General features: G+C 38.5%; 55 protein-coding genes and 1 other annotated feature. Of the genes, 12 read left to right on the top strand and 43 right to left on the bottom strand.

Translation table 11 applies throughout. The annotated features are described in order from the left end of the window. Window positions 1-835: 835 nt before the first annotated feature. The 4 genes from IW492_RS07150 (at window position 836) to IW492_RS07135 (ending at window position 3,580) form a co-directional block, all read left to right on the top strand. Window positions 836-2,161: a Y-family DNA polymerase gene (locus IW492_RS07150; RefSeq protein WP_202066899.1), complete on the top strand. Its 1,326-nt coding sequence runs from the start codon at window positions 836-838 to the stop codon at window positions 2,159-2,161. Next, the gene (locus tag IW492_RS07145; RefSeq protein ID WP_202066898.1) at window positions 2,145-2,525 is read left to right on the top strand and encodes a hypothetical protein; all 381 of its coding nucleotides are present in this window, start codon (window positions 2,145-2,147) and stop codon (window positions 2,523-2,525) included. The genes IW492_RS07150 and IW492_RS07145 overlap by 17 nt, the downstream gene beginning before the upstream one ends. 13 nt (window positions 2,526-2,538) lie before the next feature. Next, window positions 2,539-2,829 (top strand): hypothetical protein, encoded by a 291-nt coding sequence (locus tag IW492_RS07140; protein ID WP_202066897.1) that lies wholly within the window; start codon window positions 2,539-2,541, stop codon window positions 2,827-2,829. A gap of 238 nt (window positions 2,830-3,067) precedes the next feature. Next, window positions 3,068-3,580 (top strand): VanZ family protein, encoded by a 513-nt coding sequence (locus tag IW492_RS07135; protein WP_202066896.1) that lies wholly within the window; start codon window positions 3,068-3,070, stop codon window positions 3,578-3,580. A gap of 171 nt (window positions 3,581-3,751) precedes the next feature. Here IW492_RS07135 and IW492_RS07130 read toward each other — a convergent pair whose 3' ends face one another. The 10 genes from IW492_RS07130 to rplK all read right to left on the bottom strand — a co-directional run bounded on the left by IW492_RS07130 (window position 3,752) and on the right by rplK (window position 10,487). Then, on the bottom strand, window positions 3,752-3,964 hold the full coding sequence (locus IW492_RS07130) for a hypothetical protein (protein ID WP_202066895.1): 213 nt from the start codon (window positions 3,962-3,964) through the stop codon (window positions 3,752-3,754). A gap of 83 nt (window positions 3,965-4,047) precedes the next feature. Next, window positions 4,048-4,248, bottom strand: coding sequence for a cold-shock protein (locus IW492_RS07125; RefSeq protein WP_202066894.1), 201 nt, complete (start codon window positions 4,246-4,248; stop codon window positions 4,048-4,050). 337 nt (window positions 4,249-4,585) lie between these two features. Continuing rightward, complete coding sequence (locus IW492_RS07120) at window positions 4,586-5,356, bottom strand: ABC transporter permease (protein WP_202066893.1); 771 nt, start codon at window positions 5,354-5,356, stop codon at window positions 4,586-4,588. Next, window positions 5,349-6,284 carry an ABC transporter ATP-binding protein gene (locus tag IW492_RS07115; protein ID WP_202066892.1) on the bottom strand — a complete coding sequence of 312 codons (936 nt, stop codon included), beginning with the start codon at window positions 6,282-6,284 and terminating at the stop codon, window positions 5,349-5,351. The genes IW492_RS07120 and IW492_RS07115 overlap by 8 nt, the downstream gene beginning before the upstream one ends. Before the next feature lie 58 nt (window positions 6,285-6,342). Then, the gene (locus IW492_RS07110) at window positions 6,343-6,639 is read right to left on the bottom strand and encodes an ArsR/SmtB family transcription factor (protein ID WP_202066891.1); all 297 of its coding nucleotides are present in this window, start codon (window positions 6,637-6,639) and stop codon (window positions 6,343-6,345) included. A gap of 278 nt (window positions 6,640-6,917) precedes the next feature. Next, a complete protein-coding gene (locus tag IW492_RS07105) occupies window positions 6,918-7,646 on the bottom strand; it encodes an alpha/beta hydrolase (RefSeq protein ID WP_202066890.1) in 729 nt (242 codons plus the stop codon). Window positions 7,647-7,822: 176 nt separating this feature from the next. Continuing rightward, window positions 7,823-8,191, bottom strand: coding sequence for a 50S ribosomal protein L7/L12 (gene rplL, locus IW492_RS07100; RefSeq protein ID WP_202066889.1), 369 nt, complete (start codon window positions 8,189-8,191; stop codon window positions 7,823-7,825). A gap of 66 nt (window positions 8,192-8,257) precedes the next feature. After that, window positions 8,258-8,755: a 50S ribosomal protein L10 gene (gene rplJ, locus IW492_RS07095; protein WP_202066888.1), complete on the bottom strand. Its 498-nt coding sequence runs from the start codon at window positions 8,753-8,755 to the stop codon at window positions 8,258-8,260. 42 nt (window positions 8,756-8,797) lie between these two features. Further along, window positions 8,798-8,930, bottom strand: a sequence feature (ribosomal protein L10 leader region). A 335-nt stretch (window positions 8,931-9,265) separates the two neighbouring features. Then, complete coding sequence (rplA, locus tag IW492_RS07090; RefSeq protein ID WP_202066887.1) at window positions 9,266-9,955, bottom strand: 50S ribosomal protein L1; 690 nt, start codon at window positions 9,953-9,955, stop codon at window positions 9,266-9,268. Window positions 9,956-10,064: 109 nt separating this feature from the next. Beyond that, window positions 10,065-10,487: a 50S ribosomal protein L11 gene (gene rplK / locus IW492_RS07085; protein WP_202066886.1), complete on the bottom strand. Its 423-nt coding sequence runs from the start codon at window positions 10,485-10,487 to the stop codon at window positions 10,065-10,067. Window positions 10,488-10,820: 333 nt separating this feature from the next. Here rplK and sdaAB point away from each other — a divergent pair, with 333 nt between their 5' ends. After that, entirely contained in the window at window positions 10,821-11,489 is a 669-nt protein-coding gene (sdaAB, locus tag IW492_RS07080; protein ID WP_202066885.1) for an L-serine ammonia-lyase, iron-sulfur-dependent subunit beta, read from the top strand. 18 nt (window positions 11,490-11,507) lie between these two features. After that, the gene (sdaAA, locus tag IW492_RS07075; protein WP_202066884.1) at window positions 11,508-12,371 is read left to right on the top strand and encodes an L-serine ammonia-lyase, iron-sulfur-dependent, subunit alpha; all 864 of its coding nucleotides are present in this window, start codon (window positions 11,508-11,510) and stop codon (window positions 12,369-12,371) included. 74 nt (window positions 12,372-12,445) lie between these two features. On the opposite strand, the gene IW492_RS07070 is transcribed toward sdaAA, so the two are convergent. From IW492_RS07070 to rpmG, 9 genes are all read right to left on the bottom strand, one after another. Beyond that, the gene (locus IW492_RS07070) at window positions 12,446-13,756 is read right to left on the bottom strand and encodes an amidohydrolase (RefSeq protein ID WP_202066883.1); all 1,311 of its coding nucleotides are present in this window, start codon (window positions 13,754-13,756) and stop codon (window positions 12,446-12,448) included. Beyond that, complete coding sequence (locus tag IW492_RS07065; protein WP_202066882.1) at window positions 13,753-15,477, bottom strand: adenine deaminase C-terminal domain-containing protein; 1,725 nt, start codon at window positions 15,475-15,477, stop codon at window positions 13,753-13,755. The genes IW492_RS07070 and IW492_RS07065 overlap by 4 nt, the downstream gene beginning before the upstream one ends. A 131-nt stretch (window positions 15,478-15,608) precedes the next feature. Continuing rightward, entirely contained in the window at window positions 15,609-16,673 is a 1,065-nt protein-coding gene (locus tag IW492_RS07060; RefSeq protein ID WP_202066881.1) for an ABC transporter substrate-binding protein, read from the bottom strand. A 27-nt stretch (window positions 16,674-16,700) separates the two neighbouring features. Then, window positions 16,701-17,741, bottom strand: a complete 1,041-nt coding sequence (locus IW492_RS07055; protein WP_202066880.1) for an ABC transporter ATP-binding protein — start codon at window positions 17,739-17,741, stop codon at window positions 16,701-16,703. 70 nt (window positions 17,742-17,811) lie between these two features. Next, window positions 17,812-18,591 (bottom strand): ABC transporter permease, encoded by a 780-nt coding sequence (locus IW492_RS07050; protein WP_202066879.1) that lies wholly within the window; start codon window positions 18,589-18,591, stop codon window positions 17,812-17,814. Then, window positions 18,584-19,420, bottom strand: a complete 837-nt coding sequence (locus IW492_RS07045) for an ABC transporter permease (protein WP_202066878.1) — start codon at window positions 19,418-19,420, stop codon at window positions 18,584-18,586. Before IW492_RS07045 ends, IW492_RS07050 begins: the two co-directional genes overlap by 8 nt. A 363-nt stretch (window positions 19,421-19,783) precedes the next feature. After that, window positions 19,784-20,326 carry a transcription termination/antitermination protein NusG gene (nusG, locus tag IW492_RS07040; protein ID WP_202066877.1) on the bottom strand — a complete coding sequence of 181 codons (543 nt, stop codon included), beginning with the start codon at window positions 20,324-20,326 and terminating at the stop codon, window positions 19,784-19,786. Window positions 20,327-20,495: 169 nt separating this feature from the next. Next, window positions 20,496-20,666 (bottom strand): preprotein translocase subunit SecE, encoded by a 171-nt coding sequence (secE, locus tag IW492_RS07035; protein WP_202066876.1) that lies wholly within the window; start codon window positions 20,664-20,666, stop codon window positions 20,496-20,498. A gap of 18 nt (window positions 20,667-20,684) precedes the next feature. Continuing rightward, the gene (rpmG, locus tag IW492_RS07030) at window positions 20,685-20,837 is read right to left on the bottom strand and encodes a 50S ribosomal protein L33 (RefSeq protein WP_202066875.1); all 153 of its coding nucleotides are present in this window, start codon (window positions 20,835-20,837) and stop codon (window positions 20,685-20,687) included. 583 nt (window positions 20,838-21,420) lie between these two features. Between rpmG and cbpA the strand changes: the two genes are divergently transcribed. After that, window positions 21,421-22,065: a cyclic di-AMP binding protein CbpA gene (gene cbpA / locus IW492_RS07025; RefSeq protein ID WP_202066874.1), complete on the top strand. Its 645-nt coding sequence runs from the start codon at window positions 21,421-21,423 to the stop codon at window positions 22,063-22,065. A 10-nt stretch (window positions 22,066-22,075) separates the two neighbouring features. Here the strand turns inward: cbpA and IW492_RS18345 are convergent, their stop codons facing one another. The 4 genes from IW492_RS18345 to IW492_RS07010 form a co-directional block, all read right to left on the bottom strand. After that, on the bottom strand, window positions 22,076-22,210 hold the full coding sequence (locus IW492_RS18345; RefSeq protein WP_269160922.1) for a hypothetical protein: 135 nt from the start codon (window positions 22,208-22,210) through the stop codon (window positions 22,076-22,078). After that, window positions 22,211-22,447 carry a GNAT family N-acetyltransferase gene (locus IW492_RS07020; protein WP_202066873.1) on the bottom strand — a complete coding sequence of 79 codons (237 nt, stop codon included), beginning with the start codon at window positions 22,445-22,447 and terminating at the stop codon, window positions 22,211-22,213. A gap of 137 nt (window positions 22,448-22,584) precedes the next feature. Continuing rightward, window positions 22,585-23,493 carry a UDP-N-acetylmuramate dehydrogenase gene (murB, locus tag IW492_RS07015; RefSeq protein ID WP_202066872.1) on the bottom strand — a complete coding sequence of 303 codons (909 nt, stop codon included), beginning with the start codon at window positions 23,491-23,493 and terminating at the stop codon, window positions 22,585-22,587. Window positions 23,494-23,615: 122 nt separating this feature from the next. After that, window positions 23,616-24,530, bottom strand: coding sequence for a Gfo/Idh/MocA family protein (locus IW492_RS07010; protein ID WP_202066871.1), 915 nt, complete (start codon window positions 24,528-24,530; stop codon window positions 23,616-23,618). A gap of 575 nt (window positions 24,531-25,105) precedes the next feature. Here IW492_RS07010 and IW492_RS07005 point away from each other — a divergent pair. From IW492_RS07005 to IW492_RS06995, 3 genes are all read left to right on the top strand, one after another. Further along, entirely contained in the window at window positions 25,106-25,903 is a 798-nt protein-coding gene (locus IW492_RS07005) for an exodeoxyribonuclease III (RefSeq protein WP_202066870.1), read from the top strand. A gap of 109 nt (window positions 25,904-26,012) precedes the next feature. Then, the gene (locus tag IW492_RS07000) at window positions 26,013-26,546 is read left to right on the top strand and encodes a 3'-5' exonuclease (protein WP_202066869.1); all 534 of its coding nucleotides are present in this window, start codon (window positions 26,013-26,015) and stop codon (window positions 26,544-26,546) included. A 159-nt stretch (window positions 26,547-26,705) separates the two neighbouring features. Continuing rightward, complete coding sequence (locus tag IW492_RS06995; protein WP_202066868.1) at window positions 26,706-27,269, top strand: YdeI/OmpD-associated family protein; 564 nt, start codon at window positions 26,706-26,708, stop codon at window positions 27,267-27,269. 165 nt (window positions 27,270-27,434) lie between these two features. Here IW492_RS06995 and IW492_RS06990 read toward each other — a convergent pair whose 3' ends face one another. The 7 genes from IW492_RS06990 to IW492_RS06960 all read right to left on the bottom strand — a co-directional run bounded on the left by IW492_RS06990 (window position 27,435) and on the right by IW492_RS06960 (window position 35,248). Further along, entirely contained in the window at window positions 27,435-28,118 is a 684-nt protein-coding gene (locus IW492_RS06990; protein WP_202066867.1) for an O-methyltransferase, read from the bottom strand. 320 nt (window positions 28,119-28,438) lie between these two features. Continuing rightward, window positions 28,439-29,443 carry a lipoate--protein ligase gene (locus IW492_RS06985; protein ID WP_202066866.1) on the bottom strand — a complete coding sequence of 335 codons (1,005 nt, stop codon included), beginning with the start codon at window positions 29,441-29,443 and terminating at the stop codon, window positions 28,439-28,441. A gap of 38 nt (window positions 29,444-29,481) precedes the next feature. After that, window positions 29,482-30,222, bottom strand: a complete 741-nt coding sequence (locus IW492_RS06980; protein WP_202066865.1) for an MBL fold metallo-hydrolase — start codon at window positions 30,220-30,222, stop codon at window positions 29,482-29,484. 148 nt (window positions 30,223-30,370) lie between these two features. Then, window positions 30,371-31,159 carry a DUF975 family protein gene (locus IW492_RS06975; RefSeq protein ID WP_202066864.1) on the bottom strand — a complete coding sequence of 263 codons (789 nt, stop codon included), beginning with the start codon at window positions 31,157-31,159 and terminating at the stop codon, window positions 30,371-30,373. Between the two features lie 13 nt (window positions 31,160-31,172). Further along, entirely contained in the window at window positions 31,173-32,255 is a 1,083-nt protein-coding gene (locus IW492_RS06970) for a M42 family metallopeptidase (protein ID WP_202066863.1), read from the bottom strand. A 181-nt stretch (window positions 32,256-32,436) separates the two neighbouring features. Further along, the gene (locus IW492_RS06965) at window positions 32,437-34,491 is read right to left on the bottom strand and encodes an FtsX-like permease family protein (RefSeq protein ID WP_202066862.1); all 2,055 of its coding nucleotides are present in this window, start codon (window positions 34,489-34,491) and stop codon (window positions 32,437-32,439) included. Beyond that, the gene (locus tag IW492_RS06960; RefSeq protein WP_202066861.1) at window positions 34,481-35,248 is read right to left on the bottom strand and encodes an ABC transporter ATP-binding protein; all 768 of its coding nucleotides are present in this window, start codon (window positions 35,246-35,248) and stop codon (window positions 34,481-34,483) included. Before IW492_RS06960 ends, IW492_RS06965 begins: the two co-directional genes overlap by 11 nt. 1,500 nt (window positions 35,249-36,748) lie before the next feature. On the opposite strand from IW492_RS06960, the gene nrdD reads away from it, so the two are divergent. Continuing rightward, on the top strand, window positions 36,749-38,938 hold the full coding sequence (nrdD, locus tag IW492_RS06955; RefSeq protein ID WP_202066860.1) for an anaerobic ribonucleoside-triphosphate reductase: 2,190 nt from the start codon (window positions 36,749-36,751) through the stop codon (window positions 38,936-38,938). Between the two features lie 534 nt (window positions 38,939-39,472). Then, entirely contained in the window at window positions 39,473-40,075 is a 603-nt protein-coding gene (gene nrdG, locus IW492_RS06950; protein WP_202066859.1) for an anaerobic ribonucleoside-triphosphate reductase activating protein, read from the top strand. A gap of 209 nt (window positions 40,076-40,284) precedes the next feature. Here the strand turns inward: nrdG and IW492_RS18340 are convergent, their stop codons facing one another. The 13 genes from IW492_RS18340 to dnaX all read right to left on the bottom strand — a co-directional run bounded on the left by IW492_RS18340 (window position 40,285) and on the right by dnaX (window position 53,926). Further along, entirely contained in the window at window positions 40,285-40,419 is a 135-nt protein-coding gene (locus tag IW492_RS18340) for a hypothetical protein (protein WP_269160921.1), read from the bottom strand. A 69-nt stretch (window positions 40,420-40,488) separates the two neighbouring features. Further along, window positions 40,489-41,634: a DNA polymerase IV gene (dinB, locus tag IW492_RS06945; protein ID WP_202066858.1), complete on the bottom strand. Its 1,146-nt coding sequence runs from the start codon at window positions 41,632-41,634 to the stop codon at window positions 40,489-40,491. 1,219 nt (window positions 41,635-42,853) lie between these two features. Continuing rightward, on the bottom strand, window positions 42,854-44,608 hold the full coding sequence (locus IW492_RS06940; protein WP_202066857.1) for an SdrD B-like domain-containing protein: 1,755 nt from the start codon (window positions 44,606-44,608) through the stop codon (window positions 42,854-42,856). Between the two features lie 722 nt (window positions 44,609-45,330). Further along, the gene (gene rsmI / locus IW492_RS06935) at window positions 45,331-46,197 is read right to left on the bottom strand and encodes a 16S rRNA (cytidine(1402)-2'-O)-methyltransferase (RefSeq protein ID WP_202066999.1); all 867 of its coding nucleotides are present in this window, start codon (window positions 46,195-46,197) and stop codon (window positions 45,331-45,333) included. A 163-nt stretch (window positions 46,198-46,360) separates the two neighbouring features. Next, window positions 46,361-46,708, bottom strand: a complete 348-nt coding sequence (locus tag IW492_RS06930; RefSeq protein WP_202066856.1) for a DNA replication initiation control protein YabA — start codon at window positions 46,706-46,708, stop codon at window positions 46,361-46,363. 2 nt (window positions 46,709-46,710) lie between these two features. Then, window positions 46,711-47,541: a PSP1 domain-containing protein gene (locus IW492_RS06925; protein WP_202066855.1), complete on the bottom strand. Its 831-nt coding sequence runs from the start codon at window positions 47,539-47,541 to the stop codon at window positions 46,711-46,713. Window positions 47,542-47,562: 21 nt separating this feature from the next. Next, window positions 47,563-48,507, bottom strand: coding sequence for a DNA polymerase III subunit delta' (gene holB / locus IW492_RS06920; RefSeq protein ID WP_202066998.1), 945 nt, complete (start codon window positions 48,505-48,507; stop codon window positions 47,563-47,565). Window positions 48,508-48,509: 2 nt separating this feature from the next. Next, window positions 48,510-48,839, bottom strand: a complete 330-nt coding sequence (locus IW492_RS06915) for a cyclic-di-AMP receptor (RefSeq protein ID WP_202066854.1) — start codon at window positions 48,837-48,839, stop codon at window positions 48,510-48,512. Window positions 48,840-48,853: 14 nt separating this feature from the next. Then, window positions 48,854-49,504 (bottom strand): dTMP kinase, encoded by a 651-nt coding sequence (gene tmk, locus IW492_RS06910; protein WP_324254767.1) that lies wholly within the window; start codon window positions 49,502-49,504, stop codon window positions 48,854-48,856. 89 nt (window positions 49,505-49,593) lie between these two features. Further along, a complete protein-coding gene (recR, locus tag IW492_RS06905) occupies window positions 49,594-50,190 on the bottom strand; it encodes a recombination mediator RecR (RefSeq protein ID WP_202066852.1) in 597 nt (198 codons plus the stop codon). A 500-nt stretch (window positions 50,191-50,690) separates the two neighbouring features. Then, window positions 50,691-51,539 (bottom strand): MerR family transcriptional regulator, encoded by an 849-nt coding sequence (locus IW492_RS06900; RefSeq protein WP_202066851.1) that lies wholly within the window; start codon window positions 51,537-51,539, stop codon window positions 50,691-50,693. Between the two features lie 285 nt (window positions 51,540-51,824). After that, window positions 51,825-52,136, bottom strand: a complete 312-nt coding sequence (locus IW492_RS06895) for a YbaB/EbfC family nucleoid-associated protein (RefSeq protein WP_202066850.1) — start codon at window positions 52,134-52,136, stop codon at window positions 51,825-51,827. A 20-nt stretch (window positions 52,137-52,156) separates the two neighbouring features. Then, window positions 52,157-53,926: a DNA polymerase III subunit gamma/tau gene (gene dnaX / locus IW492_RS06890; protein ID WP_202066849.1), complete on the bottom strand. Its 1,770-nt coding sequence runs from the start codon at window positions 53,924-53,926 to the stop codon at window positions 52,157-52,159. Window positions 53,927-54,325 lie beyond the last annotated feature (399 nt).

The raw sequence follows: 54,325 nt of genomic DNA, 5'->3' as shown, positions 1-54,325 counted from the left end.
GACATGCGACGAGCATTCGAAGAACCGTAGGAGCATGTTTTTACTTGCCCCTCAGACATGCGACGAGCATTCGAAGAACCGTAGGAGCATGTTTTTACTTGCCCCTCAGGCATGCGACGAGCATTCGAAGAACCGTAGGAGCATGTTTTTACTTGCCCCTCAGGCATGCGACGAGCATTCGAAGAACCGTAGGAGCATGTTTTTACTTGCCCCTCAGACATGCGACGAGCATTCGAAGAACCGTAGGAGCATGTTTTTACTTGCCCCTCAGGCATGCGACGAGCATTCGAAGAAGCGTAGGAGCATATCCTTGATTTCGTATTAATGAATTGATTTTATAGCCATAAAATCAATTGCATTCTCGGTACGCACACCATGATTTGTCCCCCATAAGTGAAAAAGGAAAAGTTTCAGCTGTCTATGCCCAAAACACCTATACTATTTCGTCAAAAGCGGGAAGCTTCTATCATTCATTCGTTGAAAGTTGATAACCACTCCCTATTTTCCTCAGTGATTTATTAAACTATCAGCTTCTGAGAGATGAATCATACCATTCTGCTAAAAGTTTCTATATTAATAAAAATTTTTTGTATATGTGAGTCTCACATTGTTCAATTCTCAATACAAATACGTCTATTTGGAAAAACGTTGATAACTCATTTTCTCAATACTTTTCATTCAGATTCTAATATTTTATATAAATAAATCCCAGATTTAATCTCTTTTTACAATAACTGATGTAATAACGTTCTTCTGGTCAAATATCTTATGCTAGACAACAAGAACAAATGTTCGTATAATTTAATCATAGAATATTTTTCAGGAGATGCTGACCATGAAATTCGACTACGATAAAGAAGAACGCAGAGATATTTTATGTATTGATGTTAAATCCTTTTATGCTTCTGTAGAATGCATCCAGATGGGGCTTGATCCGCTGGAAACCATGCTCGTTGTGATGAGCAATGCAGAAAATGCAGGCGGCTTGATTCTATCTGCTTCTCCTATGGCAAAATCAGCGCTGGGGCTTTCCAATGTTATGCGTAAGTGGGATTTGCCTGACCATCCAGACTTGCTGATTGTTCCTCCACGGATGCAGCTTTATATTAATGAAAATATGAAAATCAATTCGATTTTTAAACAGTATACAGCTGTAGAAGACATCCTCATCTACTCTATTGATGAGACATTTCTTGATATTACTGCCAGTAAAAAATTATTTGGAAAAAATACTTTTGAGTTGGCAGAAGAAATTCAAAAACGGATTAAAGAGGATACCGGACTTCATGTTACCATCGGGATTGGAGACAATCCCTTATTGGCTAAAGCAGCTTTGGATGTTGAATCAAAGCAGACGGTTGAATCAATCGCAGAATGGCGCTACGAAGATGTGCCTGATAAATTATGGAAAATTTACCCCATTACCGAAATGTGGGGCATTAATAGTCGAACAGCCAAACGCTTACACAACTTGAATATCCATTCAATCTTTGATCTTGCCCATACAAATGAATATAAGCTAAAAGAGGAGCTGGGTGTTATTGGTTTACAGCTTTACGCCCATTCATGGGGCATCGATCGAACAAGAATCTCTGATACTTATGTTCCAGCAGAAAAATCATTCAACAACAATCAGATTTTGCCCAGGGACTATCGTTTGCAGACAGAAATAGAAACAGTACTTCAGGAGGTTACAGATCAAGTGGCTGCCAGATTACGAAAACATAATGCTCAGACACAGTGTGTTTCTCTTTACATAGGTTATTCCAGCTGGTACAGAAAGCAGGGAAACAAAGGCTTTCGCCAGCAAATGAAAATCTCACCCACCAATCAGTCGAAGTTACTAAAAGAATATATCCTTGAACTATTCAGACATAACTGGACAGGAATGGAAGTACGACAAGTCGGTGTTTCTTTTTCAAAGCTGGTGGAAACAGATATGATCCAACTGGATTTATTTCACGAGCCGGCAGATCTGGTAAATGATTATAAACTGGATCACTTGATTGATGCAATTCGTAAAAAATATGGTTTTACCTCAATTGTGCATGCCAATTCATTATTATCAGGAGGAACAGCAATCAGCCGAGCTTCACTGATTGGCGGACATGCCGGAGGAATGGATGGTTTAAGGAGTGAATATGATGCCGAAAAAAATTGATTTAAATGATTCTTACTTCAGAGAATATCAGGATAGAGGGATTCAAAAATGGCAGGGAATGTATTTGTCTGAGCATACTGCTGAAATGGAGAAAGAACAAAAAAGAGAACAGCGGGTGATTCTCCCCAAGAAAGCGATGTCTGAAAATGAGATACAGGAACTGTTGGCATTCGCCTATCAAAATCAGCAGATCGTCGCAATTCAGCTTGAGATGAAGGATCTTGAAAATAATTATTTTAGCGATATTACAGGAATAATTAAAGGTTTTGATGAGCTTGGATTTTTTGTGGATGATACGAAAGTACATTATGATGAGATACGAAATATTGAGCTGCCGGCGTTTCATAAATGGAGTGAAGTTTAAGGAGGAATTTATTATGAAAAAACACAGTTATGTTGGTATTGCTGATAAAATCAGACTGGTTTCATCGTTCCCTGATCTACTGGTCCGTTTCACACTGCATAACCGAAATGAACCGATTAATTGTCTGGTTGCCAAACGAGAGCTGGCTAATCTCATACTTTTTTTAGAGGATAATACCTTTGAGCTTTCTGTTTTTGGTCATTTTAACAGCCGAAAGCAGCTGGTTATTGAAAAATTTATCGTTAGAAATCCTAATTCATTCATCCGCAAATTTGTCCTACAACCATTAAAAAATATTGCCTAGTCCAATTAAATACTCTGCCCAGTAAATCAACATGAGCCTGGGCATTTTTCATGGGAATACACTGAATTGTCTCTTTTTTTAAAAGTTAATATTTTTATCTTCCTTACGATGAGCAGTCATTCTTTTTCTATTTTTTTAAGCTTTCGTTAATGTAAGCCCTGTATTGTAAATGTCATTCCTAAAGCTTAATTTATTCATGATATAATAAAACAATGGCTTGTTCAAAAGGAGGGATAGGATGAAACTGTCAAGTTTTCAAAAATTTTCTATAGTTCTTTTTATTATTTATCTTTTCATGCTGGTCTGGACTGTTATTTTTAAGCTTCAACTGTCACTCGATAATATGCCAGACCTTCAGTCAGTTAATCTTCACCCATTTGGCGATTCTTCCTTTAAAAAAGGAAAATTCAATACGCCCGAAGTTCTCGGCAATTTATTTATCTTTTTTCCTTTTGGGGTCTATTTAAATCTGGTTCCAACCAAGTTGTCTTATGTTAAACAAATTTTCTTAATGGCTGGTGTAAGCCTGACATTTGAAATTCTTCAATATATCTTCTCTATTGGTGTTTCAGATGTAACTGATTTTCTTATGAATACTGGCGGTGGGATTGCAGGAATTCTCGTTTATCTGGTATTAGTGAAAATAATTAAAGATAGATCAGATTTGGATAAATACCTGACTATTTTAGCTGGAATGGGAACTGTTTCTATTTTAATTTTAACTTTTTCAGTCTTTAAATATGCACTATAACAGACTCAATAAAAAAAAGCGATAATTCTTTTCTTAAGTAAACCGATCCCAAAAAGTTAGATTTTTTGGTCTAACTTTTTGGAATCACTTCAAAGAATTATCGCTCTTTAAAAACTTTATAATCGATTTTGTATTACTGAAGTATTAGTAGGCTAAAAGAAAACATCTTCTTTATCTCTTGTATAAATCACTGTAATTCACAACAGTCTTGTCCTCTGAATGCGATGCTGAAGCCAACAAATCTATTTTTACAACAGCGGCGTAATCAAGTTTTTTAACAATTTTTCCTGTCCGAATTTCCTGCTTGTAAATAAATGAGACCTTCTGTTCAAGATCAAATGATTGTTTAATTTCAGAATCATTATCAACTTTTTTTCTATACATCTTTTTCGCCTCCAATTAATTGCAGTAATCTTTCTTATTAAAAAAACAGCCTTAAAAAGACTGTTTTTAATGGTTAAATTAAATTAGTTTTTTACAATGTTTGTTGCTTGTGGTCCACGTTGACCATCTTCAACGTCAAATGATACGGACTGACCTTCATCTAAAGTCTTGAATCCATCTCCTTGGATAGCTGAGAAATGAGCAAAAACGTCTGTTCCGTCTTCTCCAGTAATAAAACCAAATCCTTTGTCTGCATTAAACCATTTTACTGTACCTGTATTCATAGTTATGTTCCTCCTAGTGCTTTTTGCACATTTTATTTGCAATATATGTTCATGATAAAAATAAGAGGAATTATTCTAAAAACAGATAAGGATAAAGCCTACTAAATTGAACCAGAAAAATACTACATCTATTACAATACCACAAGTAACTAAAAAAGTATAGCAATATCCTTTATAACTGAGTACATTAAATAAAAATAATTTGAAGTGAATATTTAAATTAGGCTGAAATTGAAGAATACTGTGAGTGAATCCGTGATAATCCCACGCTTAAAATAAAAAGATGACGATGACCCTAGACATTATTCCTGTTAAAAATCAGCTTTTTTATATGATATTAACTTCTCAACCCACGGCCCTTTTCAATCAAACGCCAGCAGACAATATAAAGAACTAGTATAAACAGAACAAGAATTATTACAGAAACAGCAATCGGTACATCTGTTGTTCCAAGAAAACCAAAGCGAAATCCTGAAATCATATAAACAATTGGATTAATTCTTGAAACAGCCTGCCAAAATGACGGAAGCATGGAGATTGCGTAAAAGACTCCACCAAGATAAGTTAGCGGCTGTAAAACAAACGTCGGTACAATGGACACATCATCAAAGGACTTGGCAAAAATACCGTTTAACAGTCCTGCTAATGAAAACAATATGGCTGTCATAAGCAGCGTAATAATAACAATGAACCATGAATAAACATGTAACGGCACAAAGAGCAGAGAAATAATTGTCACAAGTGTACCTACCAAAATACTTCTCCCCATTCCTCCAATAACAAAGCCCCAGATAATCACATGTGTTGGTACCGGTGCAATCAGCAGCTCTTCAATATTTTTCTGAAACTTCTGAGAGAAAAAAGAAGAAGAGACATTGGAATAAGAGCTTGTAATGGCAGACATCATGATCAGTCCGGGAACAATAAATTCCATATAGGAAAATCCGCCCATCTCTCCGATTCGTCCACCAATCATTTTCCCAAAAATAACAAAATACAGTGATGTAGTAATCACCGGCGGTACGAGCGTCTGTACCCAAATTCGCATATAGCGGTTTGTTTCTTTTACTGCCAAACTTCTCAATGCTGTGAAATAAAGACTAAACATATTTTTCCCCCACTTGATGTTTTTCTTCTGTAATTTTCAGGAACAGCTCCTCCAGTCTGTTGGATTTATTGCGCATGGAAAGAACCCTTACCCCCTGTTTAGTAAGCTGTTCAAAAATTTCATTAATTCCCTGATTTCGTTCAACTTCTACAGCCAGGGTCAGCTCATCTTCAAATATACTTTTATAGCCTGTGATTTTCGGTTTTTCATCAAATGGCGCCAAATCGAAAATAAATGTTTCAAATTGCAGTTTTGCTAAAAGCTCTTTCATGCTTGTATTCTCTATCAGTTCACCAGATTGGATAATTCCAATATTTCGGCAAAGCATTTCTGCTTCCTCCAGATAATGAGTAGTCAGAATGATCGTAGTCCCATTTTCATTCAATTCTCTTAAAAAGCTCCACATTTCACGACGAAGCTCGATATCTACTCCCGCTGTCGGTTCATCCAAAATAAGCAGACGCGGTTCATGCATCAGCGCACGGGCAATCATTAATCGTCGCTTCATCCCTCCAGAAAGCATCTGGGCACGCACCTCTCGCTTTTCCCACAAATCTGACTGCTTTAGATATTTTTCACTGCGTTTTAATGCTTCTTTACGCGGAACCCCATAATACCCTGCCTGATTGACAACAATTTGCTGAACGGTCTCGAATGGATTAAAGTTAAACTCCTGAGGAACCAGCCCTATTTGCTGCTTTGCACGAACTAAATCTGTGTCAAGATCATAATCAAATACCTTCACTTTTCCTGATGTCTTATTGACAAGGGAAGTAATAATTCCAATAGTCGTTGATTTTCCGGCTCCATTTGGTCCCAGCAGCGCATAAAAGTCGCCTTCCTTTACGATTAGATCAATCCCTCGTAATGCCTCAACTCCTGTAGCATATACTTTTGTTAAGGCTTTAATTTCAAGTGCATTTGTCATTTAATACCTATCCCCTTATTGATATTCTTTCCCTATTAATTGACGCTCTCTTTTTCAGTCAATTTTTTTCTGATTCCAAATTTTTATCGGACAACAACTGTTCCATATCAGTCATAAATCTTTTCACAAAATCTTCTCTTAACAAATAATGATGCCATTGACCTTGTTTACTGACTGAAACAATCCCAGTATTTTCCAATATCTTCATATGATGCGAAAGAGTCGGCTGAGTAAAATTGAAATGCTCCAACACCTTACATGCACACATACTGCCATTTGAAAGCAAATCAATAATTTTCATACGGTTTGGATCAGCTATCGCTTTAAGTATCAGGGAAGTTGATTCATAATCCATCGTTATCTCCTCCTACATAGATAATCATCTATTCAAATATAGACAAACATCTATATAATGTCAATTGTTAAAGAACATTTGTGAGAATGAAATGAGAAATGTAGATAAATAACTATTAACACTATTTTAGACGAGTTACACAAAATTTGAACATCGTTAATAACTTCAAAACATTTGATAAAATAAAAAAGATAATCACAGAAAGTTAAGCTGCAATTATCTTTATAAATTAAACTATCAATGATTATTATGTATTGTGACAAAATTTTTGTTTATGATTAAATCCCAGATACTGTGATATTTTGCCGGAATACGTTTGTTTCTTCCAGTCCGACAATAAAGAGTAGAATCTCTTCAACAGCCTTTTCTTTATTTTCACTTAAAAACAGCTGATGGTTTCCATTATTATATAAGCGTACACTTCCTTTTTTACCGGTATACAGCCATAGAAAATCAGCACTTCGATAATGACTGGTTTCATCTCTTTTATTTTGCAGAATCATTAGACTGCTTTTCACATTGTTCTCCACTTTAAGTCTTTTCTTTGTTAGATGCAAAAGTTTTAAAAACTGCAGACAGGCCTTAAATGAAGTGGTCGTTACGGAATCAAAATAGTAATCCCTTATATTCTTATTACCAGAGAAAAAACCGTCTAAAAGATTACTCATAATAACTGCTGGATTATAAAGATAGATAGGCGTACTGCATAAGACCAGTTGATCCACTACTTTATTTTCCGAAGCATGAATCGCAAGTAAACCACCCATTGAAAAACCAATACAGGTCACCTGCTTGTAAATTTCACTAAGTTCGGCAACTTTGCTGTTTACATCTTTCAGCCAATCCTGACAGGTAGCTTTTGAAAAGCTTTTTCTGTTGCCATTATGTCCCGAAAGCTGAATCCAGAAAGAGTCAATCTTGTTCTCTCTTAAATAATTATGTAGAAATAAAATTTCCTGTTCATTCCCGCCAAATCCATGAATGATCAGTACAGCTCTTTCTTTCATGATAGCCTCCTCTTGTTAAAAAAATTCATTGCTGACCTAAATAATTATACCATTCCTGCACTCTACCCATTTCATGAGTAAAAGATCTTAAAGAAAAATTGTTAATTTATCAGTAAAAACAAAAAAGCCGAAACCCTTATTTGCTAAGGATTCCGACTTAAAATAATCAGTTTGTATTATTTTAATGTTACAGAAGCGCCTACTTCTTCCAAAGCTGCTTTCAATGCTTCAGCTTCTTCTTTAGCGATTGCTTCTTTAACTGGTGCAGGAGCTCCGTCAACTACAGCTTTAGCTTCTTTCAAGCCAAGACCAGTTGCTTCACGAACTGCTTTGATAACTTTAACTTTTTGATCTCCAGCTGCAGTTAATTCTACAGTGAATTCAGTTTGTTCTTCAACAGCGCCAGCAGCAGCTCCGCCTGCTACAGCTACAGGAGCTGCTGCAGATACGTCAAATTTTTCTTCGATAGCTTTAACTAATTCACTTAGTTCTAAGATAGTTGCTGTTTCTAACTCAGCAATAATGTTTTCAATGTTCAATGCCATTTTTAATTTCCTCCATTTAAAGTTTGATAAACTATATTTTTTTGTAATACTAATTTCATGCTGGGATTAAGCAGCTTCTTCTTTTTCTGCCACTGCTTTGACAGCATAGGCAACGTTGCGGACTGGTGCTTGTAGAACAGATAGCAACATAGATAATAAACCGTCGCGACTTGGCAGTTTCGCAAGCGCAGTAATTTCTTCCATAGAAGCCACTTTACCTTCGATAACTCCGCCTTTGATTTCCAATGCTTTTGCATCTTTAGCAAATTCATCCATAATCTTAGCCGGTGCAACGACATCTTCATTACTGAATGCTACAGCTGTAGGTCCTGTGAATACTTCATCAAGTCCTTCCAGACCAGCTGCTTTTGCTGCACGTGAAAGAATAGAATTTTTAATAACTTTCATTTCAACGTTTGCATCACGCAGTTGTTTACGTAAATTTGTTACTTCTTCAACAGTTAATCCACGGTAGTCAACGATAACTACAGAAGATGCTGCTTTGAATTTTTCAGTTACGTCATCTACTAATGCTGCTTTTTTAGCGATTGCTGTTTCACTCATTTATTTTTCACCTCCTGAATGATGATGGAGAAGCTTTCTGCTGCAGACAACAAAAAACTCCATGCCACCGTTGACATAGAGGGACTCATTGACAAATTTTTTCATCAATCATTGTCCTCGGCAGGAAATTAAGACTTATGTCACCTGCTGTCTTCGGTACAGTTATTATTAACCTCAACTACCTTACCACAGGTAAGGTAGTTGAGTCAATAGTTTTTATTATCTAATATTATATGACTTGATCGAGTCTGCTCAGCTTTTATTTTATCCAGCTTCTCAAACTAGCTCTCTTCAATAATAAGTCTAAACAATTCGCGACGAAAAGCATCGCTATAATTGCTTTTCCTTATTATTCGAGAGCTGACCGAGTCTGCTCAGCTTTTACTTTATCCAGCTTCTCAAACTAAATCATTCAACAAATAGATAAACTGCCCTCAAAGATAGAAAACATCTTTGGGCCATTTTCCTAATTTGTTCATGATTTGACCGAGTCTGCTCAGCTTTTAAATATTAGAAAGAAAATTGGTCAACGTGGATTCCAGGTCCAAATGTTGTTGTTACTGAAATATTTTTAATATATTGACCTTTTGCAGCTGATGGTTTAGCTTTCAGCAATACATCATTGATTGTGTTGAAGTTTTCAATTAATTTTTCTGTATCAAATGATACTTTACCGATAGGTACATGGATGTTACCGGCTTTATCAACACGGTAAGTTACTTTACCTGCTTTAACTTCGTTAACTGCTTTTGTTACGTCCATGGTTACAGTACCTGTTTTAGGGTTAGGCATTAGACCTTTAGGACCTAAAACACGACCTAATTTACCAACTTCAGCCATCATATCCGGAGTAGCAACAACTACATCAAAACCGAACCAGCCTTGTTGAATTTTATTAACCATATCTGCATCGCCAACATAGTCAGCTCCTGCAGCTTCTGCTTCTTTTGCTTTGTCCCCTTTAGCGAATACTAAAACGGTTTGAGTTTTACCAGTTCCGTTTGGCAGTACAACTGCTCCACGAATTTGTTGGTCTGCTTTTTTAGGGTCTACGTTTAGACGGTAGGCAACTTCAACAGTTGCGTCAAATTTTGCAGTATTTGTATCTTTAGCCAAAGCTACCGCTTCTGCTACTGTGTAAGCTTTAGTAGTATCAACTTTTTTTAATGCATCTTGCATTTTTTTGCTCTTTTTAGCCATTTTGTTTCCTCCTTGATTGTGGTTATAACGGTAGAACCTCCCACGTAATTCACATTTTTCAATATGAAGCCGACTGAGAAGCTACTTCTTTAGGGTTGCAGATAATCTATTATTCTACAGTGATCCCCATGCTTCGTGCAGTTCCTTCAACCATGCGCATTGCTGCTTCTACATCAGCGGCGTTTAGGTCTGCCATCTTAAGTTCAGCGATTTCTTTTACTTGGTCACTGGTTACTTTAGCTACTTTGTTTTTGTTTGGTTCGCCTGAACCTTTGTCAATTTTAGCTGCTTTCTTCAATAATACTGCAGCTGGCGGTGTTTTGGTAATAAATGTAAATGAACGATCTTCATATACAGAGATTACCACTGGAATGATTAAACCTGCTTGATCGGCTGTACGAGCATTGAATTCTTTTGTGAATCCCATGATGTTGATACCCGCTTGACCTAGTGCAGGACCTACCGGCGGTGCTGGTGTTGCTTTACCTGCAGGAATTTGCAATTTAACTAATTTTTCTACTTTTTTTGCCACGAGACATACCTCCTTGAGTCCGTGATGTGGTTAATTGGAGATCAATATTTCTCCTCCCACGGTCTTTCCTTAAAACGCCAGGAAAAGACATGTACAAAAATGCACACTTTAATAGTATACAGGGTAACAGAAATTTTTTCAATGATTTTTAATAACTTTCTACACCAAAAGTACGAAAACGTCTATTCTTCATTATGATGAAGGTTGTCAGTTTTTTTTAAATTGCAGATACCAGATAATTCTATTCATTTTTCATGAGAAAGACTTTTTTCTTTCCATTTCCTGTGATACACTTTCGGCAGTAAGCTACTGCATTCATGAGGAGGAAGAACGATGGAACAGCTTCGCTATAAAAGTATTTTTGATATTATTGGCCCCGTTATGATCGGTCCCAGCAGTTCCCATACAGCCGGTGCTGCCCGTATTGGAAAAATTGTTCGAACGATTTTCGGAGAACAGCCGGATACAGTGGACATTTATTTATATGAGTCATTTGCAAAAACCTATCGAGGGCATGGTACAGACATTGCCCTTGTCGGAGGCTTGCTTGATATGGAACCCGATGACCCGCAGCTGGCAGATTCTCTAAAAATTGCTCACGCAAAAGAAATGGAAGTTCTTTTTGTGCCTAAGAATGAGCGGGCGGATCATCCAAATTCTGTTCAGCTGCTTGTTTCTAAAGGAAACCGCAAGCTGTCTGTCACAGGAATTTCCATTGGCGGCGGCAATATCCAGATATCAGAGCTGGATGGGTTCAAGATCTCGCTGAATATGGGGACTCCGACATTCATTATTGTCCATCAGGATGTTCCAGGTATGATCGCCAAAGTAACCAATCAGCTTTCCAGCTTAAACATAAATATCGGAACCATGACTGTGACCCGTGAATCCAAGGGTGAAAAAGCTATTATGATTATCGAGATTGATCAACGAGCATCTGATACTGTCGCAGCCACGCTAAAGAAAATCCCTCATATCCACACAGTTAATTACTTTGACTAATAAAGGAGCCAAACGAGTATGTTTCTTTCTATAAAAGAACTGGTAGAACAAGCAAAAAATTATCCTTCTGTTGCTGAATTAATGATTGCTTTAGAAATGGAAAATAGCCAGTGTGACCGGCAGCGGGTAATTGAAACAATGGAAAAAAATCTGATTGTCATGAAACAGTCAATTGAAGAAGGTACAGCGGGGGTCACATCTGTAACAGGCATAACCGGAGGCGATGCTGTGAAAATGACTGAATACATTCAATCCGGAAATTTTTTAAGCGGTGAAACAATCTTGACTGCCGTCAGAAATGCCGTTGCAGTTAACGAAGTCAATGCCAATATGGGGTTGATCTGTGCAACACCAACTGCGGGAAGTGCAGGAGTCGTCCCAGGGGTATTGATGGCAGCTGTTGAACGGTTAAATCTGACTCATGAACAACAGCTGAATTTTCTATTTACAGCCGGTGCTTTTGGATTGGTCATTGCCAATAATTCCTCCATCAGCGGAGCAGAGGGCGGCTGTCAGGCTGAAGTCGGCTCTGCCAGCGCCATGGCAAGTGCTGCTCTGGTTTGCGCTGCCGGCGGAACCGCAGAACAAGCTGCTCAGGCAATTGCAATTACATTGAAAAATATGATGGGCTTAATCTGCGATCCGGTCGCTGGACTGGTTGAAGTTCCCTGCGTAAAGCGTAATGCATTAGGGTCTTCGCAGGCATTCATTTCTGCCGATATGGCCTTAGCCGGAATCAGAAGTGTGATTCCGCCAGATGAAATCGTAGCTACGATGTATCAGGTAGGTCGACAAATGCCAAGCATTTTCAAAGAAACAGCGGAAGGCGGTTTGGCAGTTACACCTACAGCAAAAAGACTAACCGAACAATTAAATAAATAGTTTTGGAATATAGGATAAAGCGAGGACAAGACAAACACTCATGAGTGTTTGTCTTGTCCTTGCTTTATTAATAGTTACATTCTTTTCTTTGCTTCTGCAACAAACTTATCCATTTGCTTATACAGGTTTGATCTAATTTGTTTTAAATCATGCTCCACCAGCTGATGATTTAAAACTAGCAGCCGACCATTTACCCAGACCTGCTGAACATTTGATGGATTCGCAGAATAAACCAGAGCAGAATATGGATCAAAAATCGGAAACATATTGACTGACTCTGTTTCAACCATAATCAGATCGGCCTTTTTACCAGGCTGAATGCTGCCTGTTTCGTGAAAACCTAAAGTTTCTGCTCCTCCTCTGGTTGCCAGCCGAACAATTTCTTTCGCAGGAAATAATGCTCTGTCTTTTTCGTATGTCTTATGGAAATTGGCAAACAGTTTCATTTGAGTAAAAAGATCTAATGTATTACCGCTGCTGGGACCATCCGTTCCTAATCCTACTGTTAGACCTGCCTCCAGCATCGCCTTCACCGGAGCAACTCCTTTCGCTGATTTAGTATTGGCACCAATGCAGTGGGCAATCTTTGCTGTCTCTGCATATTTGGCTGTCAAAGCAATATCGTCTTCAGACATATGGATGCAATGAGCCATGATAAACGGCTGTTCCATAAAACCCAATTTTTCCAGATAGCCAAAAGGCGTAAGCCCATATTTTTCTGCCAGCTCCTTCATTTCATAATCCATTTCTGCCACATGCATGGTAATTGGAACATCATATTTTTTGCTCATTTCAACTATCTTTTCCAACGCCTCATTCGTATTGGTATTGGGTGCATGCGGAGCAATTGCTGGTGTAATCAATGGATGCCCCTGCCATTTCGGCAAAAATGTTTCACAATAGGATAGACCGCCGGAATGGTCTGAACTGTCACAAGTAGGCATATCAATAATAGTTTCTCCTACAACAGCACGGACATGGAATTCCTCACAGACTTCCGCCACCTGATCTTCAAAATAATACATATCACAAAAGCCAGTGACTCCACTGAGCAGCATCTCACTGATGGCATACGCACTGCTGGCTTTCACCAACCCCTTCGTCATAAATGCTTCAAGCGGAAAAAGAAATCTGCGCAGCCGATCTGGTACATCGTCTCCCAGTGACCGAAAAGGAATCATTCCTGCATGTGTATGCGTGTTGACGAATCCCGGTAAAAGAAGGCTCCCGCTTCCGTCAATCACTTCATCTGACTGAATATTTTGTTCTTTCCATTCGCCAACAGCAGAAATATTCTCCTCGTCGATGAGTACATATCCTTTTTTATATTCCTTCATTTCATCATCCATCGTCAGAACATGCACATTCTTGATTAATGTGGTCATATGATCACCCCATCTTCCGGAAAAATCAGCGGATAAAATTCCTGCGTTTTTGTATTCATCATGCCTTTATCTGTTACTTTAATTGCAGGCGAAACCGGAAGAGACAGTGTGGAAAACGACATGATTTCATTCATATTTTTATAGCCAAGCTGCTGCATCGCCTGACGAACCTCGTTAAGTTCTCTACCCAATTCTTCAATAGGTGCCTGTGATAAAATCCCACCGATCGGCAAAGGACAAACTGCTTTAATTTGCCGATCTGCCGCTACAACATAACCGCCCTGTATATCCAACAGCTCCTGTTGTGCAATAAGAATATCCTGACTATTATTTCCCAACACCATCAAATTATGATGATCATGCGCCCAAGTCGTGGCAATACTCCCCTGTTCACTAAGCGGCTGTTCCATCAAGGCAAAAGCAATATTTCCATTTTTGCCATAGCGCTCCATAACAATCAACAAGGCACAGTCTGAATGCTCCCAATCCAAATAACCTTGTTTTATTGGAATTTCCTTGGTTATTCTTTCAGTAAATGTGCCAACCTCCTGTTTTTGAATCACATTACATCGGACAGCCGGTAAGTCTGTTTCCACACGAATTTTCAAATCAGCAGCTGTCAGCTTCTGGCATTTCAATGTCTGACTGTATGCGGCAGGAAACTGCTCAACTTTGTCAGGATAGCTGACCTTGTCCCCTTTTTTGTGAACACATTGTCCGGACTTGTACACAGCCGCTATAGAGAAGCTGTTCAAATCATCCAGTAATATAAAATCAGCAGCTTTTCCGGGAGCAATCATTCCCCTGTCGTGGAAACCCATCCGCTGTGCCGGGGTATAAGTTGTCATGTAGATTGCTTTTTCCAGAGGGAGTCCAGCCTGTACAGCTTTTTTCAGATTTTCGTTCAAATGACCATTTAACAAGTCATCCGCCATTACATCATCTGTGATAATACAAGCATAATCATAATAATTATTATCCACAATAACTGCCATATTTTCTTTCGTAATTGATTTATTTTGGAATTGAATAAACATGCCATTTTCTATTTTTTCTGCCAACGAATCAGGAAACTGATGGGTATGGTCTGAAGTGATTCCGCTGTACATAAAGGCCGCCAGCTCTTCTTCGTATATTTTCGGACAATGTCCTTCAAGAGGCATCGTGGGTCTTTTTTCCCGGCAGAGATCGATAATCTGCTGGATCAGTGACTGAGGTTCATTTGCAATACCATTGAAGTTCATGGCTTCTCCCAGACAGACAATTTGCGGATTTTCCAGTAATTCAGCTACTTCCGGAAGTCCGATAATTCCGCCTGTCGTTTCAAGTTCAGGGGTTGTGGATGGAACGGAGGAAGGAATCGCATGAAAAATGTCAATCTCTGTTTCAGCATTCATAAACTCCGTAAGTCCATTGATACCAAAGACATTCGCCATTTCATGAGCATCAGCAACAACAGTTGTCACACCAAAGGGAAGCACTGCTTTTGAAAAGATAGCAGGGGTAGTCATAGAGCTTTCAATATGCATATGAATATCAATTAATCCGGGAATCATATAACGTCCGCCGCCATCAATCTCCTGAACAGCATTAAAATCCAACAGGTCGTTCGGACTTATGTAGTAAAACTTTCCTTTATGGACGGTCACCTGCTTCTTTTCAAAGATTTGTTTAACAGTATTAAAAACATTGATGTTTTTTATCAGTAAATCTACATGCATGTTGTCTCCTCCATTTTTTTCACTATCAGTTTTCAATTCTCAGCTTCAAAATAAATAACAGGGCTGGAACCGTAATCCCAACCCTTCTATTTTTTTCAGCTTTATGAAAAGCAAAAATATTCAGAATAAGACTATTGATTGATTAGTCTGTTCCATTGATCAATCCAGTCCGTTAACTGTTCATTAACAAATTCAAAATCAACGGTTTTCGCACGATCTGCAATAGCACCATATGTCATATTCCCTGCTTCTTCATCAGTAAGCTCCACTTTTCCATTTGTTGGCGCTTCATTTAAAGAAAGAGCTTTTGTCTTTTGAGAATCCGCACTGATTCTGTAGTTAACAAATTCATAGGCAAGCTCTTTATTGGCAGCTTCTACAGGAATATTGACCGTATTATAGTTTGCATAAGTCCCGCTTTCCGGAACTACATATTCGATTGTTTCTGAATCACCTTTTATGATATCATAGGCAAAATCCATTACGATCGCAGCTTCAATTTCACCAGCTTGAAACATGTTGGCAAGATCAGATGATTTTGCATAGGTTTTTACGATATTCGGTTTTAACTCTTCCAAAGCTCCAAAAGCTGCTTCACCGTTGTCTTCGGTAATATCTTTTCCTGCATAATCGCTGGCAATATACATCATCAATGGGCCTGCAGTTGTTGTAATTTCAGGAATGGAGATTTTTCCTTTCAAAGAGGAATCCCATAAATCAGACCAGTCAGTGATTTCTTTACCGACTTTTTCTTTGTCATAAACAATCCCTACACTATTCACAGCAATTGGCACACCAGCTCCGCTGTCAAATACTTCTTTGGCACCGGATGTCAAATCAGCAAGGTTTGGAATTTTTGATTCATCCAATTTTTCGAACAAGCCTTGAGAAGCACCGTCCGCAGAGTTGGCCTGAGCCAGTTCAATCACATCTATTCCTTTAGGATTGCTGACAAGCTTTGTAAAACGGTCACCGCTGTTGCCTACATCCAAAGTAATTTTAGCCCCAAACTCTTTTTCAAAAGGCACCATGATATCACTTTTTATGATATCTTCACTCAATCCAAATGTTGACACGACTAAATCTTTAGAAGCTGCTTTGTCGGAAGAAGACGACTCAGAATTTCCTCCTCCGCATGCTGTCAATAATAAGATACTTGCCAAAACGAATGATCCCAATGCAAAACGTTTTTTCACTATTTTTTCCTCTTTTCTCAGTTTAGTTTATTTATCTTCCAAAAGAACAATTTTTTCTTTTGGAAAATGCAGTACGATAGTATCGCCTGCTTCATAAATTTGTTTATCTGTTCCATTAACCAAAAATTTCCCCAATGAAGTAGCAACTTCATACTGATAACTTTTACCAAGAAAAGTACGGACTTCAACCTGTCCTTCAACTAGATTTTCCTGAGCTGCTGAAGCAATTTCGATGTCTTCAGGACGAATTGTGGCAACAAGCTCAGAAGCAGGTGCTGAAGAAACGTCTGTTTCAATCACAACACTGTCTGTCTGATAACGACTTTTTTCTAAATGCTTAACCGAAAAGAAATTTTCGAAGCCGATAAATTGTGCTACAAATTTTGTCTTCGGACTTCTGTAAATTTTCTCAGGTGTATCATATTGTTCAATCACACCGTTATTCATTACCGCTACTTTATCAGAAATAGAGAAGCATTCTTCCTGATCATGCGTTACAAAAACCGTTGTAATCCCCAGCTGCTGCTGAATTCGCTTAATCTCAATTCTCATTTGTACACGAAGCTTTGCATCCAAGTTACTTAATGGTTCATCAAGAAGAAGCAGCTTCGGCTCAATCACCAAGGCTCTGGCTAACGCAACTCGCTGACGCTGACCGCCTGACAGCTGTTTAGGATAACGTTCTCCTAAATGACCCAGACCGCAAATTTCCAGCATCTCTGCTACTTTTTTATCAACTGTTTCTTTTTTTTCTTTACGAAGCTTTAAGCCAAACGCAACATTTTCTGAAATTGTCAAGTGTGGAAACAAGGCATAACTTTGAAAAACCATTCCAAAATTTCGTTTGTGAACAGGCACTTTGACAAGCTCCTGATCATCCAATATAAAAGACCCGTCATTAGGGGAAATCAAGCCTGCGATAACTCTAAGCGTGGTCGTTTTTCCACAGCCGCTCGGTCCCAGCAAAGAAACAAGCTCGCCTTTTTCCATGGAAATGTTTAAATCTTCCAGTATATTTTGCTTTCCGTCGTAACTGACACGAATATTACTTAAATTTACAAAACTCACTTTATCCCTCCATCGGTATACAAATCCTGTTCAGCTGACTGACAGCGACAAGAATTTTTTTAATTTACTACTATGCAATAGATGCCAACCCCAGTGTCTTTTCAATAATAAACATCAACAAAATGGTCAGCAGCATAATCATCACTGAAATCGCTGAAACAGTCGGATCATAGGTGTATTCGATGTAGCTTAACAAAGAGGTCGGCAACATAGTCACTCCCGGTCCTGAAAGAAACATGGAGACAGGAACATTGTTAAATGAATTAACAAAAGCCAGCATAAATGCCGCAAAAATTCCTGAAGAAACATTTGGCAAAACAATTTTCATAAATGCCCGGGGTCTGGTACAGCCCAATGTCCAGGCAACTTCTTCCATTGAAAAATCAAGCTGCTCCATACTCGAACCAACCACCCGAATAATGTAAGGAAGACTAATCAGAAAGTGACCAATCAGAAGCCCCTGAATAACCGGCAGATTCAAGCGAATCACTACAAATTGAAAAAGCGAGTAGCCGACAACGATTCCCGGAATCATGGTTGGAGATAAAAAGAAACTTTTCAATATATTTTTACTCTTCATACTGTAACGGGAAAGTGCGTAGGAAGCAGGCACCCCAACCAGTAAAGCAAGAAGTGTTGCTCCAATACCGATGGATAGACTTAATTTAAAACTGCTCATAAATGTTTCTGAGCTGAGTGCTTTTTTATACCAGTCTAAAGAAAATTCTTCTATTGGAAACTGAATCGTTGCGGATTTACCAAATGATGTGACCACAATCACGACAAGCGGCAAAAAAAGAAACGCAAAGACTAAAACTGCAATGATTGTCATTCCTCTTTGTTTACGCATGGTTCATCTCCCTCCGATCCAGACGGGCAGCAATCATGTTCAATCCCTTATTTACAATAAGTGTGGTTGCAATCATAATCAGTGCAATGACACTAGCTGATGTCCAGTCGCCTAATGTAGATGCTTTTTGATAAAGGAAGGTTGCCATCATCATATTTTTATTGCCTCCCAATAACTGTGGTGTGGTATAGGCTGTCATAGTCCCAGTAAACACCAGAATACTGCCGACAATTACACCTGGTGTACAAAGAGGGAGAACAATCTTATAAAAAGCCCTGAAAGGACTTGCGCCCAGCGTCTCAGCAGCTTCCAATGTTTCCCGTTCAATTGTTTCCATCACACCTACAAGTGTCATTATCATTGTTGGTAAAAAAAGATAAACTGATCCGACAACAATGGAAAATTCTGTGTACAGCAACGTCAGCGGCTCATCAACAATTCCGGTATTCACGAGCAAGTTGTTTACAACACCGGATTTCCCCAAAATATTGATCCACGCAAAGCTTCGGATAACCGAATTTGTTAACAGTGGAAACATCGTCATTGCCATCAAGATGCTCTTCCATTTTTTGTTCACTCCTGCAATAAAATAGGCCGCCGGTATTCCCAAAGCAGCAGATATCACTGTTACAATCAACGATACTCGTATCGTACGAAGAAAAATCTTCAGGTTATAATCGTCTGTCAGAAAATCGACATAGGATTGAACACTGGCTCCGTTTTCAGTAAAAACTGTTGGCCAGATGCTGTTTACCAATGGTACAATCATAAAAAATAACAGTAGAATAATACCAGGTGTAATAATCAAATACGGAACATTCTTCTTCATTCAACCTCTCCTCATTCGTTTTCTGTAATATTATAATCAAGAATACGAACATTTTCAATAAGACTTTGCAGTATATTCTTATTTTTTCAGCACAAGTTCAAAGCAAATGAATAACAAATACAATTTGTTCGCATTTCCATTCAACTTTCTACTCATTTACTCAAAAAAAATTTCTACTTGATTTACAATAACAGAGTGCAATTTCTCAAACAAAGTATAATTTTTACTTCCTTTAATTTATGTATAGACATTTAATTCTGTTTGTCTTTCTTCAAATCGACGAAAACACGAACATTAAAAAAGGATCTTTTAAACTGAGGCTGCTCAGTTTAAAAGATCCTATCTATTTATTTAGTCCAAGCTTTAGATTTTGTCCACTTGTTCAAAGTCCAGTTCGGTACTTGTTTCACGACCAAACATATCGATGTTTACTTTCAGTTTTTGTTTCTCTTCGTCAATCTCTGTCACTTCACCTTCCAGTCCAGAGAAGGCTCCTTCAATAATTCGAACAGTTTCCCCAATCTCTACTTCAAGTTCAGATTGACGTGTACTGATACCGATGGAGCGAAGAATATGATTGATTTCTTCCTGCAACAGAGGAGCTGGCTTGCTTCCTGCACCATGAGATCCTACAAAGCCTGTTACGCCGGGAGTATTACGAACTACATACCAGGAATCATCTGTCATGACCATTTCAACAAGTACATATCCAGGAAATGTCTTATGAACGACTTCTTTCTTTTTTCCGTTCTTTTCTTCTGTAGCTGTTTCTTCAGGAACAACTACACGAAAAATAAAGTCACCCATCCCCATGCTTTGAGCACGAGATTCAATATTTGCCTTTACTTTGTTTTCATAACCGGAATAAGTATGCAGCACATACCAGTTTTTTTCATAGGATTCCATTTTTTCTAGCTCCTTATAATTTAGATTAGCAAGAATCTGTTTGAACACTCTGCTGTCAAAGTCTCCACACAGGTTCTATTTTTAAGAAAAATAAAAAAACCTCAGCAGTCCCGAAGTTTTTCTTTACCACAACAGTATAGCACCGTTTTCAGTAAAATACCAGTTACAATCAGCGAAGGATTAAACTAAACAATGTCTGAATGGCTGTATCCATAATGAAGAACATTACGCCAAACAGGATTGTTGTTTCAATAACAGTCAGCGTGTCTTTACGCAATTGTCTTTTTCCAGGCCAAGTGACTTGCTTCATTTCTTCTCTGACACCTTTAAAAAATTTCATTTCTACCCCTCCAAATGGTTATTTCGTTTCTTTATGTAAGGTATGCTGTCCGCAATATTTACAGAACTTTTTTACTTCCAATCGCTCTCCGCGCTTTCCCTCACTGACTGCTTTGGAATAATTGCGAGAGCCGCAAACTGAACAGGCTAGAGCTGCTTTTTTTACTGCCATATTTTATCCTCCTCCGTTCGCAAAATCACTCAATAACATTAGCACTTAATTGAAAAAAAGTCAATATTGAGTATTTCAATCTCATGACAAAATCATGAAGAAATATTTTTCTGAAACTGTAGAAAAATTTCTGAAATGTATGGTTATTAATCAAAAAATTTGCAATTGATAAATAATAGCCATGTATTTTTTGACTAACTATCTGCTATCACCAAAAGTGAATGGGAAATAACAGAGAAATTTTAGATTCAGAAAATTAATAATATGATTTTCACTATTGGTTTCTTCATCTTTTTGTCCTTGTGCAACCTGCTGTCAATTCTTAAAAAAATTCCTATCTCCTTTATCAACTGCCTAAAAAAATCAGCATCAATTTATTGAGAGCAATCAGACAGTACACAAGCAGTAACTCTCTTTAATTTCCGTTGCTTCAGTCAACAATCTTAAACAGCCATTCTTCCAAAAATTGAAAACTGAAAATCCGAATTTTTTCAAATTCTGCTGTATTCCACAGGCTATTGTTTTTCATCAAGTTATGTTATCATTAATTTGTCATAAACATCTAATTCAAGGAGGGCTAGACATGTTAGTAAAATCTGTTGTTCTCAAGAAAAAAAATCTAACTACAGTAAACGAATCCTGCACATTGGAAGAAGCCTTAAATATACTAGAAGAATCAGGCTATCGTTGTGTACCGATTTTGGATAAAACAGGAAAAATATTCCGAGGCAATATTTATAAAATGCATATCTACAGACACAAAGCAAACGGAGGGGATATGAGTCTCCCTGTAACTTATTTATTAAAGAACGCGACGAAATTTATTTTTATCAACACTTCCTTTTTTAAAGTGTTCTTTACAATCAAAGAATTGCCTTATATTGCTGTTTTAGATGAAAATAATCATTTTTATGGAATTTTGACCCACAGCACCCTTCTGAACATTCTCGCTCAATCATGGAATATTGAAAGAGGAAGCTATGTTCTGACTATTGCTTCAACTGGCAAACAGGGCGATTTGGCAAGCATTTCCAAGATCATTGCAAAGCACAGCAGTATAGCCAGCTGTATCACTCTGGATATTGGTGAAGATGAGTTTATTCGCCGGACATTAATCACCCTGCCTTCTGAAACAACAGAAGAAATATGTACTCTGATTGTGGAGCAGCTGGAAAGAAAGAACTTCAAGGTTGTGGAAATTGAAGACTTAAAAAACAACAAAAATTAGATTATAGAAATCATCCTGAACCTCTGTTCAGGATGATTTTTTCTTGCAATTCATTTTTAACTTTGAACACTGTCCAATCCATCATCAGATCAGTACCTTGAGAAATATAAAACTCCATAGCCGGTGTATTTTCATTTAAGTACAATCATTCCACCGTCCCTAATTTTTCTTCTTTGGCAATTTCAAAAATCCTGTGCAGAAGTTCTTTGCCATACCCTATTTTCCAGTATTTTTCTTCGATGTATGAATCTTCAATATACAAACCGGAGCGGACTAGGTATGCAGAAAAATTATAAAAGTACAGACAAAAACCAATCAGCTTATTTTCAACCAAAGGAAACAGTACATTTGCTCTTTCCTTATCAAAAAACCACTCTTTCAAAATAGTTTCATCTGCAGTCACTTCTGCAGAAAGTTATTCGTATTCAGCAAGTTCTTTGATATATTGAAGAATTTACGGGAAGGTCCTTTTCTTCAGCAAAACGAAAATTTAGTATTGTTTTCGACACCCTATTTCTTCTATTTTTCTTCACCGATAATGCGGACTTCAGTTTCCAGTTTAACGCCGAACTGTTCCAGAATCACTGACTGGATATGGGCAATCAATTCCACATAATCAGTTGCAGTTGCACCATCAATGTTTACGATAAAACCTGCATGCTTCTCTGAAATTTGTGCACCGCCCCATTTTAGCCCCTGTAATCCAGCATCCTGTATCAGCTTACCTGTAAAATGTCCCTCCGGTCTCTTAAACACACTGCCGCAAGACGGATATTCCAATGGTTGTTTTGACTGTCTTAATTCAGTCAGCTCATCCATCCTTCGTTTGATTTGCTGAGTATCACCCTTTGTCAGTGCAAAAACCGCCTGCAAAGCAATACATTTCATATTCTGAAGAGCACTGTGTCTGTAGGAAAAATTCATTTCTTCATTTGTCAGTAGTTGAAATTCACCTGTAGGCAACAAAATTTCCACTGATTCAAAAACATCTTTAATTTCGCCGTCATAGGCTCCTGCATTCATGAAGACAGCTCCACCGACACTTCCGGGAATACCTGATGCAAATTCAAAACCTGCCAAATCATTGGCCAGTGCTTCATAGGTTGTATCGATCAGTTTAGCACCGGCATCTACTGTTAGTTTATCGCCAGCCACATTGACCTGATTCATCTCCGCCAGCATGATAACCATGCCGCGAATTCCGCCATCACGAACAATCAGGTTGCTTGCATTTCCCAGAACGATCCACGGAATACCATTCTCCCTGCAAAAAAGAACTATCTGCCGTACCTCTTCTTTAGTCTTTGGAAAAGACAGCATGTCTGCTGGTCCTCCGGTCTTTGTAAAAGTAAAATTCATCAAAGGTTCATCAAACAAAATAGTCGTTTCTTTAAGTTTTAATTGTATTTTCTCTTTAATTTTATTCATTGAAAGTCGATTCCTTTCTTACAAAACATCGTTATCATTCTAGCATGATAAAGAGAAACTTTCTAGAGGACGTTAAAAACCTTCGGATTTCTCCAAAGCTTTTTACCAATCTATCATTTCACCTATAAAACATGGCGTTGATGCTGCTGCAAGATCAGGCTGCAAAGTTCATGACTTAGAAATACCTTTTCCTGTTTTAGCTTCGCAGAATTTTTTTCCCTAACGCCTTGGATAAAGTTTCTTATCATCGGAGCAAATCCTCTTTTTTCAAGCGTCGTTGTCCAGTCTCCAAAAGTTTCTTTCGCTGTTCCTTCTGCAGATACAGATGTCAAGTCTGTTAAGTTCTCCAAGTAAAAGGTTCCAGAAGGTGACGTCACTTGACAGGATTCGGTATTCGCACCAGATACCAGATCCATGGAACAAATTGCCGTTGTAGTCTCTGTCTCTAAATGCAGAAATACTCGTTGCAGCTTCCCGTCTTTCTCAATCATTTTTGACTGCACCTGCTGAACGGGTCCATCAAGGAGATAAACCGCTGTATCAACCACGTGAAGAAAAAGATCATAGATCATAAAGCTGGAGGCTCCCGGTGAATTAATTCTGTTTTTTTGTACAAGAATCAAATTCTTATCTTCAATTTTCTTAAGGTTATCAACAAACGGAGCAAAACGGCGGTTAAAAGCAATCATCAAAATCAACTGATTCTTCAGTGCGTATTCCTGCAGTTTTTTAACTTCTAAAAGATTTTCGCTCAGAGGTTTATCCACACAAACATGGATGCCGGCTTTCAACAGTTTTTCTACAATTTCAACATGAACTTCTGTTGCCACATGGACAAAACATGCTTCAATTCCTGAAGCAATCAGCTCTTCCACTGTTGCAACAAGCTCTTTAAACCCATATTTATTCTGTAAAAGCTCTCTTGTTTCTTTATTTCTGGTTGAAAGAACAAATTCGCCTTCATTTCTTAACTCACTGTACACCGGCAAATATGCTTTTTGAGCGATGTTTCCCAGACCGATAACACCTATTTTCATACATACCCTCTCCTATAAACAATTATCTTTAATAGTACTATATTTCAAAGAAAATTACTTCTTTTCTTGGTGGTCATTATTCAAAGTTTTCAAACAGCTGCTGATTCCCAAGTTACCTTTAACACTGCAGAAATTCTTATCCGTCCGATTCTTTCATTCTTCACTAACTCAAACATGACTCCTATCATTTTTTTACTATAATTTATAATTTGGTCAGAGCAATAGTGTTATAATTAATAAGGCTGAACCTATTTTTCATTTCATCAGAATAGTTGGAGGAAGCTGTTTATGAGTAAAAAAACTGCTTTATCTATCTTTTTATTGCCGGACTGTGCTTTATGTTTTCTATTGATATTTTTTCATACACAGTTCTTTCACCTATAAATCTATTTAGGGGAGACATTTTTACATTTATTCGAAATCTGAAGAAAGCACCACTCTTATATTTTGGTATTTCGCTTTTTATTCTTTCTACCGTATTAAGCTTTCTTTTCATTTTTAAGCTGAAAAAACACAGCATAGCAGACAATCCGCAGTAAAATATATCTACTTTCAAAATTAGGAGGAACCTCATAATGAAATGTATTTCATGGAATGTAAACGGCTTGCGGGCTGTTGTCAAAAAGAATTTTATTGAAGTATTTGAAGAAATGGATGCAGACTTTTTCTGTCTGCAGGAAACAAAGCTTCAGGAAGGTCAAATTGATCTTGTATTTCCTGGCTATTATCAGTACTGGAACTATGCAGAGAAAAAGGGATATTCCGGCACAGCTATTTTTGCAAAAGCAGAAGCACTGAATGCTTACTATGGGATCGGAATGGAAGAACATGATAAAGAAGGACGTGTGATCACACTTGAATATGCTGATTTCTTTTTAGTTACCTGTTATACACCTAATTCACAAAATGAGTTAAAGCGTCTGGATTACCGAATGACTTGGGAAGATGCATTTTTTAATTATCTGAGTGAACTTAAAAAGAAAAAATCAGTGATTATTTGCGGCGATCTGAACGTTGCTCATAAAAATATTGACTTGAAAAACTGGAAAACCAATCAAAAGAATGCAGGATTTACACCAGAAGAACGTCAAAAATTCTCAGCACTTTTGGAAGGCGGTTTTATTGATACCTTCCGCTATTTCTATCCAGATACTGAAAGCGTCTATTCATGGTGGAGCTATCGGTTTAATGCACGGCAGAACAATGCCGGGTGGCGGATTGACTACTTCCTTGTATCAGAAGATCTGACAGACAGGCTGACTTCAGCCAAAATACACACAGAAATTTTCGGCAGTGATCATTGTCCTGTAGAAGTGGAGCTAACGGATTTTTATACTAAAGAAGAACAGTCTGCTTCTGTGATTCCTGACTAAAAAATTTCTAAACAGGTCCTAATTTTTTGTTAAATACGTTAACTATAAATCTATTTCTTCAAAAATAACGTATAATTAAACTATCAATCTGAATGAAAGGATTTTTAAGATGAATTTTTATGCTATTGATTTTGAAACAGCTAGTTACGCCAAACACAGCGCCTGCTCGGTGGCCCTGATAAAAGTTGAAAATAGTCAAATTGTTGGTGAATATTATTCTCTGATTAAACCGGAAACAGACTTCTTCTGGAAGAATATTCAAGTACACGGGATTCATCCAGAAGATGTTGCGGATGCTCCGAAGTTTCCTGATGTCTGGAACCAGATTTGTTCCTGCTTCAGCTCTGACAGTTTGGTTGTTGCCCACAATGCCGGATTCGACTGTGGTGTGTTGGCCGGATGCCTGGATTATTATCAAATCCAGCAGCCGAATTATCTTTCACTTTGTACAGTGAAAACCAGCCGAAAGCTGTTTCCCGAATTTCCAAATCATAAACTGAATACCGTTTGCGAAAATTTGAATATCCAGCTGAATCATCACCACGATGCTCTTGAAGACAGTCGTGCCTGTGCGGAAATACTACTCTATCAGGAAAAAATGTTTGGGGTTGAACCACTGAAAAAACTGGTTACACCAAAATAAACAGTTTCAGTAAAAAAGAAGTTGCGTATTAAAATATAACGGTTATAAGAAAACCTCAGTAACTAGATAATTTTTGCTTCTACTGTTCTTACTACACTTCGTTTCGATCTCATCAATTTCTAAATGGCAGAGCCATTTAGAATTAAAGGAGGAAACTCAATGACCGATCCGCTGCATTTTGAAACACAAAATGATTTTAGAAAATGGCTGTCAGATAACAGTCAAACCAGTGAAGGTGTTTGGCTGCTGTTCAGTAAGACAGATCAATTAAGCACGTTAAGAGCTAGTGAAGCACTTGAAGAAGCGCTTTGCTTCGGTTGGATTGATGGAGTAATGAAACGGATAGACGACTCTGCCTACATTAAGTATTTTTCCAACCGAAGAAAAAACAGCAAGTGGTCAGCTAAAAATAAATCCCTTGTTGAGCGATTGGAAAACGATGGCCAGATGACTGATTTCGGCAGGGAAAAAATTGCAGAGGCCAAAGCAAACGGACAGTGGGATAATGCCAATAAGCCCTCTGCAATTACCAATGAACAGCTTGAACAAACAGCTGCTTTGCTAAAAGGAAATGAACTGGCTTATAAAAATTTTCAAAATATGTCTCCATCAGTAAAAAAGACATACACAAGAGCCTATCTTGATGCTAAAACCGAAGCAGGTCGAACAAAACGTCTGGCATGGATGATTGATCGGCTGGAAAAAAATTTGAAGCCGATGTAGCCTGAAACCTGCGAAAAAAATTACTATAGATCAATCTGACAGCAAAAACGAGGTCGGGGCAAAAGCGATCAGCTCCGAGAATAAGGAGTTGCTTTTGTTCCGCCATTTATTCGGGTTTAGATATAAAGAGAGTTTGGAACTTTAATTCTGTCCCAAACTCGATTTTTATAATTCAATCGTTTCATTTTCCTTCGTAATCAAAATAATACCATCTCCCAATGGTACTAAACTGGATGTTAAATCCGGATGAGCCATAACTGTTTCGAGAAACTCATTCAGTTTGCGGTGAATTGCTCGTTTTCCTCTTGGAATATCTTCCAGAGGCTCAAGAATTGTCCCAGCTTGAAAAACATCATCCACCATCAATACTCCTCCAACACGCAAAAGGCGCAGACAGTTCGGCAGAAATTCAATATATTTGGATTTTGCACTGTCCATAAAAATAAAATCATAGCTTTCATTTAGGGTCGGTAGAATATCCGCTGCTTCTCCTTCCAACAGGGTTACTTTATCTGTCAAATTCAGACGTTCATAGGTTTTCTTTGCCTTCTTTATCATTACATCAAAGCGGTCAATAGTTGTTACATGACCGTCTTCTCCGACATACTGTGCCATTAAACTGGAAGAAAAACCAATCGCAGCACCAATTTCCAAAATATTTTTCGGTTTAATCTGCCCCAGTAAAAACTGCAGAAACACAACCGTTTCATGTGGAATAACTGGAACTCCATCTGCATGAGCCTCTTCTTCCACCACTCCCAGTTCTCCGGGCAATTTTTTCTGTTTCTCACGCATAAAATCCAGCAGTTCTTTTTTCACAACCGGTCGATGCATCATTTCATTGCGCATGTTCTTCACTCCTTCTCACGACCACTATTATACGAATTGGCGGATTCGATGTCAAAAGCTGTTCTTTTTCTGAAACAGGCATTTAACTATTAAAAATACGCAGCAAAAATCATCTCGACTTTCACTGCATATTTTATCAGTATGTTTTTTTCCTCTGTATTAGGGTGTGTCTGAAAACTCAATCGGCGAATAGTTTGATGATTTTTATCAAACCCATCGTCATAAATACTCGCTTATGAACCACATAAGCTGTGTTTTCTTCCTTGATTTCAACAAAAACCACTGAAAAATTCGAATTCCACTAACTTTTCAGACATGCCCTAATATAACAACTCAACAAATTCTTCTTTTTCTATATTGCCGAAATATTTTTTTACGTCAATCTTATCAACTGCTTCACGGATGGCTTCTTTGTCATATTTCACACCTGTCAATGTGTTTTCGACATCTTTAATTTCACCGAGACCAAAGAAATCACCATAAATTTTCAGCTCTTTAATCTGACCATCTTCAACATCCATACGAGCTTCTATAGAGCCGATTGGAAAACGATGCCTGCGCTCCAAATTGAAGGAAGGAGATTTTCCATAGTTCCATTCCCAGTTTCGGTAATATTCGTCAGATATTTTATTGATATGCTGCCAGTCTTCCTCAGTTAGTTCATATGTTTTCACCTGATCAGCAGAATCAACACCAAAAATTTTCAAAAGAATATCCTGACGAAACTCCTCTGTTGTCATCCCCTGCTTATCCTGAGGTAAAAACGGCTTGATATTTGTTACACGTGAACGAATCGATTTAATTCCTTTTGACTCAATTTTATCTTTTCGTACTTTCAGCGCATTAACAACTTCATCAATATCACTGTCAAACATCAGTGTTCCATGTGCAAACATGCGTCCATCTGTTGCATACATCGCATTTCCGGAAAACTTCATTCCGTCAATAACCAAATCATTACGCCCTTTTAGTTCTGCTCCCGAAACGCCCAATTCATGCAGAGCTTGAATAATCGGTTTCGTTACTTTTTCAAAATCCCGGAAAGAATTACCGTCATCCGGCATAATAAAACTGAAATTCAGGTTACCGTGATCATGATACACCGCACCGCCCCCGCTTAATCGGCGAACGACATGGATCCCCTGCTCCTCCACATATTCTTTGTTGATTTCTTCAATTGTATTTTGATTACGACCAATAATAATTGACGGCTCATTAATATAAAACAAAAGAATCGGTTCATCTAAAGGTTTTTCCTTCAATAAATACGTCTCAATTGCTAAATTCACTCGCGGATCATTGTTTTCATTTGGGACAAATATCACTCCGAACAGCTCCTTTTCATTTTTTTATTGACCACTGCTTACAATTCGATAACTAAATCCTGATAGGCCAGCTCTACCGGCACCTGATAATCAGCCGCTTTTTCAGCCTGATTCTTTAATTCTTCCAAAGACCCATGTTGAGGTAAATGAGTCAAAATCAGCTTTTTCACATTTGCCGCTCTAGCCAATTCTCCAGATTCCTTCGAAGTAAAATGAGCATGGTGTCTTTCATTACCTTCAAATAAATACGTATCTACCAGAAAAATATCTGCTCCTGCAGCAAATTCGATAAAATCTTCCAAATAACCGGAGTCTCCTGTATAAACAAAAACTTTTCCTGTTTTTTCTTCCACAAAGCGCATAGCATAGCAGGGCACCGGATGGATTGTTTTCATAAAACTAATGATAAATGGTCCGACTTTCAGTTCCTCAGCTTCAAAATAAGGCATTCCTTTAGACACTCCATCCATATCCAGTTCAGCAAAATGAGCTGCATCATCGGTATGTCCGTAAATCGGCAAAATCGGCAACGGGGTCAAAACCGGATACAATTGACGGTAATACTGCAGGACACCCAGATCAGCAATATGATCATAGTGATAATGCGACAAGATAACCGCATCCAATTCTAATGGATCAACGTGCCTTTCCAAATTAATCAAAGTAGTACTTCCTGCATCCAGCAGTAAATGGAAGTCTTCCGATTCCAATAAATAGGAGCTTGTTCCTTTGCCATCATACGGATATGCACCCAGACAGCCTAAAACAGTTATTTTCACTTGCTTCTCCTCCAAGTCTTTTAATCATTTGCAACAGCTCTGTGTTTAATCAGCCTCTGATATATTTGCTGCAGTCCGTTCATTCTTTCTTAAGGAATCATCTGACCTGATTCTCAAATGCCCTCAGAAAAAATTTTTGCAATCCTTCCTAAAAGACAACTTCCTTTTCGCGTCGAATACTGTCATATAAACTTGCCACCGCAACATCATGGTAAGGGATTACCCATAATAATCCAATTCCCACTGCTATAGCTCCAACAATGTACCAGCCGATAAATGACAGCTGTAAAAATACGTATTGCTTAAAATGCCCCTTCATCATATTCAGAGCTTCTCTCAAAATATCACCGATTCCCAAAGCAGGCTGATCAATTTTAACCCAAACCGCAAACTGGAAAACCCCGCCAATAAACATACTAATCAAAATGACCAGCAGTGAAAACAGCAGCATAACAAAGGCCAGAGTGATGTTGGCCGACATTTCCTGTTGGAAGCGTTCAACAGAAACCACATTAAACATCAAGCCAAAATACATAGTTGCTCCATATGAGATAAGAACCGGCAGCAGCATAATAAAGTTTATCAGCAGATTCAGCACATATTGAATCAAATTAATAAGCAGCAGCGGAAGATAATATTCTCCTCTGAACATCATTAGCAACATTTCCACTTTGACCGGCCGTTCCCTAATTACCTGAAGCGCGGCAAAGTACGTACCAAATGTTAATGCAAAATAAAAACCATTACTCAATATAAAATTAATTAACCTGCCTGAAGCACTCTCACTTGATAGATTTGTAAAACTGCCGATCAGGTTACTGACAAACAATTTGATCAGGAAGCTTGCAAAAACAATCAGCGCCATCGTCCCCCATTTGCCGCTCAGGGCTTTTCTAGCTCTGTCTCTATGCATAGCATTGGTCATTTGCTTCTCCATTATCTCATCTCCTTTAATATTCTTTGATTTTGCAAACGGCTTCCTTATCCAAACGTTTAACAACTTCCGTCACCAGCTTAACCGTATTTAAATAGTCATCTTCATGAATAACTGACGTATGGGAGTGAAGATAGCGAACCGGCACTGTAATAGCAAGAGACGGCACACCATTTCGAGCCAAATGCATTCTGCCGGCATCCGTTCCGCCGCCTGTAATCACTGTATACTGAAAAGGAATATTCAGTTCTTCTGCAATACCAATAACAAAATCCTTTAGCTTCTTATGTGGAATCATGGAAGCATCGTAAATTAAAATCTGCGGTCCTTCCCCCAACTTGGAATCTGCCTCTTTTGGTGTCATTCCCGGTGTATCTCCGGCAGTACCTGTATCCAGAGCAAATGCTATATCCGGATCAACCAGATTCGTACTAGTTTGAGCCCCTCTCAGCCCTACTTCTTCCTGAACATCGCTTCCTGCAAAAAGAATGTTAGGATGTCCGGATTCAGCCAAATTCTCCAATACCTTTAAAGAAACAGCAGTGCCGACGCGATTATCCCAGGCTTTTGCCAGTAAAAATTTTGTCTCATTCATTCTGCGGTATTCAATATAAGGAGTAACCATATCGCCTGGCCTGATCCCCCATTCCTCCACCATTTCCTCACTGGACGCACCAATATCAATAAACATATCAGACATCTGGTAAGGCTTGCTCCGCACTTCAGGAGTTAAAACATGCGGGGGTTTTGAACCGATGACTCCATGAATGACCTTTCCTGACCGAGTCTTTATCTGAACCTGCTGTGCCAGCATAACTTGCTCCCACCAGCCGCCCAATGCTTCAAACTTAATAAATCCAGTCTCGGTGATCTGAGTCACCATAAAGCCAACTTCATCCAAGTGACCGGAAAAATAAATTTTAGGTCCCTCTTTATCCCCTGTGCGCTTGGCAATAATACTTCCCAAGCCATCGTAGAGAATACTGTCGGCAAAAGGCTCAGCATGCTTTTTAAACACAGCTCGTACCTCGTCTTCATTTCCCGGCACACCTTTTGCATTTACTAACTCGATTAATAATTCTTCTTCACGCTTATCCAACACGAAAGCCCCTTTCAGAAATCATTTCAAAAATATTATAACATTCATACTCTATTTAACAGCAGAAAAAGCAACAGAACTCTCAGAACCTTAATAAAATTACTTGTCAAACACTGAAAATTGGAATAGAATTCCACACAAACTAGACTCAAACTGCTAAAACCAGCCTGATACCGGACATTCATTTGTTGCTCTCTCCTGCAATCCAACAATAGACTGAAGAAGTCACCAGAAAATAAACTGCGTAAATGATAATCAGCAAACCGCAGGAAAGATAGACCAGCCAATAGCCTGAACTTGGTACCAGCTGGCTGTACAAACGAATGGCAAATCCTGCGTGCAGTAATCCCAAGAGCATAGGCAAAAGGAATACAACAATATTCTGCCTGTAGATCAGTCGTCGCAGCTGCTTTTCAGAAATCCCCAGTTTTCTAAGCAAACTGAATGTTGCTTTCTCACGTTCTGCCTCCGCAAATTGCCGAACCATTAAGACACTCCCGGTAATAATCAGCGCCAAAACACCTAGAAATAACATAACATAGATGAAAACACCAAGTGCTTTTCGATTGTGAATAAATGCGGCTATTCGGCTCGTATAATTCAGACGCCAGCCTTCCTGTTCGTTGACTTCAACCGATTCAGTTTTTGACGCTTGAATCGGTTCCTGTGAAACATAAACCTCACCGTCTGCATTCGTCCCATAATACACCGGATGCTGCCATTCTTTAGAAATCCCAGCCATTATCTGATCCGGAAGTATCTCACCCTCTCTCTGCTCAAGGTTGAAAGCACTCAGTTCAAATATAACATCTGCTGGAATGGCTTCATAAACTTCATCAGAAACCACCATTGTTGGTTTATTGTACCTAAGCATAGAATTTCCTAGATAATCTGACACCATACCTGCAATCATTATCGTTCGGTCTGATGCAAGCTGAACAGCAGAATCATACTCAATAAAGCGACTAAATGTATTCTGTATTCCATTCAGGATTACAGCTTCATTTTCACTTCTTAACGTAACTGTTTGTAAATACGGATTAATCTCCTGATAGTCCTGATAATTAGACAGCGAAATCACATTAATCGGACCTTCATAATCAAGTGTTTCCTTCCGGCTGATTGAATAGCTGTAGCGATAGCGGGCACCGGTCATTTTAAAATTCAGCCTTGTTTCTTGAAGAGCAGCCCCCTGCTCAGCCGCATTTTCTTCTGCTGCTTGAAACAGCTCGCTGCTTACAATAAAATCAACTGGGTCCGAAGAGTTCACACTTTCCATTCCCAGTGTATAAAACGAAGCTGCTCCGCCGATAATCCCCAACGCACAGGCAATAAAGATAGAAACAGCGGTGAGTGTGTTGCTGCCTTTACTCAAATGAAGACGTGTATTACCGGCAGAAAGCATCGTCAAACCATTAGAATAATAGCCCTTCCTGTTGCTGAAAAACTGAATAAGAATATGGATGGTATATTTAAAAATCAAATAAGTGCCGATTGTACACAAGCCGACCAGCAAAAATGGCGCAGACAGCAGCCAGATAAGCTGTGCAGAATTGGTTGGCAGCGACCAAATATTAAATGACAGTATATAACTGAATACAATCAAAACAATTCCTGTTATTCCAAGTACCAACTGTTTTTTCGTCAGTTTTTCTGATTGAATACCTACCCGTTCTTCCTTCTTAAAAAAACTAGTCAGCTGATATGAATAAACCAAAAAGCAGATGTGAATAGAAACAATCAACAGCAGCCAAATAAAAATACCCGTTGTTTCCATAACAGAAGGTACTGATATTCTAAGAATACTTTCTACATTTAAATACATAATTTTGACCAAAATCATCGAAAAAAGCTTCGAAAAAATGATACCCAGTATGAGACCTGCAATTAATGCAGCAGCCCCCAAAATATACAGCTCTATTAAAAGCAGGCTGGCAATCTGTCTGTTTTTCATTCCCGTCAACTGATAAATTCCAATTTCCTTTGTTCGTTGAAAGAAGAAAAAACGATTGACGGTTATCATAAAGCAGGCAATCATTACAATAATCAACAGACTTCCGATTCCCATTGCATTTTTGAGACTGACCTCCTGACCCACACTGTCGATCAGTACCCGATCATAAGTAATAGCACTGAAGCTGTAATAAATGGTTACAGCAAAGACCATTCCAATCAGATAAACTATATAATGATAATATTTCGACCGAACACTTCTCCATGATAACTTAAAAATCATTCAGACGGGTCCCTCCTCCAATTGTCGCCTGCATATCAATGACCTGATTAAAAAATTTCTCTCTGGCTCCCTGTCGAACAACCTCTGCAAAGAATGAGCCGTCTTTGATAAACAAAACTCGGTCACAATAACTGGCTGTGTATGGATCATGAGTAACCATTATGATTGTCGCACCATCCTGTCTGTTTATTTCAGTTAAGTATTGGAGCAGCTCAGCAGCGGCTTTAGAATCAAGTGATCCAGTTGGTTCATCAGCAAAAATCAGCAGCGGCTTTGTGATTAGTGCTCGAGCTGCTGCAGCTCGCTGCTTTTGTCCGACAGATACTGTATTCGGATAATCATTCAAATTTGCTTCAATGTTCAACAGCTCTGCAACATGATGCAGACGACTGTCCATTTCTTCAAGCGGTATATGATCAATGGCAAGAGGAAGCAGAATATTATCCTTGATAGTTAACGAATCAACAAGATTAAACTCCTGAAATATAAACCCTATTTCCTGCCTGCGGAAATCACTTAATTGATTACTCTTTAATTCCAAAATATTTTTCCCGTTAATTCTTACTATTCCTGCTGTTGGCAAGTCAATGGTTGAGATTACATTCAGCAAGGTCGATTTCCCAGCTCCGCTGGGTCCCATAATCCCTACAAATTCCCCTTTTTCAACTGTAAAAGAAAGATCCTCAAGAACCTTTACTTTATTAATCAGATAGCCGTAGGATTTGCTCACATGCTGTACTTCAATTATTTTATTCATTTTTATTGCCGCCAATCATTTTTATTGCTTTCATTTTACCAATAATTCTCCTGCCTGAACATTGATTCGTCTATTATAATATTTTGAAAATCTTATAAAAAATAAATATAATATTGTTTTTAAAATGAATGGCTGAGAATGGATACACTATGCTCCACTTCGATCCTATCAACTTCTACATAGAAAACATACGAGAGTTGACAATCTCTGCTAGGATTGCTTTAGCAGAGTAAATGACGTCCTGTCACATACTCGGTGACAGATCTGGGAGCTCCTCATGTTTTCAGGATCGTTCAGCTTAATTCCGAAGGAGCAGCTCCTGCGATTACTCGTCGAGGTTGTGACAGAAGTGTTCTGTCTCAAGAACCAGGTAGGTATCATGCATCATCTACTCTGACAAGTCAATCGTAGTGATTTATGACAATAAGTCGGAATATACGAAAATTGTCAAGGAACACTAGTCATAAAATGACTAGCTGTGAATGGATACCTCCCTGGAGCTACTCATATTTTCAGTATCGTTCGACTTATTTCCAGAACTGCTGTCTCTACGAGTCTAACAATTCTCGAGACAAAACATTACGCTGTATCCGTTTTTCTACGTCTACGGTTCTCACTACACTACACTTCGTTTCGATCTCATCAATTTCTAAACGGCAAAGCCACTAAGAATTGAAGGACTTCGTTTCGATCTCATCAATTTCTAAACGGCAGAGCCATTAAGAATTGAAGGACTTCGTTCCGATCCTCGAAGCATGGAGGGGCTTTGCTCCTACGCTTCTTCGAATGCTCGTCGCATGTCTAGGGGGCATGTAGGAACTTGCTCCTACGGTTTCTTCGAATGCTCGTCGCATGTCTAGGGGGCATGTAGGAACTTGCTTCTACGCTTCTTCGAATGCTCGTCGCATGTCTGGGGGGCATGTAGGAACTTGCTTCTACGCTTCTTCGAATGCTCGTCGCATGTCTGGGGGGCATGTAGGAACTTGCTTCTACGCTTCTTCGAATGCTCGAATCATACAAAGACTGGAACACCGTTTATTCGGTTTTAGGGATCTCAGACATACAAAACTCCCCCTATACAAGACATTTTTATATTTCAATGTCCTGTATAGAAGGAGCGCACCAATTTCTGCCCCACTCTCTTCGCTGCAGACAAGCAGATAAAGTTAGTAGTCTGTTACTTCATCTTTAGTCTTCTATTAATGAAAATTATTCTAAAATGTTACTTTTTTCACAGATCATTCTCATTACGAAACAATTTGTCGCGCTTCCGTAAAAATCCATTTGTGATTGAAAACTTTTTCTAATCCTCCTTTTTTAGTAAAGCGATTCTTGATAAACCGTTCCGCTTCGTGCTTTCATTAGCTTTTCAAAATACGGATATACAATATATAGTTATGAATATGTGTTTTTTTATCATTTTAGCACTATATATAGTTGAAAGAAAAACGAAATTGATTTATGATAGATGAGGAATAAGTCATTGAGGAGTTGGAAGTTATGATGGAAGTTAAACAAAAAGATTCTCTTAGCACTACCGTTTCATTGCTGCGAAATATGAAGATCATTAAGAGAGATGGTCGTCTCGTTGATTTTGATGATCAAAAAATCTATGATGCTTTGATCAAAGCTGAACAAAAAATTAACGGAGCACTAGCGCCTCTCAGCTACGAACGTATCCAGGAAATTGTTGAGCATGTAGACAGGGAAATTGCAGAACGTTTTACTTCAAACGTAAAAATTTATGAAATCCAAAACATTGTTGAACACATTCTATTGGAAAAAAATGAATACGAATTAGCCGAAGAATACATTAACTACCGTACTCGCCGCGACTTTGAACGCAGTAAAGCAACTGATATTAATTTTACTATAGGGAAACTGCTGAATAAAGATCAAACTGTCGTAAATGAAAATGCCAACAAGGACAGTGATGTCTTTAATACACAGAGAGATTTGACTGCCGGAATTGTAGGTAAATCTATCGGATTAAAAATGCTACCTCCCCATGTTGCCAATGCTCATCAAAAAGGGGATATTCATTATCACGATCTGGATTACCATCCATATACACCAATGACGAACTGTTGTCTGATTGATTTCAAAGGCATGCTGAATAATGGATTTAAAATTGGAAACGCAGAAGTTGAATCACCAAAATCTATACAGACTGCGACTGCACAAATATCACAGATTATTGCCAATGTAGCTTCCAGTCAATACGGCGGCTGTTCTGCCGACCGTGTAGATGAACTGCTGGCTCCATTCGCTGAATTAAATTACTTAAAACATCTTGATGATGCAAAAAAATGGATTGACGGAAAAGAACGTCAGGAAACATATGCGAAGGAAAAAACAAAAAAAGACATCTATGATGCCATGCAAAGTCTGGAATATGAAATTAATACCTTGTTCACTTCAAATGGTCAGACACCGTTCACTTCTCTAGGCTTTGGACTTGGGCTGAGCTGGTTTGAACGTGAAATTCAAAAAGCGATTCTGCAAATTCGAATCAATGGACTGGGAAGTGAAAAACGAACAGCCATTTTCCCTAAACTGATCTTCACACTGAGAAAAGGAACAAATCTGAACAGTGAAGACCCCAACTATGATATTAAACAGCTTGCATTGGACTGTGCAACAAAACGCATGTACCCTGATATTTTGAATTATGATCGATTGATTGAATTGACAGGAAGTTTTAAAGTACCGATGGGCTGCCGCTCTTTCCTTCAGGGCTGGAAAGATGAAAACGGCGAGGAAATTAACGTTGGGCGAATGAACTTAGGTGTAGTAACCTTAAATCTCCCTAGAATTGCTCTTGAAGCAAATGGTGACTTGGACAAATTCTGGTCACTGCTTAACGAACGGCTGGGTACAATGAAAGATGCGCTTGTTTATCGCGTAGAACGTTGTAAAGAAGCCGCTCCTGCCAATGCACCAATCCTTTATATGTATGGTGCTTTTGGCAAACGTCTTTCAAGAGATGAGTCAGTAAATGAACTATTTAAAAATAAACGTGCAACTGTTTCATTGGGCTATATCGGCTTGTATGAAGTAGCTTCCGCATTTTACGGCGGTGAATGGGAAAACAAACCGGAAGCAAAAGAACTGACTTTGGATATTCTTAAAACTTTGAAAGCCAGCGCTGACGAATGGGGCAACGAGTACGGATACCATTTCAGTGTATACTGTACACCAAGCGAAAGTCTGACTGATCGCTTCTGCCGTTTGGATACTGAGAAGTTCGGTGTAATAGAAAACATCACTGATAAAGAATACTATACAAACAGCTTCCATTACGATGTCCGAAAAAATCCGACACCCTTTGAAAAGCTTGATTTTGAAAAAGACTATCCTCAATATTGTTCAGGCGGTTTTATTCACTACTGCGAATATCCAGTTCTGCAGCAAAATCCTAAAGCACTTGAAGCTGTTTGGAATTATGCCTATGACAAGGTCGGTTATTTAGGTACAAACACACCGATAGACCATTGCTATGAATGCAGCTATGAAGGGGACTTCCAGCCGACAGAAAGAGGGTTTGAATGTCCGCAATGCGGAAATCATGACCCTAAATCTTGCGATGTAGTAAAACGTACTTGCGGATATCTCGGAAATCCTCAAGCCCGTCCAATGGTTCATGGGCGTCACAAAGAAATCTCTTCACGTGTTAAACACATGAACTAAAAGGAATCTGTAACAATAAATGGCCAGCTTCAAAGAATAAGGAAAAGCTTCCCAAAATCGTTTTGACGGTTCCAAGAAACAATTTCCTTATTCTAATGAAGCTGTTTTTTTAACCGAGAGTGGGACAGAAATAAAGTTCCAAACGCTCTTCGTATCTACCCCCGAATAAACGGTGGGACAAAAGCAAAAATTCTTTTTGCGACGAGTAACCGCAGGAGCAGCTCCTTCACTGAGTAGATAACAGGACGCATCTGCATCTACTCTGCTAAAGCAATCCTAGTGAAGCTTATGTTTCCTACGTAGAAGTTGATGGGATCGAAGCGCAGCGTAGTGTATCCATTCACAGCTATTCATCCTATGAATAGCGTTTCTTGACTATTTTCAGATATTCCTTCTTAATTCTCGGAGCTAATCACTTTTGTCCCGTCCTCATCTCAGACGAGCGCTGAAGCAAGGAATTGAGTAAATTATTTAAATTGCCTTTTTTACCTGCTTTTACAGTATGAATGCATCATTGAAAGGATGATTTTATATATGAACAATCCTGACCCAAAAGAATGGCTCGCAAAAGATTACAGCCAGAATTATATTGCGGACTATAAAGCTTTCAACTTCGTTGATGGTGAAGGAGTTCGCAACAGTCTTTATGTCAGCGGCTGTCTTTTTGCCTGTGAAGGCTGCTTTAACAAAGCTATACAAAATTTTCATTATGGGAAGCTTTTTACCAAGGAGCTGGAAGACCAGATTATCAAGGATTTGTCTCATGACTATGTCCAGGGAATGACACTTCTTGGCGGTGAACCATTTTTGAATACAGAGGTTTGTCTGAAAGTTGTTGATCGGATTCATCAGGAATTTGGAACAACTAAAGATATCTGGTCATGGAGCGGCTATACCTTTGAAGAGCTGCTTTTGGAAACAGAAGACAAGCTGGAGCTGCTTAACAAAATTGATATACTGGTGGATGGTCGTTTTGAATTAAGCAAACGTAATTTAAATCTCCAATTCCGCGGAAGCAGTAATCAGCGGATTATAGATGTAAAAAAATCTCTCGCAGAAGGCAAAGCAGTTATTTGGGAAAAATGTCATGATGCAGAAACCTCCTACGAGCAGATACGTAAAGCTGAATTAATATAGACAAGCGATAGAGATAAGCGATTTAAAATCGCTCATTTCTGTCGTTTCTTTACTTACATTCTAAATGAATACCTGTCTGCATCTTATCTATCTTGTCCGCTTTTATGAAAGCCGTACCTTTCATGAAAGCGATGATTTCTAATTGAATAGTCAGGTATTTCCAAGGGCCAGCAGGTTAACTGTTCTTTCTGTTCCAACAACTCCCACGCTTAGATGCCCAACCCTTTTCCAATATATTTCGGCAGAATGCAAAATTTTCCAAAATTCCAGTTGATAGTTGATTCTTTACGGTGAAAATTCATACAGCCATTATCTGTCTCCTCTATTACAATAATACGTGTCATCCTAATGAAGCCTCTCTGAAGTTCATTTTTTCTCGTTTTTCACCCCTGTCAATTTTACATGGAGATTTTTTATGTATCTGTTTGATTGATATTAGTTTTCTCCTGCTCTCCCCACAATGGGAGCACAATATTTTCATAAGACAAGGGATCAAGATTAGTCAACGTAATCCCCAACAGCCGTATCCCATGCTCCAACCCACCAACTTCTTCCCAGATCAGATGAGCCTGATAGTAAAGCTCTTCTTTTTTTAAAATATAATCAGGTAGAGTCTTTCTTTTAGTTACAGTTGTATAATCTGCATATCTAACTTTCAAAACAATCGTTTTACCATGTTTTTGTACTCGTCTTAAAGAGTGTTCAACTGATTCTGCCAGTGTACGGAGCTGAGTAACTACTTCATTTTCAGTTGTCAGCGGTATTCCATATGTATTTTCTCTGCCGACAGATTTTCGATCCCTTGTCACACTGACCGGTGAATCATGAACCCCTCTGACCTTTCTATATAAAGAATAACCCATTTTACCAAAATATCTGATTAGAGTCATTTCGTCTACCTCATACAAATCAGCACCTGTAAAAATCCCCAAATCATTCATCTTAGGTACTGTTTTCTTACCAATCCCATGAAATTTGTCGATTGGAAGAGCCTTTAAAAAATCTTCCGCCTCTTCCGGTAAAATGACTGTCAAACCTTTGGGTTTTTGAAAATCTGAAGCAAGTTTTGCTAAAAACTTATTATAACTAACCCCTGCTGAACAAGTCAGCCGAAGCTCCAGCCAGATATCCCGTTGAATCAGCTTGGCAATCTTAATTGCAGAGCTGCTCCCGATTTTGTTCACAGTAACATCCAAATATGCTTCATCAATTGATACTGGTTCAATAATATCCGTATATCGTCGGAAAATCTCACGAATTTGAACAGAAATTTCAGAATATTTTTTATGGTTTCCAGGTTTAAAAATGGCCTCCGGACAAAGTTCAAAGGCTTTTTGAGCGCTCATGGCAGAATGGATACCGTATTTCCGTGCTTCGTAATTTGCGGTTGTTACTACTCCCCGACCGCCAGTATCGCTTGGATGACGGGCGATTACCAGGGGATGACCGACAAGCTCCGGATGATCTCTTTCTTCTACTGAAGCAAAAAATGCATCCATATCTATATGAATAATTTTTCTTGAGGTATCTTTTTTTAGAGGAAATTGCAGTTCACTCATCCGTCAGCGCCCCTTTCCTCTATTATTATAAACGAACGTTTGTTCATATACAATCCATCGTGATTGCGAATAAGAAACTTTTTTCAACCAGTTGTTCAACAGTCTATTCCTTTATATTCTAGCACTGGTGCTGCAAAGATATAGCCCAAGGTTAGTTATTCAAAGCTTCCCCCGCTGAAATACCTGCTTGTTTAAAGGAAGGTGAGAAGAATCAATTAAGTGAAAACTACTTCTCTTCATTGTCGGTTGAATCTGCTGAGTCTTTACCGCCAGTTATTGAAAGAGTGCCTGTAGAATTTTTTGATTGATCGCTTGCAGCTTTCTAGAAAAAGAACAGTGATCAATTACCCATTTCTTTGTCTGACTGTTTCTGTTGAAAAGTACGTCCAATTCCACTATAGCTAAGTATTTCTTAATAAATGGTATAGAGAAAGCTTTTCAATACTGTTTGAAAATCAAGTTTTTATGCTAAGAATGAAATTGGCTGATCTTTTGTTAGGCTTCTTCCGATAAATTATTTAAAGAAATAGAAGAAAATAATTTCTGAAAAAAGTTTTTTTGAGTTAAACTTATCTATATACAAGTCCTTTTTGTTTAGGCTTGGTTTTCCCGGTTTTCTTAGAAAAGAACAATCCATTTCTGTCACAATAATGAGCTGATCCAAAAGAAAATAAGGAATTGCAAACTGTTTCAACGAAGGAATTACAGCTTGCTGGACGTCATTTAGGGATGAAAGCAGCCACAGCCTTTTTTCCGAGCTGCTCCCGGCTAACCGTCTGTTCCAGATACTGGAAATATAGCTCGGGCTTGATTCTTTGGTGCTTCTATTTCTGTGCAGCACTAATGATATTTTAGTTGTTTTTTATTCAGTGACTGCAAAAAAATAAGAGAAGGACAGAAATAAATTTCTGAACTCTCTTCGTATCAACCCCCGAATAAACGGCGGGACAAAAGCAAAAATTCTTTTTGCGACGAGTAACCGCAGGAGCAGATGAGTAGAACGATCTAGTTTGTCCCTCAAGGTCAACTTGGAAAAGAACCTCAATAAGTGATCGACCTACAAGCCCTTCTGTCCTCTTTAGTATGACAGGAAATAGCGTGTAGGTCGATCGTTTTTTTCTTTTCATTCTATTTGGTGATGGCGACAGCCCTCATGAGTGTTTGTCACGACCTCTGTATTAGCAAAATTATTTAGATTATTTCCTATCCTATCTGATTCTTAAAAATCAAACAGAATCGTTGAACCGCTGTAAATACCGACAGTCCAGTTAACAGTCAGATGATTTTCTCCTTCAGTAAAAACGTTACTTAATGGAAGATCATAGGTTGATTCTTTCGATAGCAGCCCTTTTGCTTTAATGTCAAATGTACCTGCAGAATCATCATTCAAGCTATACGATACTTTCACTGCAGAACTGTTTTTATTTGAAAAAGTCAGAATTGCTGTATTTAGATTTTCATCTTTTGATTTCACCTGAATAGTCGGTGTCGTCAAATTCCCGATGCCGATATTTTGAGTTATTGTTGTCACACTATCTGTTTGACCAAACTCATACACACCTACAATACGTTTACCACTCAGAGCTTCTGGTTTCCCACCCACTACTTCCGGATAAATAGGAGCCGTTTCAGAAACACCAAGATAAACAGGCTGCCCATAAGGAATTTTTTCAAGTTTGTATGATCCTACAAGTGATGGTGATTTGGTTTGTGCAAGAACATTTCCGTTGCCATCATAAGCAGTCAACTCAACTTCTTTTAGAAATTCCAATACTCCCTTTTTACCGTCCATATTAGTATCATTAAATACCTGTCCGGTGATATTCGCATATTGCTTAATACCAAAATAAAAATGATCAGTCTTTTTGATTTTCAAACCGGTAAAGTCATAGACGTTTCCAAAGTAGTCTACTTTTACAAAACGTGTCGCCGGAATCTGGTCAATCAAATTACCAATTCCCCGCAATGCTTGAGTCGAGCTTTGAATAGTTGCTGCTGTTTCTTCACCAAGCCATGCTTCATAGTTCAATTTATCCACTTCATCTGCAATTTTTGGAAAGAGCTCTGCAAGTTGCTTGATATAACGATTTTCATTGTTCGTATCAATATCGCCTGTCGAAAGCAACTCAGGATTATTCAGAATTGAGGTTACATCTTTTCCCTGAATAATATCCAATATAGCTGTAATTTTACTGCTGTTTTCCAGCATACCGGAAAGTGTCAGATTAAATGGCGAACGCATAATAATGTAAAAATCGCTCTCTATATTGGGAATATTGATCAGCTGACCTTTTTTTGTAGTTCTCAGATAAATTGCATCTGCAATATCAACATCTCCATTAAGTGCATTGCTTAAAAGCGAAGCAACATTTACGGCTCCTAATTCCCCCGTTTCCATAACTTCTGCAAAACGGCGCAGATTTAGAATAATCATCGTTTTCCCATTGATAATTTCTTCGCCTTCACCCATTACGCCATCCCAATTGTTATCATTAAAAGGCAAAATATTTAATGAAGCTGCTCTTTTTAAGGAAAGTTTTGTTGTATAAACCGCTTGCAATGTTTTAGTCGCTTCTACTTTGACAATCCCTGATATTGCTTCACCCTTCGAGTTCACCGCAGTTTCAGCTGAAATGGTTGGTTTATATCCTGCATCATAATCATACCGCAGATAGTACGTACCTTTTTCCAAACCGGAAAAATTAAAAACACCTAGACTGTTGCTGGCAGCTTCTTTAACCCTATTTTGATTGTTTTGGGCATCCTCTAATCCCTTGTATAAAACAACCTTCTGCTTTGCCAGCCCAACTTCAAGTTTGTCCAAATCCTGAATGCCGTTTCCATTGATATCATGATAGACTGAACCTGTTATTGAATTGATTTTACTCAAACTAGCTTCGGCAGTCTCCCCATTGACACCTGCTGCTGCAATGCTCATAAGAAGCAGTGCAATTCCGTACAGTACTTTCTTCATTTTCCCCCTCCTAATATCCAATAATTATTTCATTTCTATTCTACTTTATTTGTACTAATTAGTAAATAATATATTGTTTCAAAAGATAAAAAATATCCTCTGAATAAAATTCAAAAAATGACTATTATCCTCTTGGAAGCCCATAAGAAAATAATGGCTATTTCTGATATTCACTTGTTAATCCGCAATTTTATGCAGATTAATCATATTATCTTATTTTCACTTCTTATCAGATAAAGTTATTTTTTATATTATTCATTTTAAAAATGGTATTAATTCCTCATTCCCTTATTTTAATACGTATGACTTTTTTAACTGGTCAGACAAATATTTTACCATCTCCAACTTTTCCGCCTGACAAATATCCAAAATAAGAGAAATGACTGACTCAACATTTCCATCTTCAACAATAAAACTAAGCTTCACATTCAGGAATAGAGTAGTGATAGCCTCCTGTCCTCGAACATATTATCTACAATCCCTCTAAAATCAAATTTAATCAACCTTCATTTTTAACAAATAATGTCATAAGATATCCTCTTAATAAATGGGGGAATAAACCAAGCTCGTCTTACTATCAAATTTACTTTAGTGAGCTATACTTCATCTAAAAAAAAGCCTGACAATTTAATTCGCCCGGCTGATTTTTATATTCTATTGTCTCCCTTTCATACTGCGAATAACCTCCGCACAGATAATCGAACTCACATATTACCCGATATCTATTCTTCACCTACATGGTAGGCTTTATAAACATCCTGTTTTTTCATCCCTCTAAGTTTAGCCGCTTCCTTCACAGCTTCTTTTGAAGTCAGACCTGTTGAAATAAGTCCTTCGACATGTTCCTTCACCGAATCCGGAAAATCAACAGTTTCCTCAGGTTCTTCTCCTCCGGAAATAATTAAACAGCATTCCCCTTTGACAGATTGCTCCTCTAGATAACGAATCAGTTCACTAACTGTTCCGCGAAGATACTCCTCATGGAGCTTTGTCAGTTCTCTGCACAAAACCGCTTGACGCTCACCACCATAGATCTCCTGCATATTCTTTAATGTTGCCAGTACTCTATGAGGCGACTCATAAAAAATTTGAGCAGGAACCAGATATTTTAGCTTGTCCAGAGCAGCCCTTTGTTCTTTCCCTTTTCGAGGCAGAAAACCATAAAAGGTAAACGGCTGAGGTAAAATTCCTGAAGCAATTAAAGCGGTTATTCCCGCTGAAGCACCAGGTAATGCAATGACAGAGATTTGTGCCTTTATACAGGCAACGACGAGTTCGTGTCCCGGGTCGCTGATCGAAGGCATTCCGGCATCACTGACCTGAGCGATTGTCTCTCCTGAGAGCAGGCGCTCAAGAAGTACAGGTATTCGCTCTTTGTAATTGTGTTCATGAAAGCTCATTTGAGGGGTATCAATTTCAAAATGATTCAGCAGTTTTTTCGTTGTTCGAGTATCTTCACTGGCTATCAGATCTGCTTCCTTTAAACTACGGATACTGCGAAACGTCATATCTTCTAAATTTCCTATCGGCGTTGGGACTAAAAATAGTTTCCCCTGAGCTTCCTGTATATAGCTTTTTTGCTTTTTCAGCGTTTTTCCCTCCACTCTCTCTAAAAAGAAATAGGGCGTGGCAGTATTTGCCACAGCCCTTCAAAACCCCATAAATGATATTTCAGAACCAACCTCTTCGATAATAAGCCGAAATTCATCAAAAATTTATGAAATACCAATTAAGAATCAATCAACCTTCTGCTTATTTATTACGCTCTCCATAGATTACATCCAGACAAAACGCACATTCTTCATCATTTTCTCTACGGGAGCCATACAAAATATTACATACATGAAATCCCTCTTCATACAATTTTTCCAAATTCATCCGTGATTTTGATAATTCCTGTCGAGAAGGGTCAGCGTCTGGTTGAGAAAGCTGGTTTAATTCCTGCAGATGTTCTCTTAATCGCTGATTTTCTATTTCAAGTGTTGTGTTTCTTTCAACAAGCTCATGAAGCCCTTCCTTTAACTCAGACAACCGGAACATCGTTTCTTTCAACTCTATTTCAAGTGAATCCAGTCCATCATACAGTGATCGTTTATCCATCTTTAATCACCTTTTTCTGAGTCAGCTTTTTCTGCAGCTTCTTTCAGTTCCTCATAATCATATTCAACTGGTGTTTCTCTGCCGAACAGCCTGACTTTGACGATTCTGCTTAAAAGATTAAGACCGATAACCTTTCCTTTGCCGTCAGGAGTCAGAACCTCTGATCCATAATCAGGCAATTCTTTTTTCGCTGCTTCGTATTCATCATTTTCATACTTCAAACAGCACATCAGACGACCGCATAATCCGGAAATTTTTATCGGATTGAGAGACAGGCCCTGATCCTTTGCCATTTTAATCGAAACTGGAACAAAATCACCTAAAAAAGTCGAACAGCACAATTGACGGCCGCAGGGACCAATGCCGCCTAAAATTTTGGCTTCATCTCTTACACCAATTTGCCGCAGTTCAATTCTGGTTCTAAAAATAGCTGCCAAATCTTTTACCAGCTCACGGAAATCAATTCGTCCGTCTGCAGTAAAATAGAAAATCATTTTGCTGCGGTCAAATGTATATTCCACTCGAATCAGCTTCATTTCCAGCTGATGCTTGGCAATTTTTTCATTTGCAGTAGAAAACGCCGCATCGGCATCTTCGATATTCTTCTGTTCTTTTTCCAAATCTTCAGAAGAAGCTTTATTTAAAATTGGCTTTAAATCCTCAGGCAAATCCTCAGGATCAAGGGATTTCTTAGGTATGGCAACAACAGCCATCTGCTTTGACTGCTGAGATTCTACGAGGACTTTTTCATCATAGACATACTCTGCCTTACCTGGAGAAAAGTAATATATATGACCGGCTTCTCTAAAACGAACGCCTACTACTTCAACCATTGTAATCCTCCTATAGATAAATTAAGGGTGAATCATTCGTAAAACAAGCTGTTCACAAACGCTTTGCCAGCTGACATTTACCTCCCATTTTCGATACGCCTTCAGAATAAGCTCCACTCGCAGTGCAGCTTTTTCAACGTCTGCTTTCGATCGTCCTTCTGTTGCTTTTTCCAGTAACAGCTGACGATAATAGGCAAGTAACAAGTCAAAGCCCAGCTTCTGCTGTTCTTTTTCCCTGAAAACTTTTGTCATTTTTTTCTGAACATATATAAACGCCTGAAGATCATCTTTCACAAGATAATCAAACCATTGCTTAATGATTTCCCTAGCCTCATTAAACCACTCATCTTGCGAGATTTCAACTGCTTTATCTAAACTATTTGTCAAAGAAGACAAAAGAACAGCAGTTTTTTCACCTATTCCTTTATCTTTTAATAAACGAATCATTTTTTCTGCAGCCAAGGGCTGAAAATGCAAAATCTGACAGCGGGACTGAATGGTCGGAAGTATTTTCCCGATTGATTCAGTTTCAAGTATCGCGACAACATTTCCTTCCGGCTCTTCCAAAAATTTCAGCAGACTATTTGCTGCACCTATACTCATTTTTTCTGCCTGCTCGATAATAAATACTTTCTGTTTTGTTTCCACTCCACTTTTACTATACTCAGTTTTTAACTGGCGAATCTGATCAACTTTTATTGTCTGTCCGTCAGGCACGATGGTAAGAACATCTGGATGCTCCTGTTCGTTAATCCGTACACAATTGCTGCATCGATTGCAGGGATTATTGTCTGTTATATTCTGACAAAAGATTCTTTTCGTCAGCCACAGGGCAAATTCCCGCTTACCGGTTCCTGAACCGCCTTCAAAAAGATAAGCATGGGCAATACGTCCATGCTCAAAACTTTTTGTCAGCTGTTTGTACAGTAAGGGCTGCTGCTGTTCCAGCTGTTGATAATCATTCATCATCAGTACTGGTGAAATCCTTCTACAGGAAGAATAAAGACTGTCGCTCCGCCTACTTCAACCTCTACCGGATATGGTACCTGCCCCTCCATTGTAAGATCAAGAGTCACCGGTGCAGAAACATACTGTTTACGCGACTGGCAAGTTTCTTTAATCAGCTCAAGTGCTTCCTCTACTCTTTCATCATCAATCCCTATAATAAATGTACTGTTTCCGGCTTTTAAAAATCCACCGGTCGTAGAAAGCTTGGTCGCACGAATATTTGCATCAATGAACTCATTGGCTAAACGATTACTGTCTTTGTCCTGTACAATAGCTAATATAATTTTCATTTGACATCACCCTTCTAATTTCTAAAATATTCTGGATAGCGATTGACAATTGCTTCAAATGTTAGTTCCACAACTGATTCCAAACTCAATTTGGCATCAATCTTTTGAATTCTCTCCGGGTTTTCTTCCACCAGTTTCAGATACTCATGACGGACACGCTGATGAAATTCAAGACCTTCCGAATCCAGTCGATCGTACTGGTTTCTTCTGTTATTTTGTATGCGCTGAAGTCCTGTATCAGAATCAACATCCAAATAAATTGTAAAATCAGGAACCGTTCCTTCAATGGCAAATTCATTGATTTCTGCGATTGGCTTAACACCAATCCTGCGTCCTGCCCCCTGATAGGCAATTGAGCTGTCCACAAAACGGTCACATAAAACAATATTGCCTTCTTCCAAAGCAGGAAAAACCTTTTCCACTAAATGCTGTCTTCTAGCTGCTGCATAAAGCAGCGCTTCCGTCCGTTCATCCATCTCCTGGTTTTGGGGGTCTAATATAATCTGACGAATCTTTTCTGCAATAGGAATTCCACCAGGTTCTCTTGTTTTAATAATCCTCTTTCTGGCCGACAATGTCAGTCGTGGATATAATTCTCCCAATACACTGGTTTTCCCCGCTCCATCTGGCCCCTCAATTGTTATAAATAGTCCTTTTAAGCTCATATGCTTCATACTCTCTTTCAGTCATTATTAACTCATTGGTTTAATATATTTATTTTACTTGAAAAACAAACCTCTGTCGAATATCCCATTTAAAGCTCTCTGCGTCCTTCAACTGCTTTAAGCAGCGTAACTTCATCCGCATACTCAATATCACTGCCTACAGACAATCCGTGAGCAAGTCTCGTCACAGTAATTCCTGCCGGCTTAATCAGTCGGGAAAGATACATTGCAGTAGCTTCGCCTTCAGTTGTTGCATTCGTTGCAATAATCACTTCCTGCACCTCATCATCATGAAGTCTTTGGATTAGTGAAGGGATATTAATATCCTCAGGTCCAGTGCCTTCCATTGGAGAAAGGACACCATGAAGTACATGATACAGTCCATGATATTCTCTGACTTTTTCCATTGCCATAACATCTTTGGATTCCTCAACAACCAATATTGTACTTCGGTCTCTGCTCTGATCTTTACAGATATCACAGGGATCTTCTTCTGTAATATTTCCACAAATACTGCAAAAATGAAGATCTCTCTTTACACTGATTAAAGATTTAGCAAAGGTGTTTACATCTTCTTCTTTCATATCTATCGTATAAAAAGCCAACCGAGTTGCTGTTTTCTGTCCTATTCCGGGCAGCTTCATATAGCTCTCAATCAATCTGGCAATGGGTTCAGGGTATTGCATCTATACTTTAACTTCCTCTCATACCGGACGTATGCCGTTAGTACTTTAATTATCAAAAACCTGGATACTCGACTATTCGGTTTCATATCCGGTTAACTTCCAATGTTTAAGCAAATATTTGTCTGTAACTTAAAATTTCCTGTTATCAAATATTTTTCTGTGAATAGCAAATCTTTTTATTTCCCATCTCATCATTATACACTTAATTTGCTCAAGTGTTTAGTTATAACAGCTGATTCTTCCACATTATTAATTGTATTGATTTTCTTTTATAATTACCTCCAACAAATAACCTTTTAATAAAAGAGCACAGCAACCAATTCATCAAATTATCAAAAACTTGATTTTCTGCTTAATACAGATAAAACCACGTATACCGCACTATCATCATTTTAGCAAAGTTTGATGGCAGAAACAAAAAGAGCAATACACCTCATTAAACAGCCTGCTCAAACTCTCTATTTGAGTTTATCCATAATATTGGAGGCTGAATTGTTAATTTAGTACTCCAGTGACTTTTTTTTATTTTCACAATCAATTGGTGCCACCACAAAAGAGGTCTCTGTAATCCATTTTGCAGGATCTGGCTCTTGTCCCGGTGATACATGAGAACGATTCACCATAGGACCTGCAACCTGATACTGGTTGAATTCGAGCCACAAAGCAATCGCCTGTGTGACCTGAGGCATCTGCTCAAAGCTGCCGTTAAAGGTTACTGAAGCAGTCAGCATTTCGGAAGCATTGAAAAAAGTAATTTCTCTGTTCCCTTCATACTCTCTCGCTACTTCTATCTGCACCTCAACATCCACATCTTTCTCTCTATACTCTTCATCATGATAAATACTTACAGGAAGTGAAGCTGGAACAGCTTTTGCACCTAGCTGCTGGATTTGTTTCCATATATTTTCCCAGAGTTCCCCTTCATCCTGATAGGTCAGAAGCTTTTTTCTCATACTGGCTACTTTTCTTGCCGGTATTACCTTTAAGAGAACATTATACTTTTCTATATCGCTGCCTTCTCTTAATTGCGTTTGCAATTGTTGAATCATTTTTTTCTTTTTTACCAGCGTTTCCATCTCTTCATCAATTTCAGATTCTTTTTCCTCATAATATGAATTAACAATCTCTAGTTGCTCTTTTTCCAGAATCTCTTTGATAGTTTCCAGCTTTAAACCTACCTGTTGAAGTAGTTTTATCTGATTGATTTTTGTTATCTGTCCAGCTTCATAATAACGATAGCCTGATTGGAAATCAATTTTAGCAGGAATCAACAAATTCAATTTTTCATAATATCTCAATGTCCGTACTGTTGTATTGGATATTTTTGAGAACTCCCCGATTTTAAACATCTTTCAGACCCTCCCATCAATAACTTAGCCATTTTACATATCAGCATCGTCGTGCCTTTTGAACTACAGATCAGTATTTTTCTCATACCCATATATAAAAACAATCCCCTCACTCTCATCAGTATGAGCCATGCCTTAAATACAAGCCACGAAATTAAAATATATTTAGGACCTGCTTGCATTAAACACTGTCTAAATCAAGTTCCAAAAAACCCCTTAATCTGCCCGATACGTAGATTAAGGAGTTAAAAATATTTTTCTCAGTATTAAAAGTCAAAATGTTTATTAGAGTCCCGGAAGTCCTTTTGCATACTGTCCCATTGTTGCCTGAGTTTCTTTTTCAATTTTGTTTAAGCCGTCATTAACAGCCATTATAATAAGATCCTGCAGCATCTCAACATCTTCCGGGTCTACAACCTCTTCTTTAATCGTGATATCTTTTAATGTACGATCACCTTTAAATACAGCCGTTACAAGCTGATTGGTTGCTTCACCAATAAATTCTTTTTCATTTAATGCAGCCTGACTCTTTTCCATTTCTTTCTGCATTTTTTGAACCTGCTTCATCATTCCCTGCATATTTCCCATTCCACGCATAACATTCTTCCTCTCTCATTCTAATCATTTACTACTTCTACTAACTCTGATCCAAATATGGCAACAGCCTCATCAACAACCTGCTGCTTCCCGGAGTCATCTTCAACTTCTTCAGAGATTAGCTGAATTTCACCATTGTTGTCGATTTCATCAATATCATGTGCCGCCTTCTGTCCTTCATTGTTTTGCTGAATAAAGGTCTGACGCAGCTTCGGCCAGCTGTCTCTTGTGATACAGACAATGCCCGGAGATGCATCAATCAGTCTGCTTAGATTATTTTGAATCGCCAGTTGAAGTTCATCATCTCCTGCAGCTCTGGAACAAACAATCTCATAATCAAATGCCAGCACAATGCTCGCTGGACTGCCGGCCACAGGTTCACTGGCTTTCAACATCGCCCGCTGCGTAACCGACATCATCTGCAGCAAATCATCCCAAACATTTTTTATATTGAGAAGGTCTTTCCTTGTAGCTTCTCTTAAGACTTGGTAAACACGTTCAGTCGGCACTTTAAAGGCATTTCGATTTGCCTGCTTTGGCGCAGTTTTAACTGGCTCGGAAGCAGTCGAAGCCGCCCCATTCTTTTTAAGTGTTTCGATTTCCTTTTGCAGGAACTGGATTTGTTTCTGAAGATCAGATACTGCCTGACCGCTGCTCTCATTTACTTGAGTGTGCTCAGGCAGGTTTACACTTGGCTGCAAAGCAGCTTTACCGGTCTGAGCCAGCTTGACTGTTGCCACTTCAAGATAGATTCCAGCGTGATTTGTAAAACGAATATCATTTTGCGTATCACTTAGAATTTCCATCAAATGATAGATTCGTTCAGGTGCCGTCTCTTCTGCAAGCTGTTTAAAACGATCTGTAATCGTACCTGTCTTCCCTTCAAGAAGCTTAGGTGCCTGTTGAAACATAAGCAAATCACGGGAATACAATAAAATATCCTCCAAAAAACGACTTGCTTCTGTACCGGCACTTAAAATGATTTCCAGTGTTTCCAGACCTTTCTCAACGTCTCCTGAGATACAGGCAGAAACATATTGATCCATCATCTCATAAGTCAGGCTCCCGGTCACCTGCAGTGCAGATTCCAGTGTCAGCATCTCGTCGCTGAATGAAAGTGCCTGATCCAAAATACTCAGTGCATCCCGCATCCCGCCTTCAGCTGCTCTGGCAATTGTATACAATGCCTGTTCTTCATAACTCAGAGAGCTTTGCTTTAAAATATAGGCCAAATGCTCTACGATATCCTGTGTATTAATTCGTTTAAAATCAAAACGCTGTGTTCTTGAAATAATTGTCAGCGGTATTTTATGTGGTTCAGTAGTAGCTAAAATAAAAATAACATTTTTTGGGGGCTCTTCCAGCGTTTTCAGCAAGGCATTAAAAGCGCCTGTGGACAGCATATGAACCTCATCCACAATATAAACTTTATAGTCAGCTTGTGTAGGCGCATATTTGGCTTTATCTCGAATGTCCCGAATTTCTTCGACACCGTTATTACTCGCCGCATCAATTTCAATAACATCATTCAAACGTCCTTCTGTAATTCCCTTACAAATTTCACATTCATTACAGGGTTCTCCATCCACACTGTTTTTACAGTTGATTGCTTTGGCAAAGATTTTTGCTGCACTGGTTTTACCAGTTCCTCTTGGACCGGTAAACAAGTAAGCATGAGAAGTTTTATTCTGTATAATCGCATTTTTCAATGTTTTTGTAACAGCTTTTTGCCCAACAATATCGTCAAAACGCTGAGATCTCCACACACGATAAAGTGCCTGATATGCCATTATTTACCCTCCTCTGAAATTTCACTATGTACTATTATACGTGATTTTAACCATTTAAGCATTAAAAACCTTTTATGATTTTCTATCAAAAAACAAAAAATTGCTCAAGTTCATCTGATAATGAATCCATAAAAAGTTTCAGGTTGACTGTCAAAATGAAAAATTCAACCAGAGGAAAAATTAGTCTTGAGCCAGTCTGATATAACGATTGGAAACATTCCTGTTTCAACTTATCAAGCCCCTTATTTTAAACGAAAAAGGAGCCCGAGGAATCATGGCTCTATAATATCTAGTGTTGGTGGCGTGATTGTCACTGACACTTTTTTCATTTTGAAAAAAAACAGGAAAGACATCTTGAAATCCAGTAGAATTAAAGTCGACAAAAACCAATTCAAAGGA

The organism is Enterococcus sp. BWB1-3 (assembly GCF_016745275.1).
Lineage (GTDB): Bacteria > Bacillota > Bacilli > Lactobacillales > Enterococcaceae > Enterococcus_L.
Note: the sequence above shows the minus strand (reverse complement) of the source record. Positions and strands in the feature narration are given on the sequence as shown.

Excerpts from the sequence above, each read along its gene's own strand:
- IW492_RS07150 (WP_202066899.1), top strand. The coding sequence starts at position 836 with ATGAAATTCGACTACGATAAAGAAGAACGCAGAGATATTTTATGTATT.
- IW492_RS07145 (WP_202066898.1), top strand. The coding sequence starts at position 2,145 with ATGCCGAAAAAAATTGATTTAAATGATTCTTACTTCAGAGAATATCAG.
- IW492_RS07140 (WP_202066897.1), top strand. The coding sequence starts at position 2,539 with ATGAAAAAACACAGTTATGTTGGTATTGCTGATAAAATCAGACTGGTT.
- IW492_RS07135 (WP_202066896.1), top strand. The coding sequence starts at position 3,068 with ATGAAACTGTCAAGTTTTCAAAAATTTTCTATAGTTCTTTTTATTATT.
- IW492_RS07130 (WP_202066895.1), bottom strand. The coding sequence starts at position 3,964 with ATGTATAGAAAAAAAGTTGATAATGATTCTGAAATTAAACAATCATTT.
- IW492_RS07125 (WP_202066894.1), bottom strand. The coding sequence starts at position 4,248 with ATGAATACAGGTACAGTAAAATGGTTTAATGCAGACAAAGGATTTGGT.
- IW492_RS07120 (WP_202066893.1), bottom strand. The coding sequence starts at position 5,356 with ATGTTTAGTCTTTATTTCACAGCATTGAGAAGTTTGGCAGTAAAAGAA.
- IW492_RS07115 (WP_202066892.1), bottom strand. The coding sequence starts at position 6,284 with ATGACAAATGCACTTGAAATTAAAGCCTTAACAAAAGTATATGCTACA.
- IW492_RS07110 (WP_202066891.1), bottom strand. The coding sequence starts at position 6,639 with ATGGATTATGAATCAACTTCCCTGATACTTAAAGCGATAGCTGATCCA.
- IW492_RS07105 (WP_202066890.1), bottom strand. The coding sequence starts at position 7,646 with ATGAAAGAAAGAGCTGTACTGATCATTCATGGATTTGGCGGGAATGAA.
- rplL (WP_202066889.1), bottom strand. The coding sequence starts at position 8,191 with ATGGCATTGAACATTGAAAACATTATTGCTGAGTTAGAAACAGCAACT.
- rplJ (WP_202066888.1), bottom strand. The coding sequence starts at position 8,755 with ATGAGTGAAACAGCAATCGCTAAAAAAGCAGCATTAGTAGATGACGTA.
- rplA (WP_202066887.1), bottom strand. The coding sequence starts at position 9,955 with ATGGCTAAAAAGAGCAAAAAAATGCAAGATGCATTAAAAAAAGTTGAT.
- sdaAB (WP_202066885.1), top strand. The coding sequence starts at position 10,821 with ATGGAACAGCTTCGCTATAAAAGTATTTTTGATATTATTGGCCCCGTT.
- sdaAA (WP_202066884.1), top strand. The coding sequence starts at position 11,508 with ATGTTTCTTTCTATAAAAGAACTGGTAGAACAAGCAAAAAATTATCCT.
- IW492_RS07070 (WP_202066883.1), bottom strand. The coding sequence starts at position 13,756 with ATGACCACATTAATCAAGAATGTGCATGTTCTGACGATGGATGATGAA.
- IW492_RS07065 (WP_202066882.1), bottom strand. The coding sequence starts at position 15,477 with ATGCATGTAGATTTACTGATAAAAAACATCAATGTTTTTAATACTGTT.
- IW492_RS07050 (WP_202066879.1), bottom strand. The coding sequence starts at position 18,591 with ATGCGTAAACAAAGAGGAATGACAATCATTGCAGTTTTAGTCTTTGCG.
- IW492_RS07045 (WP_202066878.1), bottom strand. The coding sequence starts at position 19,420 with ATGAAGAAGAATGTTCCGTATTTGATTATTACACCTGGTATTATTCTA.
- nusG (WP_202066877.1), bottom strand. The coding sequence starts at position 20,326 with ATGGAATCCTATGAAAAAAACTGGTATGTGCTGCATACTTATTCCGGT.
- secE (WP_202066876.1), bottom strand. The coding sequence starts at position 20,666 with ATGAAATTTTTTAAAGGTGTCAGAGAAGAAATGAAGCAAGTCACTTGG.
- rpmG (WP_202066875.1), bottom strand. The coding sequence starts at position 20,837 with ATGGCAGTAAAAAAAGCAGCTCTAGCCTGTTCAGTTTGCGGCTCTCGC.
- cbpA (WP_202066874.1), top strand. The coding sequence starts at position 21,421 with ATGTTAGTAAAATCTGTTGTTCTCAAGAAAAAAAATCTAACTACAGTA.
- murB (WP_202066872.1), bottom strand. The coding sequence starts at position 23,493 with ATGAATAAAATTAAAGAGAAAATACAATTAAAACTTAAAGAAACGACT.
- IW492_RS07010 (WP_202066871.1), bottom strand. The coding sequence starts at position 24,530 with ATGAAAATAGGTGTTATCGGTCTGGGAAACATCGCTCAAAAAGCATAT.
- IW492_RS07005 (WP_202066870.1), top strand. The coding sequence starts at position 25,106 with ATGAAATGTATTTCATGGAATGTAAACGGCTTGCGGGCTGTTGTCAAA.
- IW492_RS07000 (WP_202066869.1), top strand. The coding sequence starts at position 26,013 with ATGAATTTTTATGCTATTGATTTTGAAACAGCTAGTTACGCCAAACAC.
- IW492_RS06995 (WP_202066868.1), top strand. The coding sequence starts at position 26,706 with ATGACCGATCCGCTGCATTTTGAAACACAAAATGATTTTAGAAAATGG.
- IW492_RS06990 (WP_202066867.1), bottom strand. The coding sequence starts at position 28,118 with ATGCGCAATGAAATGATGCATCGACCGGTTGTGAAAAAAGAACTGCTG.
- IW492_RS06975 (WP_202066864.1), bottom strand. The coding sequence starts at position 31,159 with ATGGAGAAGCAAATGACCAATGCTATGCATAGAGACAGAGCTAGAAAA.
- IW492_RS06965 (WP_202066862.1), bottom strand. The coding sequence starts at position 34,491 with ATGATTTTTAAGTTATCATGGAGAAGTGTTCGGTCGAAATATTATCAT.
- IW492_RS06960 (WP_202066861.1), bottom strand. The coding sequence starts at position 35,248 with ATGAATAAAATAATTGAAGTACAGCATGTGAGCAAATCCTACGGCTAT.
- nrdD (WP_202066860.1), top strand. The coding sequence starts at position 36,749 with ATGATGGAAGTTAAACAAAAAGATTCTCTTAGCACTACCGTTTCATTG.
- nrdG (WP_202066859.1), top strand. The coding sequence starts at position 39,473 with ATGAACAATCCTGACCCAAAAGAATGGCTCGCAAAAGATTACAGCCAG.
- IW492_RS18340 (WP_269160921.1), bottom strand. The coding sequence starts at position 40,419 with ATGACACGTATTATTGTAATAGAGGAGACAGATAATGGCTGTATGAAT.
- dinB (WP_202066858.1), bottom strand. The coding sequence starts at position 41,634 with ATGAGTGAACTGCAATTTCCTCTAAAAAAAGATACCTCAAGAAAAATT.
- IW492_RS06940 (WP_202066857.1), bottom strand. The coding sequence starts at position 44,608 with ATGAAGAAAGTACTGTACGGAATTGCACTGCTTCTTATGAGCATTGCA.
- IW492_RS06930 (WP_202066856.1), bottom strand. The coding sequence starts at position 46,708 with ATGGATAAACGATCACTGTATGATGGACTGGATTCACTTGAAATAGAG.
- IW492_RS06925 (WP_202066855.1), bottom strand. The coding sequence starts at position 47,541 with ATGGTTGAAGTAGTAGGCGTTCGTTTTAGAGAAGCCGGTCATATATAT.
- holB (WP_202066998.1), bottom strand. The coding sequence starts at position 48,507 with ATGAATGATTATCAACAGCTGGAACAGCAGCAGCCCTTACTGTACAAA.
- IW492_RS06915 (WP_202066854.1), bottom strand. The coding sequence starts at position 48,839 with ATGAAAATTATATTAGCTATTGTACAGGACAAAGACAGTAATCGTTTA.
- tmk (WP_324254767.1), bottom strand. The coding sequence starts at position 49,504 with ATGAGCTTAAAAGGACTATTTATAACAATTGAGGGGCCAGATGGAGCG.
- recR (WP_202066852.1), bottom strand. The coding sequence starts at position 50,190 with ATGCAATACCCTGAACCCATTGCCAGATTGATTGAGAGCTATATGAAG.
- IW492_RS06900 (WP_202066851.1), bottom strand. The coding sequence starts at position 51,539 with ATGTTTAAAATCGGGGAGTTCTCAAAAATATCCAATACAACAGTACGG.
- IW492_RS06895 (WP_202066850.1), bottom strand. The coding sequence starts at position 52,136 with ATGCGTGGAATGGGAAATATGCAGGGAATGATGAAGCAGGTTCAAAAA.
- dnaX (WP_202066849.1), bottom strand. The coding sequence starts at position 53,926 with ATGGCATATCAGGCACTTTATCGTGTGTGGAGATCTCAGCGTTTTGAC.